A 57671-nucleotide genomic window follows, 5' to 3' on the forward strand; every position below is an offset into this window, starting at 1 on the left:
GGCGGGGCGGGCGGGGCGAAGTCTGACCGGTTCAGGCCGCCGATTTGCGTACGGCCAGCTCCTCCTCCGCGAGCGCGACCCCGAAGGCCGGCGGGACGGGTTCGCTCTTGAGGTAGAGCCGGTCGGCGATCCGGCGCGGCAGCGGGTAGTACTCGAACTTCCCGTGCACCCGCCCGTCCGGGGACATGGGCTGGGCGATATAGCGGCAGACGGAGACGATCCGGTACTCCTCGCGGCCGTGCGAGTCCACGATGGCGATCTCGGTGACCCGGCGGGAGCCGTCGGCATGCCGGGTGAGCTGCACGATGACATCGACGGCGCTGTTGATCTGGTCCTTGATCGCCACGAACGGGATCTCGACCTCCGACATGGAGGCCAGGGTCTGGAGTCGCATCAGCGCGTCCTCGGCGCTGTTGGCGTGGACGGTGGCGAGCGAGCCGTCGTGACCGGTGGACATCGCCTGGAGCATGTCGAGCGTCTCGCCGCCGCGGACCTCACCGACGATGATGCGGTCGGGGCGCATGCGCAGGGAGTTGCGTACGAGGTCGCGGATGGTGACCTGGCCCTTGCCCTCCACGTTCGAGGGGCGGCTCTCCAGCGTGATCACATGGGACTGCTGGAGCTGGAGCTCGGCGGAGTCCTCGATGGTGACGATGCGCTCGCCGTCGGGGATGAGTCCGGAGAGGGCGTTGAGCAGCGTCGTCTTCCCCGTACCGGTGGCCCCGGAGACGATCACATTGAACTTCGCGCGCACCAGCCCGGCCAGCAGGACCATCATCTGCTCGTCCAGCGAGCCGAGGCTGATCATCTCCTGGAGGGTGAAGGCCCTCGGGAAGCGCCGGATGGTGAGGATCGGTCCGGTCAGCGAGAGCGGCGGAATGATCACGTTCACACGCTCGCCGGACGGCAGTCGGGCGTCGACCATCGGATTCGCCTCGTCCACACGGCGGTTGACCGTGGAGACGATGCGCTCGATGGTCTGCATCAGCTGCTCGTTGGAGGTGAACCGCATCGGCAGCTGCTCCAGCCGGCCGCCGCGCTCGACGAAGACCTGGTCCGCGCCGTTCACCATGATCTCGCTGATGGAGGCGTCTTCGAGCAGGGGCTCCAGGATGCCGAGGCCGAGGGCCTCGTCGACGACCCGGCGGATGAGCTGGGACCGCTCGATGGTGGAGAGGACCGGGCCCTCCCTGCTGATGATGTGGCTCAGGACCCGCTCCAGGCGGGCCCGGCGCTCGGCCGCGGCGAGCGCGGACATCTCGGCGAGGTCGATCTCCTCCAGGAGCTTGGCGCGGTAGACCCCGACGAGGAGACTCTCCTCGCTCTGCCCGTTCGTCGGCTCGGGGCTGTTGATGCGCGCCCGCAGGCTCATGTCCTCAACTCCCAGGTTCTGCTGGTGTGCTCGGGTGGTGCGATGGTGCGGTGGTACGTCCTCGACCAGGGTGCGGCCGGACGGCCGGGTCAGTCGAGGGGCATGGTGGCGCTCCTCCGGGCCTCGCCCAGATTGTCGAAGATGGGCAGGATCGGCGGGATCTTGACCCTCGCGGTCGTCGTCACCTCGTCGCCACTCACGAACGGTCCGTCGATCTTGACCGTCAGCCAGTCGCTCGTCGCGGCCTCACCGGCTGCTTGAGGTGACAGGCTGACATCGTTGTACGTGGCGGCCCGCGCCGCCGCCCGTGCCGCCGTGCTCGCCTGCTGTACGGCGTACGCGGCCAGCCCGAGCTGGATCGCGGCGAGGGCGAGGAAGAGCAGGATGGTGACGACGCCGACGTATTCGAGGGCGATCTGTCCCCGTTCGCGCGCGTCGCGCGCTGTGCGCTTCGCCATGGGTCAGCTCTCCCTTATGGCCGAGGCCCGGCCCGGGACCGTGACCGGGATGTTGAAGCCGGGGAAGAGCACCGGCACTTCGAGCTTGACCTCGGCCTTGACCAGGTCTCCGCCGTCGCCCGTACAGCTGATCTTGGCGCTCCAGGCCGCGGGAAGGTCCTCGGCCCCGGCCCGCTCGCAGGCCGCGTTGCGCGTCTCCGTCTCGGCGACCGTGCCGGCCCGTACCGCCTCGTCCGCCGCGTTGCCCGCGAGCGAGAAGGTGTAGCCGACCAGGGCGGCCTGCCAGAGCAGGATCACCGTGGCCAGGATGACCGGGGCCATCCCGACGAACTCGACGGCGAGCTGGCCCCGGTCGTCACGAAGCCACCCGCCACGCCGGCGGTCACCACGCAGCCGCTCAGCGCGCAAGCGGCTGCCGCCGCCCGGCCGCGTGGCCGGGCCCTCTCCGTATCGTCGTGCGTCTGTTCCTGGGACAGTCATGCTTCAACGCTCCCCCTCCGGCTGGTGGGCTGGCCTCATCAGTCGTGCGGCCTCGATCGTCCGCGCAGGACCCCGACCGATCCGCGGTCCCCCTTGAACTTGCTGTTCTTTTCCCCGCCTTCGGGCGTTTTCACCAGCCCCAGTTCCCCGGCCAGCCCCCACATCGCCTGCTTCACCGTGGACTTGGACTCCAGGTCCTGCATCCGGCCCGCGTCGACCGCGGGCTGCAGCTCCTTGAAGTTGGCCGGGATCGTCACGCGCGCGACGCGGGTGCTGGTGATCCGTTCGATCAGCGGCGGCTGGATCTCGGTGTTGCGCGTATGGCGGTTGACGACGATCACGGTCTCCTCCGCCTTGCGGATCTGGAGCCGGTCCCACAGCCGCACCATGCGCTTGGCCGCCCGGACCGACACCACATCGGGGGTCGTCAGCAGCAGGGTGGTGTCGGCCATCTCGATCGCGGCGGCGTTGGCGCTGTTCATCTGGGTGCCGCAGTCGATGACGACGACCTCGTAGCGGTTGCGCAGCGCGCTGACGATCTGCCGTACGGACCGTTCGTTGACCTCCTCGCCGCGTTCCCCCTCCCCCGGCGCCAGCAGCATCCCTATGCCGCTCGGGTGGATGTAGACCGCGTCCTGGAGCACCCGGGGAGATATGTCCTGGATGGAGGCGAGGTCCACGATCGACCGCCGGAACTGCACATCGAGGTACGAGGCGATGTCGCCGGCCTGGAGATCGAGGTCCGCGAGCGCGGTGTTCATGCCGGACGCCCGGGCCGCCAGCGCCAGTTGGACGGCGACCGTGGTCGTACCGACGCCGCCCTTCGCGCCGCTGACCGTGATGACCGTACCGCCGGGGCCGGTGAACACATCGGCGCCCTGCCCGAGATGGCGCCGTACCCCCACCGACCAGGCCGCCGCCGCCTGTACGCGCTGGGCGAGCTCCTCGTACGAGAGCGGCAGCCCGACCAGGCCGCGGGCGCCGGAGTCCATCGCGGCCGCGAAGAGGCCGGGGCCCGCGTCCGTGGAGACGAGGATGACCCCGACGGCCGGGAAGCGCAGGGCCACTTCCCGGATCAGTTCGAGCGCCGGTACCGGACCGATCCGTTCGTGGACCAGGACCACTTCCGGCAGCTCGTCGATCGACTCGGCGGCCAGCCTGGCCAGGGTGTCGATCAGCGAGGTCGAGTCACCGACGGGTCCGGCCGGCTCGGCGTCAGGGAGCTGACTGAGCAGGGTCGTGATGGACCGGGCGGCGTCGGCGTCTCCGACGACCGGCAGGATTCTGGTGCTCATGCGTCCCTCACTTGTCCCCTTCGAGGGTGTAGGTGTTCTCCCCCGGGCGCAGCGTGGTGGGGCTGCCGTCGGCGAGGAGCGCGAGGCGTACGTGCTTCGCGAAGGACTCGGCGTATGCGACGCGCTGGGCGTCCTTGGTCTTCAGCGCGAAGGTGATCGGCACCGCTTTGGTGGCCGCGCTGCGGTTGTTGTTGCTCTCGTCGGGCTGCAGCGCGGTGAGCTTGCCGACGTCGAGGACCTTGGCGTTGGGGACGATGATCCGGGACTGGGCGTTGGTCCCCTGGTTCTCGGCGGCGAAGGTCGCGAAGATATTGACCAGGTCGCCGGGGAGGATCTTCCCGGCGACACCGGTCGACGCGTCGATCATGATGGCGATTTCCTGCTCGTCATTGGCGAGCGCGGGCCGTTTGACGATCATGTCGTCCTGGAGCAGCGAGCCCTGCTTGAGCTGGGTGACGGCGATCTTTCCGTTGACGACGGCCAGATCGGTCACCGCGTTCTCGGAGAGCCAGCGCTTGGGCATGCTGATCTTCTCGAACTGGCCCTCGGTGAGCGGGGTGTACGGCGCGACATCCGCCTTCAGCCGGTACGCGGCCACCTCGGGTCCGACCTTCGAATTCACGTCGCTGATCACGGAGAGGACACCGGCGAACGCGGCGAAGGCGCAGAGGACCGAGAGGAGAAGGAGTATGACGCCGCGGCGTTGCCGTGAATTCATGAGCGGGACAACCTCGTTCGGTGACGTGAGTGTGAGGGCGGAGTGTGAAGTCGGTGCGTGAAGCCGGAGCAAGGAGTCTGACGAACGGACCGGGGTATTGGGAGAGTCGGGGGAGGAGACGGAACCGAGAGGCCGGAGGTTCCGATGAGAGAGCGCTCCCGGCCGCGCGCGGCGTTGCGCTCGGCGCTTCCGTCCGGATATGCCTAAGTGGCGGTTCCGTGGTTCAGGACACCCGGGGCGCCCATGTGGTTCTCGGGCGCGGTGAGCGGCGCCGAGCAGAATCCGCAGCGGTCACCTATGAGTTCGATGCCGCACCAGGAACACACCTCTCTTCGTACGGACGAGACCAGCTGATAGAGAACGGAGATATCAGGCAGAAAAGCGGCGAACTCGACCATCTTGGAAGTACCCCACCAGCGCGGTGAATCCGCCGGGAGAGCACTTTCCTGGATTCCCTGGACGCGCCAGGCGGGGGCGAGGGTCTTGGTCACCCAGTCGGATTGCGACTGCCCCTTCCCGACGATCAGTTGGGTCCCGAACTCGGGTCCCGCGAGCTCACCGGACCCGCCGATCTTGATCAGTTGGGGCGTGGGGTTGGCGAGCACCCCGAACTGGGAGCCGGGCACCCAGGACTTCGCGTGCGTCTTGAGGCTCACGGGCACCCGGTCCAGTCTGGTCACGGTGTTGAGCAGCGCTCCGGCGTAGATGTAGTGCGAGAGCAGCCGGGCCGCGGAGGCGACGATTCCGGCACTGAAATCACAGATGGACAACTGTCTTAGCTGGCGTACGAGTACGGCCACGCCGAGCGGCGGCAGATCGAGCTTGAGAAGCGCGATCCGGTCGGTCTCCAGGACCGACCGGACGGTGTGCAGGCGTCGTTCATGAGCGGCGCTGATCGACGCCGGGTAGAGCGCCACGACATAGCCGTGCTGCTCCACGAGGACCTGCATGTCGGCGAGCGCGGCGTCCAGTGGCTGGGCGTCGGGTGACTGGAGCAGCGCCGCGGTCGGCGTCTGCTGGTCCGTCGGTGGTAGCACCAGATCAGGGCTGGTGACAGCAATCGCGGTCGGCACGCTGGTTCCCCGTTCGGCTCCAGCCGCCGGAGTCCCGACGGCCGCAGTTCTCTCTCCTGCTCCGTGCTTCTGCTTCAGCACTTTATCCACCTCGTACTGCGCAGAGAACACCTATCAGATGACGATGCCAGGCGTACGGGCGCCAACCTCCGGCAAAGCGGACGAAGCAGTCAGCTGTTCACTGCCGTTTCAATTAATATTTCATTTGGTCGAATTCCGCATCCAATCGCTCCAGTTTGGGCCCTAGTTGGGCCCAGGGGCCCACGAACGGGCGTGGACCGCGCCCGTACGCTCCCATTCCGATTCCGTGTGCGAAAGGCACTCGGTCACGGAGGGGGACGGGCCGGATGAGACGCCGGATACGACGACAGACACCGCCGGGCCACGGGCCCGACCGAGGGGCCACGGCCACCGAGTACGCCGGGGTGATCGTGGTCGTGGCGGCGGTCGTCGGGGCGCTGGTCGGTACGGGAGTCGACCAGACCCTCGCCACGAGTCTGCGCTGTCTGGTCACCTTCAGCGGCCCCTGCGACGCGGGCGGCGGCGGAGGCAAGGACCAGTCCGCGCCGAGGACCGACGCCGACTACGAGCCCCCGCTCTGTCAGATCTCCTCGGTCACCGACAAGGCCGGCGCCAAGGCCAAGGTCCTCTTCATCGAGTGGGGCGAGGAGTACGGCTTCCAGCAGACGACGTTCCAGTCCAACAAGGACCTCAACAAGGACGGCAAGGTCGACGCCAACGACCAGCAGGTCATGATGACGTTCACCGACGCCGCCTCCATCGCCGCCAAGAAGGACTGGAAACCGGGCGCGAAGATAGGCAAGTTCGGCGCGGACAAGGTCGAACTCGGCGCCGGCATCAAGGTCACCAACGGCGACACCTGGGTCTTCGACAGCGAGGAGCAGGCCAAGTCGTTCCGTGACGACATCGAGGAACTCAAGACGTACGAGCTGGCCAACCGCAACACCAACGCGCGCGGCGGCGGCCTCGGCAACAGCATCCTCTACCTCTTCGGCAAGGGCCCGATGGCCAAGGAGGAGGAGCTGCGCGACCGGATCGAGGAGAAGCTCGGCAACCGCCACATCAGCTACGGCAAGGTCGGCCTGGAGGCCAGCGCGGCGGGCGGGCTCAAGCTGTCGGCGGGCGACGAGAAGAAGCTGAGCGCCACCCTCGGCGGCAACTTCAAGTTCTCGCCCGAGGTGACCTGGACCGACAACAACTTCAAGGGCACGAAGGCGTACACGTACAGCGCGGCCATCGAGTACGGCGGCAAGGTCGGGTACGAGGCCGGGCCCATCAGCGGGGACGCCTCCGCGTCCACCACGCAGACCGGCACGATCACCGTCACGCACGACAAGAAGACCGGCGAGCTGCTGCGCATCGACATGACCCGCACGGTCGAGAAGGGCGCCACGAAGGACGGCGCCAAGGCCGGCGGCGACAACGGCAAGGGCGGCGACGACAAGCGCGGCGGCAGCGGCGGGGCGAAGGGCACCGACGGGTCCACCGGTATCGAGGTCGTCACCAACTCGGTGGTCATCCCGCCGGGCTCCGACGGCGACGAGCAGCGCCGGATCGCCCAGGAATGGCTGGACGGCCACGGCGACAACGCCGCTCCCTTCACGTACATGTTCGACGACCACGCGCCGACGAAGCGCCCCGGCGCGGACGATCCGTTCGGGCGGCTGCTCTTCGACGAGGGGCTCTCCAGCCGGACGAACTACACCGGAAAGACGGAGGCCGCGGAGTACGGCTTCGAACTCAACCTGGGGCTGAGCCTCGGCTTCTCGGTCTCCACCGAGAAGAAGGAGGAGACGCTCGACAAGGCGCAGTTCCTGGGGGCACCCCATGGGGACAGCCGCACCTATCTCCCGTACAGCTACTGTGCGAACTGACCCGGCCGGCGACAGGAGCACACCAGCCATGAGGACACCCGCGATAACCACCTCGACCAGCCCGAACAGCCTGACCAATCCGAGCAGCCCGACCAGCGGAAAGGCACTCCGGTGGCCGGCCGCGGCCGCCGCCTGCGCCGCCGCCGTCGCGCTGGTGGCCGGGTGCGGTACGGACGCGACGGCCGGCGTGGTGCCCGAGGGCTGGGGCACGCTCAAGACCTCCGCGGTCACGGTCGCCCACCCGCCCGCCTTCACACCGCAGAGCGCCGGCGAGCGCAGCACGTACAACGCGGCGGCGGCGACCCTCGCCGAGGGCGGCAAGGACGTCGGAATGATCACCGTCCAGCTGGACTTCACCAACGCCGACTCGGTGGAGGAGGCGGCGATCGGCGCCGAGGCGGGCATCGCCCTCGGCTCGACGCTGGGCAAGCAGCGGAAGATCGAGGTCGCGGGCCCCAAGGGCAGGACGGAGGCCCGGCGCATCGACTTCGAGTTCACCGAGAAGGGCTCCCGGATCAAGGGCGTGATCGTCGCGGGTCTGGACTCCGCGCGGAAGTCGTACGCGGTACGGGTCGACGCGGCCAAAGGGAGACTCGGCGACGGCGATCTGACGAAGATCATCGACTCGATCACGCTCAAGTAGGCGGCGGCCATGGACATCCCGGGCGGTGACTACGTCTTCTTCGGGGGCATGACCCTGCTGTTCGGCTGGCTGGCGGCCCACTACGCCCGGCGGCTGGCGGCGGGTGCGCGCGCGCTCCGGGCGGGCGGCCGGGCGCCCGGTGTGTGCGTACGGATCGAGAGCGAGCCGTACAACCGCTCGGACGCGCGCCGGTACGTCTTCTCCTTCCGCACCCCGGACGGGCGGAGCGTCGAGTTCGAGGATCTGGCGACGGGCGCCGTGCGGGTGGGCTCGCAGGTCACGGTGGCGTACGACCCGGTGGCCCCCGAGCGCACCGCGACGGTCGCGGGGCGCGGCAACTGGTCACCGGTGGCGCAGTACGTACTGCTGGTGACGGGGTGCGGGCTGGCGGCCTGCTGCTTCGCGGCGGTGCTGGTGTTCACGGCGGTCTGAGCCGGTCCGCGGCACTGCCCGGCTCCCGCCGGGCCCAGGAATTAGACAGCGAAACGATCTGAAGCACGAGGATTTGATGCACGGCGATCTGTTCAGCCATCCGTTCGGAGGCGAGAGGCGATGACACGGTACGACTACCCGAGAGCGCCCGCGCGCCGGGACGACGGAGGCGGAGCGCCGGTCTTCGCGCTCATGCGCGCCTGGGCGGCCGGCATCGTCATGCTGCTCATCACGGAGTATCTCCAGGCCACGCTGGTCTACGACCACCTGGCCTCGGAAGAGAAGCTGGAGACATTCGCCGGCCGCCTGCTGCTGATCCATCTGCCGAACGCCACCTGCATCGCCGTCGCCGCGTGGGCGGCGGGACGTGTCCACCGGGAGCCGTACCGCGACGCCACGGCGCAGCATCTGACGGCGGTCCTCGCCGTGCCGGTGGCCGCGCAGGCCTTGAACATGTCGCTCCAGTGGCAGGATCTGGCGGCGGAGGGGCTGCTGATGTCGAACGCGGTGCTGGTGGTCGGGTGCGTGACGGGTTACGCGGCGGAGCGGCTCCAGGAGGACTGAACGTTTCGACCGCGGCTGCCGAAATACGCTCTGCGCATGACTCCCCAGCAACCCCACCGGCTCCGGCAACTCCTTGAGCGCGCGCGGCGCCTGGCCGTGGCAGGCGCGGGCAGGGCGGACGGCCCCGGCCGCCGCCGCATCCTCGGAATCGCCGGGCCGCCCGGCGCCGGCAAGACCACGCTCGCCGCGCACGTGGCCGGTGAACTCGGCGCGGACCGCGCGGTCCTGGTCCCGATGGACGGCTTCCACCTGGCCGACACCGAGCTGCGCCGGCTGGGGCTCCTGGGCCGCAAGGGCGCTCCGGAGACCTTCGACCCGTACGGCTACACCGCCCTGCTGCGCCGGCTGCGGACCGCGCGGGCGGGCGAGACGGTGTACGCGCCCGGCTTCGACCGGGAGCTGGAGCAGCCGGTCGCGGGGACCATCCCGGTCCCGCCCGAAGTGCCGCTCGTGATCACGGAGGGGAACTATCTCCTGCTGGACGACGGGCCGGACGGCCCCTGGAGCGAGGTGCGCGGGCTGCTCGACGAGACCTGGTGGGTCGATCTGGCGGACGAGGAGCGGGTACGGAGGCTGATCGCCCGCCATGAGCGCTTCGGCAAGGAGCCCGCAGAGGCCGAGCGCTTCGTCCTGGAGTCCGACGAGGCCAACGCCCGCCTGGTCGCCCCCGGCCGGTCCGCCGCCGATCTCGTGGTCACCTTCGCGGCCGGCGAAGCGCCGGAGGACGCCACATAGCGCGCGACCGACCACCACGTACCCACCACCCTCCACCACCTCCGCCACCACCCCTTCGTATACGACCTCCTGCCACAGGTCTTGACAACTTGATTGGTCTGGACCAGTTTTACGCCCGACGGTGGCCACCGTTCCCCCTCTCAGGTACCTCCATCCCCCAACCCCAGCCGGAGGCAGCAAGTGGAACGTGCACCAGGCGGCAGAGGACGTATCAGAACGTGGATCGGCGGGACGGTGGCCGTACTGGCCGCCGGCGCGCTGAGCCTCACCGGGCTCACCGGCACCGCGCAGGCCGCCGACGTCAACGTGGCCAAGAACGCGGGCTTCGAGTCCGGGCTCACCAACTGGACCTGCTCCGCGGGCAGCGGTGCCACCGTCGGATCCCCCGTGCACGGAGGCGCCGCCGCGCTCCGGGCCACCCCCGCCGGCCAGGACAACGCCAAGTGCGTCCAGGCGGTCGCCGTACAGCCCAACTCGACGTACACCCTGAGCGCCTGGGTCCAGGGCGGGTACACGTACCTCGGGGCCGAGGGGACCGGCACCACCGATGTGTCGACCTGGACACCGGACAGCTCCGGCTGGAAGCAGCTCACCACCACCTTCAGGACCGGCGCCTCGACCAGGTCCGTAACCGTCTACACCCACGGGTGGTACGGCCAGAGCGCCTACTACGCCGACGACGTGTCCGTCTTCGGCCCCGACGGCGGCGGGGGCGGCGACCCGGAGCCCCAGGTGCCCGGCGCGCCCTCCGGGCTGGCGGTCGGGTCGGTGACCTCCTCGTCCGTGACCCTCAACTGGAGCGCGGTGTCCGGCGCGACCGGCTACAACGTCTACCGGTCCGGCACGAAGGTCCAGTCGGCGAGCGGCACGTCCTCGACCGTGACGGGGCTGGCGGCGGACACCTCGTACGACTTCCAGGTGACCGCGACCAACGCGGCCGGTGAGTCCGCGAAGTCCGCGACCGTCACCGGCAGGACCGCCCAGAGCGGCGGCGGCAACCCTGGCCCCGGCGTACCGAAGCACGCGGTGACCGGCTATTGGCAGAACTTCAACAACGGCGCGGCCGTCCAGAAGCTCCGTGACGTGCAGTCGCAGTACGACATCATCGCTGTCTCGTTCGCCGACGCGACGGCCACGCCCGGCCAGATCACCTTCAACCTCGACCCGGCCGTCGGCTACGCCTCGGTCGCCGACTTCAAGGCGGACATCGCCGCGAAGAAGGCCGCGGGCAAGTCGGTGATCATCTCGGTCGGCGGCGAGAAGGGCAGCATCTCCGTCAACAGCGACGCCTCCGCGACCGCCTTCGCCAACAGCGCCTACGCGCTGATGCAGGAGTACGGCTTCAACGGGGTCGACATCGACCTGGAGAACGGGCTCAACTCCACCTATATGACAAAGGCTCTGCGCCAGCTGTCCGCGAAGGCGGGCGCGGGCATGGTGCTGACGATGGCGCCGCAGACGATCGACATGCAGTCGACGTCGGGTGAGTACTTCAAGACGGCCCTGAACGTGAAGGACATCCTCACGGTCGTCAACATGCAGTACTACAACAGCGGTTCCATGCTCGGCTGCGACGGCAAGGTCTACTCCCAAGGCTCCGTCGACTTCCTCACCGCCCTCGCCTGCATCCAGCTCGAAGGCGGCCTCGACCCGTCCCAGGTCGGCCTCGGCGTCCCCGCCTCCACGCGCGGCGCGGGCAGTGGCTACGTGGATCCGTCCATCGTGAAGAACGCGCTGGACTGCCTGGCCAGGGGCACGAACTGCGGTTCGTTCAAGCCGTCCAAGACCTACCCCGGCCTGCGCGGCGCCATGACCTGGTCCACCAACTGGGACGCGACGGCGGGCAACGCCTGGTCCAACGCCGTCGGCCCGCACGTCCACGGCCTCCCGTAGTCCGCAACACCACCCCGAGCCCCCCACAGGGCCGGCAGCGCCGTCGAACCCCACCCGACGGCGCTGCCGTGTGTCCGGGCCCGGAGGAATTGCGATAAGGCCCTCACCTCCCTACACAACCTGGCAGGCGTCCTCGACATCGAACGCAACACCCTCGGCGAAAACCACCCCTCCACCCTCACTACCTGCCGGACGTGGCTCGACGTCATCAACGCCGCCCGAGGCGAGCCCTAAGCCCTACCAGGGAATGTCCCGCACCTGCTGCACACACAGCACCACGAACAACAACCCCGCCGCCGACAGCATCACATTGCTCAGAATGCCGTTCCGCCATTCCTTCGGCGTACGCGACGAGTTGAGCAGCCACACCAGCGTCAGCGCCAGGAACGGCATGAAGAACGCGCCCAGCACCCCGTACACGACCACCAGGCCGAACGGCTCGTCCAGGAAGAGGAGCGAGATCGGCGGGAAGGTCAGCCAGAGCAGATACGCGCGGAACGGCACCGAGCGTTCGCGCTCGCCGGAGGCGACCTCCTCCGTCGTCCTCTTCGTCTCGTCCGCCGCCACCCCCACGCGGTCCTTGCGGATCCGCTCCACGAAGTCCGCGAACATCAGGCTCACCCCGTGCCACACTCCGATCAGCGACGAGAACGACGTCGCGAAGAAGCCGACCAGGAACAGCTTCGCCGTGGTCGCGCCGAAACGGTCCTCCAGGATCGTGCCGAGGTCGATCAGGCCGCGGTCGCCCTTCGTCAGGGCGATCTGGGAGGAGTGCAGCAGCTCGGCGCCGATGATGAGCATGGCGACGACGAAGAGGCCGGTGGTGATGTACGCGACCCGGTTGTCGAGGCGCATCACCTTCATCCAGCCGGTGTTGGTCCAGCCCTTGGCGTTGACCCAGTAGCCGTACGCGGCCATGGTGATCGTGCCGCCCACCCCGCCGATCAGGCCGAGTGTGTAGAGCAGTGAGCCGTCCGGGAGGACCGGCGCCAGGCCCGCGAAGCTCGCGCCGAGGTCGGGGGCGACGCGGATCGCGACGTACATGACGACCACGAACATCACACCGATCAGGACCGTCATGACCCGCTCGAAGACGGCGTACTGGTTGAACCAGACGAAGACGAGCCCGATCAGCCCCGTGATGACCGCCCAGGTCTTGAGCCCCGGCCCGTCCGGGAAGAGCGCGACGATCGGGAGCGCGCTGGAGGACATCGCCGTGGCGCCATACACAAAGCCCCAGACGAGCACATATACCGCGAAATACACCGTGGTCCAGCGGCCCAGACTGCGCCAGCCCTCGAAGAGGGTGCGGCCGGTGGCGAGATGCCAGCGGCCGGTGGCCTCGGCGAGGGAGATCTTGACGACGCAGCCGATGACCGCCGCCCACATCAGGGTGTAACCGAACTTGCTGCCCGCGATGAGCGTGGCGACCAGATCGCCCGCGCCCACACCGGTCGCCGCGACGACGATCCCGGGGCCTATATACGTCCAACTCGACTTGCGCGGACGGGAGACGGCCTCATCCGTGCCGGTGTCCGTGATGTCTGCCATACGTGTCGTCGCCTCCCGCTTGTCTCCGTACGTGACCCGAGTCACCAAAGCGGGGTGACGATGATCGCGCAAGAGGGCCTGCGGTGAGGGTTCCGTGGCGGGGCGCGGCCGCGCCCCAGGGCTACGGGGCTCCGCCCCCTGTGTACGCGCCCAGGACCGGGGCCAGCAGCCCGAACCACTCCTGGAGCTTCGCGCTCTTACGGGCGTTCACCGCGCACTCGAAGAACCTGCCGTCGGGCAGCACCACGGCCACCATCAGCACATGGCCATGGCTGCCCGCCTTGTAGTGGACGGTGTGGATGTCGTGCCAGGCGAAGTCCGCCGTCAGGCCGTTGGCCTCGAAGGACACACCGGCGGCGTCGACGACGACGGCGTTCCGGCGGTCGGCCGCGAGGAACTCGGGCCCGGCGGGCGGCTGTTGGGCGCCGTACTGCGGGTAGGGCGAGGGCTGCGGGTACGCCGGGGGCTGGGGCCACGGGGCGGGCGGCGGCGGGCCGTACGCCGGGTGCGGCTGCTGCGGCACGGGCGCGTACGCCGTCGGCGGCGGGCCGAAGCCCTGCGGCTGCTGTGGCTGCCGCGGCTGATCGGGCTGCTGTCGCTGCCCGTCGTGCCGGTCCATCCGTGCTCTCCTCGGTCCTCGCGTGTCTGTCCGCCTGCCGCCTGAGTGGACGATAGTGAACAGTATCGATGCCTCGTGCATCGCTGACACTCAACGGGAACGGGGCGGCGCCGCATAGCGTGTTATCCATCGCGCGGGAACGCGGCGGGACCACCGGTCCCTTCGCGACGGGGGATGAGCGTGGGGGGAGCTGGCATGTCCGGCATGAAGATCGGGCGGCTGAGCGGGGACGACCCGATGTCGCTGGGACCGTACCGGATCATTGGCAGGCTCGGTTCGGGCGGAATGGGGCGGATCTATCTGGCGCGCGCCGCGGCCCCGCGGCTGGCGGCGGTCAAGACGCTGCTCGCCGAGGGACCCGTCAGCGACATCGACCGACGGCGGTTCGCCCGGGAGGTGGCGCTGGCGCAGCGGGTCGACAGCGCCTTCACGGCGCGGGTCCTGGACGCCGACGCCGGGGCGGGCCGCCCGTGGATGGCGATCGAGTACATCCCCGCGCCCTCGCTCGCCGAGCTGGTACGGACCGCCGGTCAGCCACCGGCCTCCGCGGTGCGGTGGATCGGGGCTGGGGTGGCGGCCGCGCTGGTCACCCTGCACGGCGAGGGCATCGTCCACCGTGACATCAAGCCGGCGAACGTGCTGCTCCCGCTGGACGGCCCGCGCGTCATCGACTTCGGGATCTCGCACGCCGGCGACATCACCCGCACCGGTCTGACGCTGGGCACGATCGCGTTCACCTCCCCCGAGCAGGCCAGGGGCGGACTGTCCACGGCCGCGTCCGACATCTACTCGCTGGGCTCGACGCTCTTCCATCTGGCGGTCGGCCGGCCACCGTACGCCGACGACGGTGACGCCCTGCGGCTGCTGGCGCGGGTGTCCCGGGGCGAGCTGGAACTCAGCGGGCTGCCGCGCGAGCTGGACGGGCTCATCCGCTCCTGCCTGGCGCCGGCCCCGGGCGACCGGCCCCAACCCGCCGATGTGCTGGCGCAGTTCAAGTCGGGCCTCGTCGGGCTGCCGGTGTCGGACAGCGGGAGCCGGTGGCTGCCGCCGCGCTGGACGGCACTGATCGAGGAGTACGAGCGGCAGGGGCTGGCGTTACGGGCGGGCTCCGGTCCGGGGCCCCATGCCCACGCCGACGCGGACGCGGACGCTCCGACCGCCGATCAGCGTACGCGCCCGGTGGCCGGCCCCGGACCGACCCGCCAGTACACCCGCGCCCACGCCGGGGAGTCCGCGGCGGACCGGGCCGCGCGAGAAGCCCGCCAGGCAGAGGAGCAGGCACAGGAGCGGGAGAGGGAACGGGCCGCCCAGGAACGGGCCGCCCGCGAACGGGAGCGTGCCGCCCGGGAACACGACCGGGCTGAACGGGAACGGGCCGAGCGCCTGGCCCAGCGGGATCGGCTCGCCCGCGACATGGCCGAGATGCGGGCCGAGCAGGAACTCGCCGCGCGCGAGCGGGCCGAGCGGGAACGGGACGAGGCCCGGAGCAGGGCGCGGGCGACATCGGCCGGCAACGCAACCGGACCAACCGGGGCAGGGGGTACGGGAGGAGCCGCCACCGGAGCGACACGGGCAGCCACCCCGGCAGCCACCCCCACCCCCGCCAAGAATCCTTCCTCCGGCGGCGGCGGATGGATCCTCGCCTTCCTGGCCGTCGTCGTCCTCCTCATCTGGCAGCCCTGGGCCTCCGACGACAGCAACAGCGTGTCGAGCACCGGGGGTTACTCCAACACCGGAATTTCCACGCCCAGTTACTCGTACACCCCGTCGTCCGAGCCCACCCCGAGCGATACGGACCTCGCCTTCCGGGCCGTGAAGACCGGCGACTGTGTCAGCTCGCACGACGACGGACACGGCGGCTGGACCGATCCGGCGCCGCGGCGCGTCGACTGCGACGCCGCCGACGCCTACAACCGCGTCGCGTCCGCCGTCTCGTACACCGACGGGGAGTGCGACGCGGACGCCGACGAGGAGACCTGGACCAACGTCGGCGAGGACGACGTGGTCACCACACTCTGTCTCACCCGTAAGTACGCACCCGGCCAGTGCTTCATCGCCGAGGCCGACGGCGACGGCATCGGCGCCGCCAGCCTCCAGACCGTATGGGGCTGTGGCGCCGACACCGTACCCGAGGGCTACCGGTATGTCATGCAGATCACCCGCTACGAGGGGAAGCGCCCGGACGGCCGCGCGCCCGACTGCCGCCAGTACGCGGGCGACCTCACCCGTTACACCTGGTGGGAGGTGGACGGCGGGACGAACGTCATCTGCGCGAATGCCGTCTGACGCCGTCCCCGGCCCGGAGCTGCCCGGACAGGACCTAGATGATCAGGCTCAGCAGCGCCGCCACCACGAAGCCCGCCACCGACAGCACGGTCTCCAGGACCGTCCAGGACTTCAGGGTGTCGCGCTCCGATATGCCGAAGTACTTCGCGACCATCCAGAACCCGCCGTCGTTGACGTGCGAGGCGAAGATCGAGCCCGCCGAGATCGCCATGATGATCAGGGCGAGATGCGCCTGCGAGAGCCCCTGGCCCTCGACCAGCGGGACGACGATTCCGGCCGTGGTGACGATCGCGACCGTCGCCGAGCCCTGGGCGACGCGCAGGACGACCGAGATCAGCCAGGCCAGCAGGATGACCGGCAGGCCGACGTCGTTGAAGGTGTCGGCCAGGGCGTCCGCGATCCCGCTGCCCTTGAGGACGGCGCCGAAGACACCGCCGGCGCCGACCACGAGCAGGATGTTGCCGACCGGCTTGAGCGAGGCGGTGGAGACCGTCTCCAGGGACTTGCGGGACCAGCCGCGCCTGATGCCCAGCAGGTAGTACGCGAGCAGCAGCGCGATCGTCAGCGCCACGAACGGGTGGCCGAAGAACTCGATGACCGAGCGGCCCGTCGACGGGTCGAGGGCGATCGACGAGAAGGTCGCGAGGAGGATCAGGACCAGCGGGGTGCCGATGATCGCGAGGACCGTGCCGAGCGCGACCGGTGTCTCCCGCGGCGTGATACCCGAGGCGCGCTGCTCGGCGGCGACCGCGGCCTTGGCCTCCTCCGCCGCCTCGACCATGTCCTGCGGGACCTCGACGAAGATGCGCTTCCCGATCCAGGCGGCGTAGGCCCACGCGGCGAGGACGGCCGGGACACCGACGACGACACCCATCAGGATGACCCAGCCGAGGTCCACCTTGAAGAGTCCGGCCGCGGCGACCGGGCCCGGGTGCGGGGGCAGGAAGGCATGGGTCATCGAGAGACCGGCGAGCAGCGGCATCGCGTACAGCAGGATCGATTTGCCGGACCGCTTGGCGGCTGCGTAGACGATCGGCGCGAGCACGAAGATGCCGACGTCGAAGAAGACCGGGATACCGAAGACGACACCGGTGACGCCCATGGCGAGCGGGGCGCGCTTCTCGCCGAAGAGGTTCAGTAGCCGGGCGCTCAACACCTCGGCACCGCCGGACACTTCGAGGATCGCGCCGAGCATGGTGCCGAGTCCGATGATGATCGCGACATGGCCGAGGATGCCGCCCATCCCGGTCTCGATCATCGAGACGGCGGCGGACTTCTGGACCGTACCGAAGAGTTCGGTGACGGACAGGCCCGCCGCGAGGCCGACGGCTATGGAGACACCGAGGAGCGCCACGAAGGGCTGGAGCCTGACCTTGATGATCAGGAAGAGGAGCAGGACGATGCCGAGGGCGGCGACGGTCAGCAGACCGGCGGTGCCGTCGATCAGGAGCAGCAGACCCCCCGTGTGGGGCGGGGTCTCCGGTGGTGCGTCAGCGGCGAGCAGCATGGGGAGCCTCTGGTTCGTGGGCAGGGGGGATCACGGCACGACGCCCGGTCGGCGGGCGCCGTACCGTACGGCGGTGTGGATACGCGGCTCAGCCGAGGACGGCCAGCGCGTCGATCTCGATCAACAGCCCCTTGGGCAGGCCCACATACACCGTCGTGCGCGCGGCGGGGGCTTCCTTCAGACCCTGCTCACCGAAGTAGGTGTTGTAGATCTCGTTCATCTCGGCGAAGTGGTCGACGTCGGTGAGGTAGACGCGCATCATCATCACGTCGTCCCAGCTCGCGCCGCCCTCCTCCAGGATCGCCTTGACGTTGGCGAAGGTCTGGAGGGTCTGCTCGCGCAGGGTCGGGCCCGCGACGGTGGGCGGCCGGCCCTCGACGGCCGGGAGGAAGCCGACCTGGCCCGCGACCTGGAGGATGTTGCCCTTGCGGACGCCGTGCGAGAACTTCGCGGGCGGGGTGGTGTGGGTCGCCGGGGTGAGCGCGGTCTTGGCGGCTTTGTCGGTCATGAAGCGTCCTTGCTGGGAGGGGTGTTGCCGGAGTACTCCCCGCTGATCGCGTCGGCGGTACGACGCACCAGCGGGAGCAGGGTGAGGAGTTCCTCCGCGGTGACGACGACGTTCGGCGCGGAGACCGACATGGCGGCGACGACCCGGCCGTCCGCACCGCGGATGGGTGCGCCGACGCAGTTGATGGACTCCTCGTGGCCGCCGAGATCGGTGGCCCAGCCCTGTTCGCGTACGGTCGCCAGCTCCTTGAGGAAGGCGGCCGCGTTGGGGCTCGAACGGGGCGTGTACATGGGGTAGTCGAGGCGTTCGGCGAGCGCGCGGCGCTCGGCCTCGGGAAGGTCGGCGAGCAGCAGCTTGGCGACGGCGGCCACGGTGATCGCGACCGGCTTGCCGATCCGCGAGTACATCCGGACCGGGTAGCGGCTCTCGACCTTGTCGATATAGAGGACTTCGCCGTCCTCGTACACCGCGAGATGGACGGTGTGACCGCACTGGCCGTTGAGCGCGACCAGATGGGAGTGGGCGATCTCGCGCATATCGAGATTCTCGACGGCCTCCTGGGCGAGCGCGAAGAGCCGTGCGCCGAGGCGGTAGCGGTTGTCCTGCTGGCGGTAGACGAGCCCGTGCTCGTGGAGCGTACGGAGCAGCCGGAGCGCGGTGGACTTGTGCACGCCGAGCCGGTCGGCGACCCGCCCGAGGTCGGCGGGGCCCTGGGCGAGCAGCGGCAGAATGCTCAGCGCCCGGTCGACGGTCTGGCTCATGGGGTACGTACCTCCTGCTCCGTGGCCGCCGTCCAGCCGGGGCCGAGACGAAGTGTGCCCCAGGCGGCGTCGTCGAGGTCCGCGAGCCGGTCGGCGTCCGCCCGGGAGGGTGGCGTACCGAGGTCTCCGGGGACGGTGAGGGTCGCGGCGGCCATCAGATGGCCGTGCCGGAGCCGGGCGGCGGCGGGCAGACCGCGGAGGGTCGCGGAGAGGAACCCGGCGGCGAAGGCGTCCCCGGCGCCGACGGGCGCGACGACATCGACGCGCAGCGCGGGCACGGAGGTGACGGTGTCGGCGCCCCGGCCCGAACCGCCCGTACCGATATCCACGCCCAGGCCCGTCCCGCGCGTACCGGTGTCAGCTCCCCCGTCCACGCTCAGGCCCGTTCCGCCCGTACCGGTGTCCGCGCCCCGGCCCGTCCCGCCCACCTCGCGTTCATACACCGTCGCCCCCGCGCTGCCCCGCTTCACCACGAGCGTCGCCGGCTCCGGGAGCGCGGCCCGGATCGCGTCCCCGCCGTGCAGGTCCCATGCGTCGGCGGCCTCGTCCTCACCGACGAAGACCAGATCGGCGCCCCGCGCGAGGTCCAGCAGGACGCGGGCGCCCGAGCCGTCGCGCCAGAGTCCCGGCCGGTGGTTGACGTCGAAGGAGACCAGCGGACGTCCTGGCGCGCGGGCGGTCAGCTCGCGCATCAGGGCGAGGCAGTCGTCCGAGAGAGCGGCCGTGATGCCCGACACATGCAGCACGCGCCCGGCCCACAGGTCGTCGTACGACAGGGTCCCCGGCGCCATCGCGGAGGCGGCGGAACCCGCCCGGTAGTAGGCGACCTCGTGCGCGTCGGTGGCGCGGTCCGTCGCCGTACGGAAGTAGATGCCGGTGGGCCGGTCCGGGTCGCGGCGCACGCCCGAGGTGTCGACGCCGTACGCGGCGATCGCGTCGACGAGATGGTCGCCGAAGCCGTCGGCCCCGACCCGGCTGACCCACTTCACGGTGTGCCCGGCGCCGGCCAGCGCGCAGGCGACATTGGATTCGGCGCCGCCGATCGTACGGGCGAAGGAGGGGACGTCGGCGAGGCGGCCCGGGAGCGAGGGCAGGAAGGTGACCATGGATTCACCGAGGCAGACGACCTCCACGCCGGGGTGGAGATCCGTGTCTACGGTTCCGGTCACTCTGGGGCTCCTCGCCGCTCGGCCGACCCTGGGTCGGTCACCGTGACGGGTCACCATTGACCCGCTGTCGGCTCGGATGTTAGACAGCCCTCAGCGATATGCGCAATGGCCATTGCATGTAGTGCAACGAGATCGATAGTGGGGAGGCTCCATGGCCGCCGGCCGACGAACCGACGAGCTGAACGGGCTGAACGACCTGAACGAGCTCAAGGGGCTCGACGCGCTCAGCGACGAACGCGTCGACCACCGCTTCAAGGCCCTCCCGCCGGACGCGGACGGCCTGACCGTCGGCGCGCTCGCCGCCGAGCGCCGCTCCCTGTTCACCGGCGGCTTCACCACCCCGGTCCTCGCCCTCTCCGCCGAGTCGGTCGAGCACAACCTCGCGCTCCTGGAGACCTACTCCGAGCGCCACGGCCTCGCCTTCGCCCCGCACGGCAAGACCTCCATGTCCCCGCGGCTCTTCGCGCGCCAGCTGGAGCACGGCGCCTGGGGCATCACCGCCGCCGTACCCCACCAGGCCCGCGTCTACCGCGCGTTCGGCGTCCAGCGGATCTTCCTCGCCAATGAAGTGGTCGACGCGGCGGCGCTGCGCTGGCTCGCCGCCGAGCTGGACCGCGATCCCGGCTTCCGCCTCGTCTGTTACGTCGACTCCGTGCGCGGCGTCGAGCTGATGGACGAGGCGCTACGGGCCGCCGGCGCGGGCCGCCCGGTGGAGGTCGTGGTCGAGCTGGGCGCGGGTGAGGGGGCGCGTACCGGCGCGCGTACGGAGGCGGAGTGCGCGGCGGTCGCGGACGCGGTGGCGGCCGTACCGACCCTGCGGCTGACCGGGGTCGCCGGTTACGAGGGCGAGGTGCCGGAAGCGGACGGCGAGAAGGTCCGCGCCTGGCTGCGCCGACTGGTCGCGCTGGCGGCGGAGTTCGACGCGGCGGGGCGGTTCGACGGCACGGACGAGATCGTGGTCAGCGCGGGCGGCAGCGCCTGGTTCGACGCGGTCGCCGACGTCTTCGCGGACGTCCCCGCACTCTCCCGGCCCGTACTGAAGCTGCTGCGCTCCGGCGCGTACGTCTCGCACGACGACGTCCATTACCGCCATATCACCCCCTTCAACCGCGTCCCCGAAGAGGGCTCCCTCCAGCCCGCCTTCCGGCTCTGGGCGCAGGTCGTCTCCCGCCCCTCACCCGAGCAGGCGTTCGTCAACGCCGGCAAGCGGGACGCGGCGTACGACCTCGATCTGCCGGTGGCCCAGGTGGTACGGGACGGCCGCACCGGCGAGATCCGCCCGGCGACGGGGATCACCGTGACGCGCCTGTCCGACCAGCACGGCTGGCTGACCACGACGCCCGAAGCCGCTCTGGAGGTCGGCGACTGGGTCGGGATGGGGCTGTCCCACCCCTGTACGTCGTTCGACAAGTGGCAGCTGATCCCGCTGGTGGAGGCGGACGGCACGGTCACCGACCTCATCCGTACGTTCTTCTGACCTCTGGGGGGCCTTCGCTCATGGATCTCGTCATTCGCGACGCACGGGTCATCGACGGCACGGGCGGCCCGTCGTACCGCGCCGATGTCGGCATCGAGGACGGCCGTATCGCGGCGATACGGCGCGAGGGCGAGCCGCGCCCGTCCGGCGCCCGCGTCCTCGACGCGGCGGGGCTCGCCCTCTCCCCCGGCTTCATCGACATGCACGCGCACAGCGATCTCGCCCTGCTGCGCGACCCCGAGCACACCGCGAAGGCCGCGCAGGGCGTCACCCTCGAAGTGATCGGCCAGGACGGGCTGTCGTACGCGCCCGTGGACGACGCGACCCTCGCGCAGGTCCGGCAGGCGATCACCGGCTGGAACGGCGACGGTTCGGACATCGACTTCGACTGGCGCACGGTCGGCGAATATCTCGACCGGCTGGATCGCGGCATCGCGGTCAACGCCGCGTATCTGATCCCACAGGGGACCGTCCGTATGTACGCGGCCGGCTGGGACGACCGGCCCGCGACGGACGCCGAACTCGCCCGGATGAAGCGGCTGGTGGCCGAGTCGATGGAGCAGGGCGCGGTCGGGATGTCCTCGGGGCTGACCTATACACCCGGGATGTATGCGGCCGATTCCGAACTCACCGAGCTGTGCCGGGTGGTGGCGGGCTACGACGGCTACTACTGCCCGCATCACCGCTCGTACGGCGCCGGGGCGCTCCAGGCGTACGAGGAGATGGTGACGCTGACCCGGGACGCGGGCTGCGCCCTCCATCTCGCCCACGCCACCATGAACTTCGGCGTGAACAAGGGCAGGGCGCCGGAGCTGCTCACGCTGCTCGACGAGGCCCTGGACGCGGGCGCGGACATCTCGCTCGACACCTATCCGTACACCCCGGGGTGCACGACGCTCGTCGCGATGCTGCCCAGCTGGGCGAGCGAGGGCGGTCCTGACGCGATCCTGGAGCGGCTGCGCGACGAGGCGACCGCCGAGCGGATCCGCCACCACATGGAGGTCATCGGCGCGGACGGCTGTCATGGCGTGCCCATCGAATGGGACACCATCGAGATCTCCGGGGTCGCGGCCCCCGGTCTCGCGGACCATGTCGGCAGGACGGTCGCGGACTCGGCGGCGCGGGCGGGCGAGGCGCCGTGGACGACGGCGCGCCGGCTGCTGATCGAGGACCGGCTCGGCTCGACGATCCTCCAGCATGTGGGCCACGAGGAGAACGTCCGGCAGATCATGCGCCACCGTGTCCACACGGGCGGCAGCGACGGCATCCTCCAGGGCGCGAAGCCGCATCCGCGCGCCTATGGCACGTTCCCGCAGTATCTGGGCCGGTACGCGCGGGAGCTGGGCGTCCTGACCCTGGAGGAGTGCGTGGCCCACCTCACCGCCCGCCCGGCCGCCCGCCTCCGCCTCCCCGACCGGGGCCTGATCCGCGAGGGCTACCGCGCGGACCTGGTCCTCTTCGACCCGGACACGGTCGCGGCGGGCTCCACCTTCGAGGCACCGCGCACGCTGCCGGTGGGCATCCCGCATGTGCTGATCGACGGCCGCTTCGTGATCGAGGACGGCCGCCGCACGAACGTCCTGGCGGGGAGATCGGTCCGCCGGACGGGGCGATGATCGTCCACTCGATGCGCTGATCGCCCTGACCTCGCCGCGACTCAGACGGCCACGAGCGCCACCCGCGCCCCACAGAGCTTGGCCATGTCATCCACATCCGAGGTGAGCATCACCACCGGACCGGGCTGATACATAGCGGTGACGGCGACAATCGCGTCAATGGCGTACTTGTGCCCATGCAGCCCGGTCTCCTGGAGCAACTGAGCCGCTTCCTTGGACCACCCCACGCTCAGCGGCTCCAGACGCACTTGAGAGAGGACGTAGTTCCAGCGAGCGGGCTTGATACGCCCATGCTGAGCCTCGATGAGAGTCGCACCGCTGACCACACGCTCCGCGCCGCGATCAACCGCCGACCGCACCAGATTCATCACAGCCCGGTCCTGCTCCAGATAAAGCGAGAGCCCTTGGCTGTCGAGCACCAGACTCCCCCCACCGGTCAGACGGCCTCGCGCCACTGCCCCTCCCGCTCCTCGGCCCGCGCCCAGACGTCTGCGGCTTCCTGCTTCTCCGCGGGGGTAAAGGCGCCGTGCTCCCGCTCGTACTCCTCCAAGTACGCCAGTGTCGCCTGATTACGCAGATGTTCCTCAACAGCCGCGGCCACTATGGCGGACACACCACGACCACCCGCACTGTCTCGCAGTGCCCGCACAGTGCCCTCAGGGAGCGACACGCTGATGGCCTTCGCCGGCCCTTCACCGATTCCTGGTTCCGTCTGCTCGTCCACCATGAGCACGAGTTTAACAAACGATTTCACAAATGACCCGGCCCTCATGGCCGTACGCTCGACCGTGACCTCCGGCCACCGAAGGACATGGAACCGGGCCCAGCCGACGCGGCGACCTGGGCCGCTTCCTGCCGCGTCGGGCTTGCCGTCAGACCGAGGCCAGGCGCAGTACCAGCGCGGCGACGGCGAGCAGGAGGATGACGACGACCGGCGCGATCGCGTAGTCCTTGGCCCGCAGATGCGTGACGGCGGCGCCGATGAAGTAGAGGATCACGCCGATCGCGGCGGCGACGCCGAGCAGCGGCACCCAGAGCCCGACGATCAGCCCGACGGCGCCCGCCGACTTGAGCGTGGCGAGGCGCGACAGCCAGCTCTCGGGCACGCCGAGCCCGGTCATCGAGCCGACGATCTTCTCCTGACGGGTGAAGGTACCGACGGCGGAGCCGGTCAGGACGGCGGCGAGCAGGATGCCGACGACGGCATAGGCGATGAACACGATGACCTCTCGGAAGACGTAGACGGGACCGTCTGGGCAGGTCCGCCATCGGCCGGGACTCGGCCGATTTCCTTCAGTACCTTACTTTAAGTAAGCTACGAAGGCCAGACCTGCGCGCACACCCACCCGCGTTCCGCTATCCCTCCAGTTCCACCTCGACCAGCCGGTAGAGATGCCGACGCGCGTCCGTCGTCGTCAGGGGTGGGGACTGGCGGAGGCGTTGGAGGGCCAGGCCGTCGGCCAGCGCGGCGAAGCGTACGGCGAAGTCGGCCGGGTCGTCGCAGTGGAAGTCGCCCTCGGCACGGCCGCGTTCGACCAGGACGCGGATCTCTCCGTGCCAGCTCTCGTAGCGGGCGGCCTGGCCGCGGGCGAACGCCTGGTCGCGGTCGCCCGCGTTCCAGTAGTCGAACCACATCCGCCAGTGCCGGTCGGTGTCGTCCGTGAAGAGCGCGTCGATGAGCAGCCGCAGCCCCTCCGCCGCGCGGGTCGCCCGGTCGGCGGCCTCGCTGAGCGCGCCGTAGTAGCGCTCGATGTGCAGCACCATCGCCTCGGAGAGGACTTCCTGCACGCTCTCGAAGTGGTACGTGACCGTGCCGACCGACACCCCCGCCGCCGCCGCGACATCGCGTACCCCGACCGCCGCCGAGCCGCGCTCCGCGATCAGCGGCACCGCGGCCTCCGCGATGAGCCGGCGGCGGACCTCGGTGGGCTGGCGGGTGCGCCGGGAGGCGTCGACCGCGCGCCGCGGTGTCCGCGCCGTCATCCGGATGTCCTGGGGGTGGTCCTGTGCCAGCCGCGCTTGGCCACTGTCTCTCCGTTCGCCCGTGCTTCGAGGCCGCTCTCCATGACGAACTCCGTTGCCGTGGCGCGCAGTTCCGTACGGGTGGTGATCTCGGCGTCCCAGCCGTCCGGGCGCCGCAGCCGGATCGTCCACCGGGACTCCGCCACGGCCGACAGGGGATCGTCCCCACGGATACGGTACGTCTCGCGCGCGCTCTCCTCGTACCGCAGGCCGTCCGGATAGGTGCGCGAGCCGCCGTAGTTCGGGTCCACCTCCAGGGTCCATTCCCCGGTCGCGACATCGTGCCGTACGACCCGCTCGGCGGCGCGCGGCCCGGCGGGCGGGTCGACCGTCACCGGCAGGGGCGGGGCCTGTTCCGGCTCCTCGAAGCGGATGGGGTCGCGGCCCGTGTCGTACGCCGGGTCCCGTACGGGCAGCAGCACCGCGCTCTCACCGGGGAGCACCGTCAGCCGCCCGCGCTCGCCGTGCGGCCAGACCCAGGGCCAGTACGCGTCGGAGACGGCGACACGGACGCGGTGTCCCGGCGGGAAGGCGTAGCCGGTGGCGGTCAGTTCGAGCTCGACGTCCTCGTACGTCCCCGGCACCCACGCGTCCGCCCGCTCCCGGCCGTGCCGCGCCATGAGGTTGAGCACGCCCCGGGTGACGAGCGTGGACGAGCCGTCGGGCGCGACATCGCAGACGCGGGCGATGACATGCGCGCGCGGGGTGGCACTGTCGAGCCGCAGCCGTACGCGCGGGCGGCCCAGGATCTCCACCCGCCCGGTCAGCGGCGCGGAGTCGAAGCAGACGGAACGGCCGTCCTCCTCGCGCTGGTCGGGCGGCAGATCGGCGGGGTTGCCGAAGGGGAAGAAACGGCCCGCGTCGAGCCCGGTGTGCTGCGGCGACCGTACGACCACGGGGGCCGCGCCACCGTCGCCCAGCGGACGCGCGTCCCAGGTCACGGACGGCGACGGCCAGTTGTCGTCGCCGACCCAGCGGCCCGGCATCGTCTCGTACGAAGTGGCGGGCGGGACGGGGTCGTTGAGCCAGGAGCGCAGCAGCGGCTCGGCCATCACCCCGGTCTCCTCGTCCTTCAGCCAGTGGTCCCACCAGCGCAGGGTCTCCTGAAGGAAGCCGATCGCCGGACCCGGCGGCAGCCCCCGGTCCGGGTACTGATGCGACCACGGCCCGATCAGTCCCCGTACCTTCCCCGGGTCCAGATGCTCGGCCAGCCGCAGCACGGTGTCCCGGTACGGATCGGCCCAGCCGCCCACCGCGAGGACGGCCGCGTCGAGGGCCGAGTAGTCCTCGCAGACGCTGCCGTGCCGCCAGTAGTCGTCGCGCTCCTGATGGGCGAGCCAGGTGTGCAGATACGGTTCGATCGCGTCGAGCCGCTCCCGCCACATGGGCAGCCACCGGTCCGCGCCGACGTGCGCCGGGTCCGGCGGCCGGGCCGTGAAGGCGAGCATCGTGCCGGCCCAGGCGAGCATGTCGATCCCGAGGACGGCGCCGCCGGTGTAGTGGACGTCGTTGTCGTAACGGTCGTCCGTGGAGCAGACCGTGACGATCGCCTTGAGCGGTTCGGGGCGCAGGGCCGCGATCTGGAGGGCGTTGAAGCCTCCCCAGGAGATCCCGAACATGCCGACCCTGCCCGAGCACCAGGGCTGGGCGGCGAGCCAGTTGACGACATCGACGCCGTCGGCGAGCTCGGTCTCGGTGTACTCGTCGAGCATCACGCCCTCGGAGTCCCCGCTGCCGCGCAGATCGACCCGCACGGAGGCGTAGCCGTGCCCGGCGTACCAGGGATGGCGCTGGGCGTCGCGGGGCGCGGTCCAGTCGCTCTTGCGGTACGGGAGGTACTCCAGCAGGGCGGGTACGGGGGCCGTGGCGGCGTCGGCGGGGCGCCAGACGCGGGCGTGGAGGCGGGTGCCGTCGCGGGTGGGGATGTAGAGGTCCTCTACGTGGACCTGGCGGTCGAAGTGGTCGCGGTACTTCACATGTCTCCTTCGGTGTGCGGGGGTGCGGGTGCGCCTGCGGCGGGCTGTTCCCCTACCCGCCCCTTCCCGTGACCGAGGCTCCGCCCCGGACCCCGGTCCTCAAGCGCCGGACGGGCTGAAATTCAGCCCGTCCGGCGATTGAGGACACGCCCGAAGGGCGTCCGGGGTCCGGGGGCCTGCCCCCGGTTACGGGAAGGCGGGGGTCCCCCCACGCCCTTCAGGGCGTAGGGGGAGGGTCGGGGAAAGCTCCCCCGGCTCCGGGGCCAGCGCCGCCGCCATCAAGCCCCGCGTATACGCGTGCGACGGCGCCGCGAACACCTCCTCCGTGGGGCCCTCCTCCACCACCACCCCGTCCCGCAGCACGATCACCCGGTCCGCTATCCCGCGTACCACCGCGAGGTCATGGCTGATGAAGAGGCAGGCCAACCGCCGCTCCCTGCGCAGATCGTCGAGCAGTCGCAGCACCTCCGCCTGGACGGAGACATCGAGGGCGGTGGTGATCTCGTCGGCGATCAGTACGTCCGGTTCGCCGGCCAGCGCACGCGCGATGCCGATGCGCTGGCGCTGGCCGCCGGAGAGCTGCGCGGGCAGCCGGTCGGCGAGGTCCGGGTCGAGGCGTACGTCGGCGATGAGTTGACGGGCGCGGGCGGCGGCCTCGGGGCGGGTGGCCGCCGTGCCGAAGAAGCGCAGCGGGCGCCGTACCGCGTCGCCCACCGAGCGCCGGGGGTTCAGCGAGGTGTCGGCGTTCTGGAAGACGAGCTGGATCTTCCGCCGCAGCGACGGCGCACGCCGCCGCGAGGGGCGGGTGAGATCGCCCGCCTCATGGGTCATCGTGCCGCCGGACGGCGCCCGCAGCCCCGCCAGCGACCAGGCGAGCGTGGACTTCCCGCTGCCCGACTCCCCCACCAGCGCCAGGATCTCGCCGCGCCGTACCTGGAAGGAGACGCCGTGGACGGCGCGGGTGGAGCCGTAGTCGATGGTCACGTCCCGTACGGCCACGGCCTCCGGCGCGTCGGCGGGCAGGACGGCCCTCGGCCGGATCTCCCGGCTGCCGTCCTCCCCGACCAGCGCGAGCCCCTCGTCCGTCAGACGCGGGACGCTGGCGAGCAGGCGCCGGGTGTACGGCTCGGCGGGGGCGGCGAAGAGCCGGCGCGTGGGCGCGGACTCCACGACGCGGCCCGCGCGCAGCACGGTCACCTGGTCCGCCATGTGCGCGACCACACCGAGGTCATGGCTGACCAGGACGGCGGCGAGGCCGAGTTCGGCGCGCAGCGCGCCGATGAGGTCCAGGACGCCGCGCTGGGTGACGACATCGAGGCCGGTGGTGGGTTCGTCGAGGACGAGGACGCGGGGGCGGGCCGCGATGGCCATGGCGATGGCGACGCGCTGCTGCTGGCCGCCGGACAGTTCGTGCGGGTAGCGGCGGGCGAGTTCGTCGGGGCGCGGCAGACGGACCTGTTCGAGGAGTTCCAGCACGGCGGCGGACGAGGAGGCCCGTCCTGCGGCCTTGTCCCGCAGCGCTTCCGCGATCTGCTTGCCGATCCGCATGGACGGGGTGAGCGCGTGTCCGGCGTTCTGCGCGACCATCGCGACCGTACCGCCGCGCAGCCGTCTCAACTCCCGTGCGGACAGGGCGAATACGTCCTTGCCGTCGACCCGCACCGTACCCGCCGTGATCCGCGAGCCGTGCCGCAGATGGCCCAGCAGCGTGGCGGCGACGGTCGACTTGCCGCTGCCCGACTCGCCCACCAGCGCCAGGGTCTGCCCCGGGTGGACCTCGGCGGAGACATCGGCGACGACGGGGATGTCGGCGCCGCCCGAGCGGTAGGCGACGCCCAGTCCGGCCACGGAAACGATGGGTTCCATCAGGATCCCTCCCTTATCCGGTCGACGCCCCACGCCTTGGAGAGGCCGTCGGCGGCGAGGTTGAGCCCGACCACGAGCGTGGCCAGGGCGATGATCGGCGCGAGGCCGGCCATCGGTACGACGGTGATGGCGGTGCGGTTCTCGGCGACCATCAGCCCCCAGTCGGGGGTGGGCGGGTTCGCGCCGAAGCCGAGGAACGACAGGGAGCTGATCAGCAGCACCACCCAGGAGGCGCGCATCGCGAACTCGACGCACACCACATCGGTGATGTTGGGCAGCACCTCGCGGCGCAGGATCGGCCAGATGCCCTCGCCCCGGGCGCGGGCGGCGGTGACGTAGTCGGCGGGGACGACGGCGAGCGCCGCGCCGCGTACGACCCGTGTCACCTGGGGTACGTAGACGACGGCGATGGCCAGCACGATCACCCACGGCCCCGAGCCGAGCGCCGTGACGATGACCAGCAGGGCGAGGATCGAGGGCACGGACAGCACCGCGTCGAGCACCCGCATCAGCGCGTCGTCCAGCCGGCCCCCGCGCAGGGCGGCGGCGCAGCCGAGCACGGTACCGAGCGCGACGGTCAGGAGGGTCGCGGCGGCCGAGACGCCGAGCGCGTACCGCCCGCCGTACAGCACGCGGGTCAGTACGTCGCGCCCGTACTGGTCCGTGCCCGCCCAGTGGTCCGCGCCCGGTCCGAGCAGCGCCAGGGAGGAGTCGCCCACGGTCGGCGCGTAGGACGTCAGCAGCGGTGCGAGCAGCGCGACGACCACATGGACGGCGACGATCGCGAGTCCGATGGTGGCGGCGCGGGAGGAGCGTACGGTCCGCCAGGTTCTGATGACTGCGGTACTCATCGGGCCCTGCCTCCTCGGGTACGGAGCTTGGGGTTCAGGGCCATCGCGCCGAGGTCGGCCGCGAGGTTGCACAGGACGTACACGACCGCGCTGATCAGGGCGATGGCCTGGATGACGGGCAGATCGCGGTTCTGTACGGAGGAGAGCATCAGCTTGCCGATGCCCGGGTAGTTGAAGACGTTCTCGACGACGGCGACACCGCCGATCAGCCAGGCCACGTTCAGGGCGATCACATGCAGGGTGGGCAGCAGGGCACTGGGCAGCGCGTGACGGGTGACCACGCGCCAGGAGGACAGGCCCTTGAGCCGGGCGGTGGTGACGTACTCGCTCGCCATCACGTCGATGACCGAGGTACGGGCCATGCGCACGATGTACGCGGCCATCACGATCGCGAGCGAGGCGGCGGGCAGCCAGACCGCCGGGAGCAGTTGTCCGGTGGTGGCGCCGGGGCCGTAGAGCACCACGGCGGGGAACAGCGGCAGGGCGACGGAGAAGGCGAGCACCAGCACGGTCGCCACGACGAACTCCGGGACGCTCATCCCGACCAGGCTGGCCGTGGAGATGAGGTGGTCGGGCCAGCGGTCCCGGTACAGCCCCGCGACGATGCCGAGCACGAGCGAGCCGGTGACCGCGAAGAGGACGGTCACGAGGGCGATCAGCAGCGAGTTGCCGAGATACTGGCCGACCTCGCCGCCCACCGCCTTGCCCGAGACGAGCGAGGCGCCGAAGTCGCCGTGGACCGCGCCCTTCACCCACTCGGTGTAACGCTCCCAGGCGGGCTGGTCGAGGCTGAGTTTCTCGCGGAGCGCGGCGACGGCGGAGGGGGTGGCGTCCTTGCCGAGCACCTGCGTGGCGACATCGCCGGGCAGCGCCTGGACGGCGAGGAAGACCAGGACGGACGAGAGCAGCAGCGTGCCGAGCGCGGAGACGACACGGCGGGCGATGAAGGTGAACACGCTCCTCACGCCCCCTTCAGGCCGATGCCGAGATAGTCGAACTCGAAGCCGTGCTCCGCGTAGCCGCGCACCTGCCGGGAGATCCCGACGAGGCGGTCGGCGAACATCGGGGTCATCGCCCCGCCCTTCTCGATGACGAAGGTCTGCGCCTCGCCGTACAGCTCGCGTCTGCGGGCGTCGTCGGTCTCGGCCCGCGCCCGGTCGAGCAGCGCGTCGAACGCCGGGTCGGACCAGGCGGTCTCGTTGTAGCCGGAGCCGCCGCGGAAGACCTGGTTGAGGAGCTGGTCGATGGGCCTGCCGGTGAACCAGTACGTGGCCATCAGCGGCTTCTTCATCCAGATCTGGGTGTAGTACGAGTCCGCGGCGGCCGTCTTGACCCGGATCCGGATCCCGGCGCGCGCGGCGGACTCCTGATAGGCGAGGGCCATGGGCGTGAAGATCGGGTCGTAGGAGGAGGTGTAGAGGTCGACCGCGAGCCACTCGTGACCGGCCCGCTTCAGCAGATGGCGGGCCTGCTCGGGGTCGTGGACCGGGTGCGCGGCGATGTGGTTGGGGTCGATGGGCGGTACGGGGTTGTCCCAGCCGGCGGTGCCCGCGCCCTGGAGAGCGACCTTGAGGACATGCTCGGGGTCGTACGCGAGCTTCATGGCCTGCCGTACCCGTACGTCCGTGAACGGCTTCTCGGTGGTGAGCATCGGCAGGACGTACCACTGGGCGTCCTTGGCGCGGGCGATGGTGGCGCGGTCGGAGGCGGCGACGACCCGGGCCGTGGCGAAGTCCAGATTGGTCTGGGAGAGCAGATCGACCTGTCCGGCGAGCAGGGCGTTGGAGCGGGCCTGCATATCGGCGACGGAGTAGAAGTCGATGGCGTCCAGGACCGGGCGGCCGGCCCAGTGGTCCTCGTACGCGGTGACGCGGCCGGGGCCGGCCGAGGTGAAGGAGGACAGCTTGAAGGGGCCGGTGCCGATGCCGGTGCGGCCGATGGAGCGAGCGCTGCCGTCGGGGACGACATAGCAGTTGTAGTGCGTGAGCAGGCTGGGGAACTCGGCGTTGGCGGTCTTCAGCGGGACGACGAGGGTGTGCGGGTCGGGCGTGCGCAGCGTCTTCGGGTCGACGAGCGGGGCGAGAACGGCGGCCTGCGGGGAGGCGGTCGCGGCGTCGAGGATATGGCGCAGGGTGTAGGCGGCGTCGGCGGCGGTGAAGGGGCGGCCGTCGTGGAAGGCGACGCCCCGGCGGAGCCGGAAGGTCCAGGTCCTGGCCCGGTCGTCGGGCTCCCAGGACTCGGCGAGGTCGGGCGCGAGATTGCCGTCGGGGCCGATGCGGACGAGCCGGTTGTAGAGGGCGCCCAGGTATTCGTACGCGGACAGCGCGCTCGCCGGGTCCAGGGTCTCGGCCTCGGAGGCGGGCGGCCGGGCGATACGGAGGGTGCCGCCCGGGGCGGGCCGGCCGGACGGGGCGGCGGCGGGCACGGCGTCGGCGGCGGGGCCCGCGCCCGGCCCGGAGCCGGCGCCGGAGCAGCCGGTGAGCAGCCAGGAGGCGCCGAGCGCACCGCCGCCCGCCGCCGCGGCGGCGAGGAGGGACCGCCGGGGTATCGACCGCCGGGGTGCCCCTGGCGGTGTTCGCTGGGAGGTGTCGGACATGTACCGGGCACCCTTCGCGTTATTCGTTCAGCGGAACGATTGGGTGAAGTGCGTGAACGATAGCCAGCCGCCACGACCACGCCAACCCCCCGACCGCGGAAATTAACCGGGGAAATCCACTCGTTACCCGGCGCGGCCCGGCCCGCGCGACGGCGCGCCGGGGGGCGAACCGGTTCGGACGTGGCCAAAACCACCGAGCACCCCCGCCCAGGGCGCCGTAAGGTGGCCGCCATGCAGGTCATCCAGTCGACGAAGCTCGCCAACGTCTGTTACGAGATCCGGGGCCCGGTCCTCGATGAGGCGATGGCGCTGGAAGCAGCGGGCCACCGCATCCTCAAGCTCAACACCGGCAACCCCGCGGCCTTCGGCTTCGAGTGCCCGCCGGAGATCCTTGAGGACATGCTCCGCAATCTGTCCGGGGCACACGGCTACGGCGACGCGAAGGGGCTGCTGTCCGCGCGGCGTGCGGTGATGCAGCACTACCAGACCAAGGGCATCGAGCTGGGCGTCGAGGACATCTACCTCGGCAACGGCGTCTCCGAGCTGATCCAGATGTCGATGCAGGCGCTGCTGGACGACGGCGACGAGGTGCTCGTACCCGCCCCGGACTATCCGCTGTGGACCGCGTCGGTCTCGCTCGCGGGCGGTACGGCCGTGCACTACCGCTGCGACGAGCAGGCGGAGTGGATGCCGGACCTCGCCGACATCGAGCGGAAGATCACCGATCGGACCAAAGCGATCGTGATCATCAATCCGAACAATCCGACCGGTGCCGTATACGGCACGGAGATGCTCGGCGCGCTCACCGAGATCGCCCGCCGCCACAATCTGATCGTCTGCTCCGACGAGATCTACGACCGGATCCTCTACGACGGGGCCACGCACACCCCGACCGCCGCCGTCGCGCCCGATCTGCTCACCCTCACCTTCAACGGGCTCTCCAAGAACTACCGGGTGGCCGGGTTCCGCTCCGGCTGGCTGGCGGTCTGCGGCCCCAAGGACCACGCCGGCTCGTATATCGAGGGGCTGACGATCCTGGCCAATATGCGGCTGTGCGCCAATATGCCGTCGCAGCACGCGGTGGCCACGGCGCTGAACGGCCGGCAGTCGATCCAGGATCTGGTGCTGCCGGGCGGCCGGATACTGGAGCAGCGGAACACCGCGTACGAACTGCTCACCTCGATCCCCGGCGTGACCTGCGTGAAGCCCAAGGGCGCGCTCTATCTCTTCCCGCGGCTGGACCCCAAGGTCTACAAGATCAAGGACGACCGGCAGATGGTGCTCGATCTGCTGCGGGCCGAGAAGATCATGGTCGTGCACGGTACGGGGTTCAACTGGCCGGAGCCGGACCACTTCCGGATCGTGACGCTGCCGGCGGCGCAGGATCTGGCCGACGCGGTGACCAGGATCGGGACGTTCCTGGACGGATACTCCCAGCCGTAGGACCTGCCCCCGAAGCCCGGCCGCGATCACCCCTTCGGTGACTACCACCAGTAGTTATCGGACTGCACTCAACTTTAGACTGAATCCAAGGTAGGATGGTCTCCTGACCATGCCAGGAGGCCCTCCTATGTACGAGCCGATCCGTACCAAGTCGGTCCACGCGCTGGCCGACACCGCCGACTTTCCCCACCGCAGCCGCGAGGAAGAGCTGAACATCCAGCTCGCCGGGCATCTCTCCGCGCTGCTCGCCGTCACGGACGAGCTCGGTCTCGACGAGGCCGCCGAGTCCATCGCCGGACAGATCGCCAGGCTGCGCGGGGCCCCACCGGCCCGGCACGCGGGGCTCACCGGCGCCGATCCGGCCGCGCTGCACCGCCGCGCCCTCGCCCTCGCGGGCCGCGCCCTGGTCGTCGCCGCCTCGCGCGCCGACACGGCGGCGGCGATCCTCTCCGCCGAGCGGATGGACGCGCACACCGCCGCGCTGCACGAACCGCATCTCGTCAGCGCCCACTGACGGCCCCGGTCCACGGGCCGCGGAGGCGCGCGGACCGGGTGCCACACCTGACGCGGCGCGGTTTCGGTCCGCCCGGATGAACGGACCCCTCCGGTTCCGCACCGGGATCGCCCCTTCACCTTCCGTACACCCAACTCCCCCCAGAACATAGGCTTCTGGGAGCACGCTTCCCCCGTGAAACGCATCGTAGGAATCGTTCTGGCGGTGCTGCTGATCGGCGGCGTGGCAGCGGCCGTCGTGGCAGGACGGGAAGACCAGGGCTCGGGCACGGCAACGAAGACCGTGCGGGGTGTGATCGGTTCGGAGAAGAGCGAGTTCTTCGCCGACCCCGATGTGGTGAAGGCCCTGGCGGACAAGGGTTTCGCCGTCAAGACGGAGACCTCCGGCTCCTGGGCCATGGAGGAAATGCCCCTCACCGGCTATGACTTCGCCTTTCCCGCGTCCGAGGCGCCGGGCAAGGAACTGGCCACGAAGCACGGGGTGCAGGGCGGCGTGCTGCGGCCCTTCTACTCTCCGCTGGTCGTCGTCGCGCACCGCCCTGTCGCCGAGGTCCTGGCGCGCAACGGGCTGGCCGCCCTCGACGGGAAGCCGGGCGCGGAAGCGCGCGGCACGTTCCGGATGGGCCCGTTCCTGGACGCGGTCCGCGCGGACCGTACCTGGCAGCAGCTCAAGGGCGCCTCGGCGCACGCCGAGCTGAACGGGACGGTCTTCATCAGCAGCACCGACCCCGAGACCTCCAACTCCGGCGCGCTCTATCTCGCCGCCGCGTCCTTCGTAGCCAACGGCGGACTCGTCAGCGACGCCGGCGGCGTCGACCGCACCGCACCGCTGCTCAGGAAGCTGATCGCGCCGCAGGGCGCCCAGAAGACCAGCTCCGACGCGCCGTTCCGTGACTTCATCAGCGGCGCCGGCAATCCGCTGGTGCTGGTGTACGAGTCGCAGGTGGCCTCGATGCTGCTCCAGAAGCAGGACGTCGGCGATCTAGTGGTGCTCTATCCGGACACCACCGTCACCAGCGACCACACCCTCGTCCCGCTCACCGACGACGGCCGCGCGCTCGGCGGGCTGCTCACCACCGACAAACGGCTGCGCGAGCTGGCGGTACGCCATGGCTTCCGCCCGCAGGGAGTCCCGGCCGAGTTCACCGCCGCGACCGCCGGCTACACGGCCTATCTCGATCAGACGCTGACCAGCGTCCACCAGGCGCCCGTGCCGACCACCAAGTGGCTCCAGGCGATGGCGCGGCGGAGCCGGTCCTGATGCCTTCCCGGCATTCGCACACACCCAGGGGGACCAGATGACCACAGAGAACACGGCGGGCGCGCCGAACGAGCTGATCCTCACGCCGCCCGAGCCCGTCGCCCCGGTCCGTACCGAACAGGCGGCGGGGCTGGTACCGCTCGACGCCTCCGTACGCGAGGAGATGACCCGGCGCGCCACGGACTATGTCGGCTCGCTCGCCGGCCTCGACGCGCGCTCGCCCGAATTCACCACGCGCATCGGGGAGATCGCGGCTCTCGGCTCCGGTGAGATCCGCGGCGCCGCCCAGCAGTCCAACCGGATGCTGGACCGTACGGTCCGCTCGCTCGCGTCCGGCGGCGAGGACGCCCAGGCCCGCGTGTCGTCCTCGCTCGTCGAACTGCGCCGTACGGTCGAGGACCTGGACCCGCGCGACACCCCGGGCAAGGGCGCCCGCCGGCTCCTCTCCAGGCTGCCCGGCGGCAACAGACTGCGCGACCACGCCGCCAAGTACGCCTCCTCGCAGGCCACTTTGAACCGGATCGTCAGCTCGCTCAGAGGCGGCCAGGACGAACTGCGGCGCGACAACGCCGCGCTGCACACCGAGCGCACCCGCCTGTGGGAGACCATGGGCAAGCTCCAGGAGTACGCGGTCCTCACCGACGCGCTCGACACCGCGATCGGCGAGCGCATCGCGGCGGTCGACGCGACGGACCCCGCGCAGGCCGACGCGCTGCGCGCCGATGTCCTCTTTCCCGTCCGGCAGAAGCACCAGGACCTGCTGACCCAGCTCGCGGTGTGCGCGCAGGGCTATCTGGCGATGGATGTCGTACGGCGCAACAACGAGGAGCTGATCAAGGGCGTCGACCGGGCCGCGACCACCACGGTCTCGGCGCTGCGGATCGCCGTGATGCTGGCCTCGGCCCTGGACAACCAGCGCAAGGTGACCGAGCAGGTGAACGTGTTGCGCTCGACCACCGAGGACCTGATCCGGGGCAACGCCGAGATGCTCGCCACCCAGAGCGGTGAGATCCAGCGCATCGCGGCGGACCCGGCGGTCGGGGCGGAGACGCTGCGGTCGGCGTTCCAGCAGATCTACCGGACGCTGGACGCGATCGACACGTACAAGATCCAGGCGACGGAGTCGATGGCGTCGACCGTGGAGTCGCTGACGGCGGAGCTCCGGATCGCGAGCACGCATCTGGAGCGGACCCGGTCCGCGGGCGCGCTGGAAGGCGGCCTTCAGTGAGACGACGGCTGAGGCTGACGGCCGCGCTGATCGCGGCCCTGCTCACCGCCACCGCCTGCTCGTCGGGCGGCGGTTCGAAGGACCCTGAGAACGGCGCCGACACCGCGTACCACCCGGGCACCCTGCGGGTGCTCGCCTCCAGCGAACTCGCCGATATGCGGGGCGTGCTGGACGAGGCGGAGCGGAAGACCGGGGTGAAGGTACGCCCCACCTGGACCGGCACGCTGGACGCCGCCGAGCTGATCGCGTCCGGCAAGGCCGACGGAAAGTACGACGCGGTGTGGCTGTCGTCCAACGACTATCTGCGGCTGCACCCGGGCGCGGCCGAGCGCCTCACCAACGAGACACCCGTCATGTCCTCCCCCGTCGCCCTCGGCGTCAAGGCGGCCACCGTCGCCCGGCTCGGCTGGCGGCCGGACGAGGTCACCTGGTCCCAGGTGCATCAGGCGGTGCTGGCCGGGAAGCTGACGTACGGGATGACCGACCCCGTACGCTCCAACTCCGGTTTCTCCGCGCTGATCTCGGTCGCCTCCGGGCTGTCGGGCGCGCAGTCCGCGCTGACGGACGCGGATGTGCGCCGGGCGGCACCGAAGCTGAAGGAGTTCTTCACCGGGCAGAAGCTCACCTCCGGTTCCTCCGGCTGGCTGGCGACCGCGTACACCCGGCGCGGCAGCGTGGACGCGCTGGTCAACTACGAGTCGGTGCTGCTCTCCATGAACCGCGACAGCCACACCGGACTCACCGTGATCCGCCCGAAAGACGGGGTGGTGACCGCCGACTACCCGCTGACGCTGCTGACTTCGGCGCCTCAGGAGGCGCGGGAGTCCGGCCAGGCGCTCACCTCGTATCTGCGCGGCCCGCAGGCGCAGCGGGCGCTGACCGAGCAGACCTTCCGCCGCCCGGTCGTCCCGTCGGTGAAGCCCGCGACGGGGCTGGACACCGAGAAGCGGCGCGAACTGCCCTTCCCCGGCTCGCGTTCGGTCGCGGACGGGCTGCTCGACTCGTACGAGAACCAGCTGCGCAGGCCCTCGCGCACCGTGTACGTACTGGACACCTCGGGCTCGATGGAGGGCGAGCGGCTGTCCCGGCTCAAGGCGGCGCTGGCCGGGCTCACCGGCACGGACGACTCCGCGACCGGGGAGCGTTTCCGGGACCGCGAGGAGGTGACGCTGATGCCGTTCGGCTCGTCGGTGAAGCGGGTCCGTACGCATACGGTGGACCCGCGCGATCCGGCCGCCGCGCTGGACGGGATCCGTACGGACGCCGGGGCGCTGACCGCGTCCGGCGACACGGCCATCTACAGCAGCCTGCGCGAGGCGTACGAGCGGCTGGGCACGGGCGGGGCCGACGCCTTCACCTCGATCGTGCTGATGACGGACGGCGAGAACACGGCGGGGAGCGGTCCCGGCGACTTCGACGCCTTCTACGCGAAGCTGCCGGCCGCCCAGCGGGCCACGCCCGTCTTCCCGATCCTCTTCGGCGACTCAGACCGCGCGGAGCTGACGCGGATCGCCGAACTGACGGGCGGGCGGCTGTTCGACGCGACGCGCGGCTCGCTCGACGGGGCCTTCGAGGAGATCCGTGGCTACCAGTAGATTTCTCGGATACCTGGAGTCCCGCAAGAACCTCACCGGCAGCGCGGCGGGGCTGGCGGGACTGGCCCTCACCTTCACCGGACTCGCGGGCGCGTACTGGCCGGTGGTCGTCGCGGGGCTGTACGGCGCGGGCGCGCTGCTCGCCCCGCCGGAGCGTCCGGACGCCCCGGACTTCACCGATCCGGCCGAGCAACTGGACAAACTGCGCGCCGACTTCGGGAAACTCAGCACCTACCTGGACGAGGTCGACCTGCCTCCGGCGGCCTCGGGCAGGCTGACCGAACTGAACGAGGTGCTGACCGCCCTCCTGGAACCGGGCTGGGTCGCGGACGCCCTGACCACCGATCCGGAAGCGGTCCACACCCTGTCCCGCGCGATCCGCCAGGACATCCCGGAGTCGGTGGACACCTTCGTACGCACCCGCTGGTGGACCCGTATCCAGCCGGGCACCGAGCCGCCGGAACGCCACCTGGAACGCCAGTTGACGCTGCTGTACGACGAGGCGAGCGCGCTGGCGACGGCGCTGCGGGAGGCGGAGGCGCGCAGACAGGAGACCCACACGCGCTACCTGGAGGACCGCGAGGGCCGCTGACACCGGCGGGGTGCGGCTCATCGCCCACTACGGCTAGGTGTATTGACCCGTGAGGTTGGGGCCGCGGCAGTCCGGTGCAGGGGGTACCCCCGTGCCGTTCAGGCCACGGGGGAGCATCGCAAGGCGGAGGATCGGCGTTGTGGATGGCCCGGCCGTACTCGGACGACTCCGACAACGCCGGACTCCTCGAACTCACTCAGAACGCGTTCCATGACCCGCCTCGCCACCGCCGCTTGTACCGGGTCCGTGTCGATGTGCTGGGCGAGTGTGATCAGGGCTTTCCACAGCGCCCAGCCGCGCCCCCTCGCCCAGGTCGCGGAGTCGACGCCGAGTCCGTCCCGGAACGCCTGCCGGCTCTCTCCCGACAGCAGCGTCCACGCGATCACCGTGTCGCAGGCCGGATCACCGACGCCCGAGCACCCGAAGTCGATGACCGCGGCCAACCGGCCGTCCCTGACCAGCAAGTTCCCCACGGCGACATCGCCATGGAACCAGACAGGACCGCCGTACCAGGTGGCTCGGAGTGCCGCTTCCCAGACCGTCGTCGCCGCGTCGCCCGGGATGCGGTCGCCCAGTGCCTCGATCGTCCGCCGGGTCTCGGCGTCGTACGTCTTCAGCGGCCCGCCACGGAAGCCGGCATGGCGCGCGGGTGGCGGTCCGTCGGTCGCGTCGATCCGCTGGAGGGCGGCGAGGAAGTCGGCGAGGTCCGTGGCGAACTCGGTGAGATCGCCGATGCGCTCGACGCTCGCGACCTCACCCTGGATCCATCGGTACACGGACCACGGGAAGGGATAGCCGCTGCCGGGCGCGCCCTTCGCCAGCGGGGCGGGGACGGGGAGCGGCAGGTGCGACGCGAGCACCGGGAGCCACTGGTGTTCCTTGTCGATCTGTCCGACGTACCCCTCCGCGCTGGGCAATCGCACTGTCATGGCGTCACCGAGGTGGAAGGTCCGGTTGTCCCATCCGTCGGAGTCCACGGGCCGTACGGGCAGATCGGCCCACTGGGGAAACTGCGCGGCGACCAGCCGCCGTACCAGCGCCGCGTCGATCGAGGGGGTATCGCTCATCCGGCACACGCTCGCCGCACGCCTCGCGAATGACAACTGATTTTCGCGTCCGTCGGCGCACGGGCACACGGGCCGCACCCCCGGAGCCGTGCGGGGGCTCCGGGGGTGCGGGGCGGCGGGTGCCGTTACGGGCGGGGCCGTCGGGGGCGGCGGCGGGTCAGCCCAGGCGCTGGACGAGGGCGTGGTACTCGTCCCACAGCTCCTTGGGAGCGTGGTCGCCGAAGGTGTTGAGGTGGTCGGGGACGAGCGCCGCCTCCTCGCGCCAGACCTCCTTGTCGACCGAGAGCAGGAAGTCCAGCTCGGAGTCCGACAGCGCCAGTCCCGCGGTGTCCAGGGCCTCCTTGGTCGGCAGGATGCCGATCGGGGTCTCGACGCCCTCGGCCTTGCCCTCCAGCCGCTCCACGATCCACTTCAGGACGCGGCTGTTCTCACCGAAGCCGGGCCAGACGAACTTGCCCGCGTCGTTCTTGCGGAACCAGTTCACGTAGTAGATCTTCGGCAGCTTCGACTGGCGTCCTTCCCGCGCGGCGTCTGTGCCCACCTTGACCCAATGACCCATGTAATCCCCCATGTTGTAGCCGCAGAACGGCAGCATGGCGAACGGGTCGCGGCGCAGCTCGCCGACCTTGCCCTCGGCGGCCGCCGTCTTCTCGGAGGCGACATTGGCTCCGAGGAAGACGCCGTGCTGCCAGTCGAAGGACTCGGTGACCAGCGGTACGGCGGAGGCGCGGCGGCCGCCGAAGAGGATGGCCGATATCGGGACCCCCTTGGGGTCCTCCCACTCGGGCGCGATGATCGGGCACTGCCCGGCCGGGACGGTGAACCGGGCGTTGGGGTGGGCGGCGGGCGTGCTGGACTCCGGCGTCCAGTCGTTGCCCTTCCAGTCCGTGAGATGGGCGGGCGGTTCCTCCGTCATGCCCTCCCACCAGACGTCGCCGTCGTCGGTGAGCGCCACGTTGGTGAAGACCGAGTTGCCCCACATCGTCTTCATCGCGTTGGCGTTGGTGTGCTCGCCGGTGCCGGGCGCGACACCGAAGAAGCCCGCCTCGGGGTTGATCGCGTAGAGCCGGCCGTCCTCACCGAACCGCATCCAGGCGATGTCGTCCCCGATGGTCTCCACGGTCCAGCCGGAGATGGTGGGCTCCAGCATGGCGAGGTTGGTCTTGCCGCACGCGGAGGGGAAGGCCGCGGCGACGTACTTCGACTCACCCTGCGGGGGCGTGAGCTTGAGGATCAGCATGTGCTCGGCGAGCCAGCCCTCGTCACGCGCCATGACGGACGCGATACGCAGCGCGTAGCACTTCTTGCCCAGCAGGGCGTTGCCGCCGTAACCGGAGCCGTACGACCAGATCTCGCGGGACTCGGGGAAGTGCGAGATGTACTTGGTCGAGTTGCACGGCCACGGCACATCGGCCTCGCCCTCGGCGAGCGGCGCGCCCAGCGTGTGGACCGCCTTCACGAAGAAGCCGTCGGAGCCCAGTTCGTCGAGGACCGGCTGTCCCATGCGGGTCATGGTGCGCATGGAGGCCGCGACATACGCGGAGTCGGTGATCTCGACGCCGATCGCGGAGAGCGATGAGCCCAGCGGGCCCATGCAGAACGGCACGACGTACATGGTCCGGCCACGCATCGAACCGCGGAAGACACCCTCGTCCCCCGTGAAGATCTTCCGCATCTCCGCCGGCGCCTTCCAGTGGTTGGTCGGGCCCGCGTCCTCCTCCTTCTCGGAGCAGATGAAGGTGCGGTCCTCGACGCGTGCCACGTCGGAGGGGTCGGAAGCGGCGTAGTAGGAGTTCGGCCGCTTTACCGGGTCAAGTTTCGTGAAGGTGCCCTTGGCGACGAGCTCCTCGCACAGGCGCTCGTACTCGCTCTCGGACCCGTCGCACCAGACCACCCTGTCCGGCTGCGTGAGTGCTGCGATCTCGTCGACCCAGGAGATCAGCTCCTGGTGGTTGGTGGGGACGGTAGCGGGAGCCGCGATGTCGCGCGCCACGATTGCTCCTTGATGAGGGTGTTTGAGGTTGTGCCCCTTGGGGGCTGCGACCCGGATGCTTCGTAGCCGCTCATCCGGTGCCGACCGCACTCATTTGATCATCCGACTGATCCGCCCATCTGTCCAGAGGGCCTCACACGTGAGCATCACCACTCGCGCGGCACGCTCACGTCATCTCGACGGCACATACACGGCACCTCGGATCTTCCGTACCGAGGCGTAACCTACGGCCCCGTAGGTAGCATGACGCCATGACTAACGCCGCTCCCGATCCACTCGACAACCCCTCGCGGACCGTCCCCCCGCGCTCGGAGGAGGGGCCCGTCGAGATCCAGCCGCCGAGCCCGGTCAAACCGAAACTGCGCGGCTGGCTGCACGCCGGGATGTTCCCCGCCGTGCTGATCGCGGGACCGGCCCTGATCGTCCTGACCGACTCGACCCGCGCGCGTATCGCGTGCGGGATCTACGTACTCACAGCGTGCCTGCTCTTCGGCGTCAGCGCGATATATCACCGCGGCACCTGGGGCCCGCGCGGCGAGGCCGTCCTGCGCCGGCTCGATCACGCCAATATCTTCCTGATCATCGCGGGCACCTACACCCCGCTGACCATGCTGCTGCTGCCCGACTCGACCGGCCGGACCCTGCTCTGGGCCGTGTGGGCCGCCGCCGCGGCGGGCATCGCCTTCCGGGTCTTCTGGGTCGGCGCGCCGCGCTGGCTCTACACCCCGTGCTATATCGCGATGGGCTGGGCCGCCGTCTTCTTCCTGCCCGACTTCATGCGCGCCGGCGGGATCGCCGTACTCGTGCTCGTGGTCGTCGGCGGGCTGCTCTACAGCGTGGGCGGCGTGATCTACGGACTCAAGCGCCCCAACCCGTCACCGCGCTGGTTCGGCTTCCACGAGGTGTTCCACTCCTTCACCCTCGCCGCGTTCGTCACGCACTTCGTCGGCATCTCGCTCGTGGCGTACCAGCACTCCTGACGCATACGGATCCCGGTCCGCACATGGCCCCGGCGCCCGGGGATGACCGACAATGAGAAGCATGGCCGCCATCTCACACACCCCCCTCACGGCGCAGCAGCCCCAGCCCGGCCTGCGTGAACGCAAGAAGCTCAAGACCAGGACCGCGATCCGCGGAGCCGCCTTCCGGCTGATCGCGAAGCAGGGGTACGAGGCGACGACCGTCGAGCAGATCGCGGAGGCGTCGGAGGTCTCCCCGTCCACCGTCTTCCGCTACTTCCCGACCAAGGAGGACATCGTCCTCACCGACGAGTACGACCCGGTCATGGCGTCCGTACTGCGCTCCCGGCCGGCCGGTGAATCCCCCCTCGAATCCATTCGCTTCCTCTTCGACCAGACTCTCCAGTCCATGCTGACCAGCGAGTACGACGAGGCGATACAGCGCACGAAGCTGATGGTCGAAGTCCCGGCCGTGCGTGCCCGGATGACCGAGACCATGTCGGTGTCGGCGAAGCTGCTCGGCGATGTGCTCGCGGAGCGCACGGGCCGCGCGCCCGACGATCTGGAACTGCGGATCTTCATCGCGGCCATGCTGAGCGTGGTGCGCGAGGTCACTCTCTACTGGGGCGAGCGCGGTAACCAGGACGATCTGCGCGTCCTGGTCCACGACGCTCTGGACAGCGTCGCCGACGGTCTGCGCCTCTGAACCCTGGGGACGGCAGGAGCCCGTACGGGACCTACCGATCCCAGGTTTGGCCACCGCTCTGACCGGAGGGACGGGTACGGAGGCGGGGGCGGAGGCCGGCGCGAAGGAGCCCCAGGCGCGCACCGCTCCGCGCGGCGCCCGCCCCCGGGCGATGGTCCTGGACGCGGTCTGCGCGATCGACGCCGCGCACGAGCGGGACGACGCGGTCCTCGCCCGTGGCGACTGGCAGCGGGAGCGGCCGGCCGCGTGGCGGGAGCTGCGTACGGTCGAGCACTCCCCCGTCCTGTGGGGCGCGTTCGCCACGATCAGCACGGTCTGACGGCCGACTGGCCACGTCCCCCTCAGCGGAAGCGAGGCGTCAGCGTCAGGCGCGCCGTGATCGTCTTCGGGCGCTGGTACTCGTGCAGGGCCAGCGTGCTCAGGTCCGTACCGTGCCCCGACGAACCCCGGCCGCCGTGCGGCAGCTCCGCCGTCTGGACGAGATGGCAGTTGAGCCACGCCTCGCCCGCGTTCAGCCGGCCGGCGAGATCGAGCCCCGCCGCCACGTCCCGGGTCCATACGCTGGCGGCCAGCGCCTGCGGCACCCCGTTGGCCAGCGCCACGGCTTCCTCCACGCTGTCCGCCGCCTGCACCGTCAGCAGCGGGCCGAACACCTCGTCCACCACCGCAGGATCGTCGTCCGGCAGCTCCGCGAGCACGCACGCGGGCCGCCAGAAGCCGCCCTCCTCGCCGGTGCCGAGCGCGCTCCCGGCCGTGGCCGTCACCTTCGCCGCCGAGGCGGCGACGATCCGGTCGTAACGCGCCGCCTGGTCCGCGTTGTTGAGCGGCCCGAAGTCCCGGCCCGCCCGGCGCTCCCGCATGGCGTCGCCGAGCAGGGACACGGCCGACTCGTAGTTCTCGCGGAGGGTGATCACCCGCGCCGGGACGGCGCAGCTCTGGCCCGCGTTGTACGTGGTCGCGAGCGCCAGTTCCGCCCAGGTGTCCTCCGGGGCGTCCGGCAGGACGACGACCGGGCTGTTGCCGCCCAGCTCCAGGCTGACGCGCCGGGTGCCCGCGCGCGCCGCCACATCCGCCCCTGCCGCCGCGCTCCCGGTGAAGGCCACCATGTCGATCGCGCTCGCCACGAGCAGGCGTCCGGTCTCCCGGTCGCCGGGCAGGGTCCCTACGACCGCCTCGCCCAGCGCCTCCGCCGCGTGCTCGGCGAGCAGCAGCAGCGAGTCGGGGGTGGTCTCCGCGGGCTTGACGACGACGGTGTTCCCGGCGGCGAGCGCGGGCGCACAACGCCAAGTAGCCATCATCAGCGGGTAGTTCCAGGGGACGACGACCCCGGCCACACCGAGCGGCTCCCAGCGGACCCAGCTCTCGTGCCCGGCGACAAAGCTCCCGGCGGCGGGCGCGGGCTGGGTGCGGGCCGCCCATGCGTAGAAGCGGAAGAGGTCCGCCGCGTTCGCCACCTCGCCGGCCGCCTCGTGCGCCGGCTTGCCGGTGCCCGCCCGCTCCAGCGCGGCGTACTGGTCGGCGTGCTCCTCGATCAGCCCGGCGAGCCGGTCGAGCGCCCGGGACCGCTCCCTCGGGGTGCGCGCCCGCCAGCCGTCGAAGGCCCGGCGGGCCGCGCCGACCGCGGCGGTGACCTGCGGGCCGCGGGCGACGGGCGAGCTGCCGCGTATCCGGCCGGTACGGGGGTCGATGAGCGGCACGGTGACGTCCGACGCCTCCGGCGCGGTGTACAGATCCGCGTACGGACCGGTGTCCGGCTCGGTGTTCAAGGGGGCCTCCATCAGCTGATGTCGTAGGCGCGCAGCCACAGTTCGAGGGTGAGCACGAGCCACAGTTTGCCGCCCTGCCTGGGCAGCAGCGTGCCCTCCCCCCGCATCCACGAGCGCACCGTGTCCGGCCGGAACAGCCCGCGGGCGCGCGCCTCGCGGCCCAGCAGCAGATCGCCCGCCAGCTCCCGCAGCGGCCCGCCGAGCCACTGCTGGACCGGCACCCGCATACCGCTCTTCGGCCGGTCCACGACCGTGTCGGGCAGCAGGTCCCGCACGGCCTCCTTCAGCACCCATTTCTCGACCGCGCCGTTCAGCTTCCACCGGGGCGGCGTGGCGAAGGCGTGGTCCACCACCCGGCGGTCGAAGAGCGGGGCGCGGCCCTGGATCCCCTGGGAGGCGGTGAGCCGTTCGACCTTGGTGAGGATGTGATGGGCGCCCTTGGTGCGCAGATTGCAGTGCAGCAGCTGGTTGAGCAGATGGTCCATCCTGCCGTCCCGGGCCGCGGGCCGCAGATACGGGGCGACGAACCGCTCGGGCCCCGGCGCGGTGGCGAGGGCGTCCAGCGCCTCGGCGGTGAGCAGCTCGGGCAGATCGGTGAAGCATTTGCGGTACGAGCGCAGATACGCCATCTCGCGCGCGTCCTCGGCGCCGCCGCCCGCCACCTCACCGCGGTGCATCTCGTACACCAGCATGGGCAGGTTCTTCGGCCCGCCGAACACCGGGTCGCCACCCTCCCCGTTGAGCACGACCCGCAGTCCGTCGCCCGCCACGGCCTCGGCGAGCATCAGATTCGGCACGGTCAGCGGATCGCCGACGGGGCTGTCGAGCAGGGCCGCGGCCTCCGCGAGCCGCGCGGCCACGGCGTCGCCGGACACGGTGAGCACCCGGTGGCGCGTGTGGCAGTGCTGGGCGACCAGGCCCGAGTAGCCCAGCTCGTTGGGGAGTTCGTCGCCGAAGCTGATGGAGTACGTGTGCACAGGATGGGCGTGCAGCTTGGCGGCGAGCGCGGTCACCAGCGAGCTGTCGACCCCGCCGGAGAGCAGCACCCCCACGGCCTCGGCCTCCGGCAGCCGGCACGCCGTGGCCTCCTCCAGCAGCTCGCGCAGGCGCAGGGCGTAGCTCTCGGGCGGCGCGCCGTCGTCCTCGATCAGCTCCTGGGGCTCCCAGTAGGGCTCCTCCGTGACGGCCCCGTCCGCCGCGAGCCGCAGACAGCGCCCGGGGAGCACTTCGCGTACGCCGCGCAGCAGCGTCTCCTCGCCGGGGAGGTAGGCGAAGGTCAGGAAGGAGCGTACGGCGGCCAGTTCGAGGCCGGTGCCGAGCGCGGGCCAGCGGCGCAGGGCGCGCAGCGAGGTGGACGCGGCCCAGCAGTCGTCGGCGCGGGCGTAGAACAGCGTGCGGGCGCCCATGTGGTCGCGGATCAGGACCAGTTCACCGGCGTCGTGGACGGCGAGCGCGAACATGCCTTCCGCCGCCCGGATCCCGGCCGCGCCGAGCCGTACCCAGCAGCGCAGCAGCAGCTCGCCGTCCGGGCAGCCGGGCGGGGCGGGGGCGTCGGCGCGTTCGAGCGCGGCGAAGAGTGCGGACCGGTTGTGGAGGGTGACCTCGCCGACGGCGGTACGGCCGTACGCGGTGAACGGGCCGGTGGCATGGCCCGGTTCGTCCTGGATCAACGCCGCGCCCGGCGCACCGGCGCCCACGGCGGCGCCCATCGCCGCGAGATGTCCCGCCGCCCGTTCGGGTGTCGCCGCCAGGCAGGCACAGAAGCGCGCCACGGTCGCCCCTCCTCTCGATTCCCCTCGATGCACGAATTCCTACGGCCTGTCCGGCCGGCAGACACGGCCGGCCGGCCGGCGGGCCGGACTACCCGAAGTCGTCGTCGCTCCAGCCGCCGCCGTCGTCGGAGTTCCAGCCGTCACTGGAATCCCAGTCGCCGCCGTCGCCGCCCGCGTCGCCGTCGCTCGAACCGCCGCCGCCCGCGTCGCCGCCGCCGGAGGAGTTCTGGGGCGCCGCCTGCTGTTGCTGGCGCAGCTCCTCCTCCTCTTCGGGCGTGAGCTCCTCCGGCGGGAGCTGGGCGGCCGTGAGGGCGAGGGTGACCAACCCGAGCCCGCCCAGCAGCACGCCCATGCGCCCGCCGAACGAGGTCCTGTTGACCAGCACCGTCCCGCCCCGGTCCCAGACCGTACGGCCGTAGCCGATGTCCCGGCCGTAGGTCACCCTGCCGTCGGAGTAACTGCGCTTGATGATGCGCCCGCCGAGCTGTTCGTCGGTGCCGGAAGCGCCCTGGTTGTCGTGCCAGCGCACGCGCGTGCCGCCGTCGCGCCGCCGCCATTCCTCACGTCCGTCCTCGTAGCGGCGGTGGACGCTGCTGTCGGCGAGCAGCTCATCCCTGTACGGGGTCTCGCGGGGCCGGTTCATCGCCTCTAGGGCCTTTCGTTTGGATCAGGCCGGATCAGGGAGCGGGGTCTGGTGCCGTGGATCGCAAGGCGGAGGAAGGAGCCCACGCGGAGCGTAGGCGACTGACGACAATGTCATGAATCCCGCCGTACGCAGCTCACGCAGCCCGGTCCACACCGAGTGGCTCGGCGTCCTCGGTCCGCGGACGAGCCGCAGTACGGTGCGCAGCAGCCGGGCCGGCGGGACGGACTCCACCTCGGCGAAGCGCCCTTCGGCGAGCCAGTCCCGCTCGCGGGGTTCGAGCGCGGCGGGCAGCGTCAGCGGGCCGGGTCCCGGCGCCGGGCCGCGCGGCGAGATCAGATGCAGCGCGGTGGCGTGCCGGGGTACGAGACCCATCGAGGCGACCCGTACGCCGGGGACCGCGTCGCGCACCCGCGCGGTGAGCGCGATGCCTTCCACGCTCGCGTCGTGCAGTACGTGCACGGTGGCGCCGTCCACCCTGCCAAGACCGGTCACCAGCCGGGGGTCGAGCGGCAGATCGTCGGCGGCGAACACCGGGCAGGCGGCCTCCAGATGCACATCGTTGGCGAGGAGCATCCGGGCCACACGGCGGCTCTGGCAGACGAGCAGCCGGGGCAGTCCGTAGTCGTAGAGATCGGGCTCGGAGGGCTCCGAGGGCTCGCGGACCTGGGCAGGGTCCGGCTCAGGCCCGGACGCCAGCAGTCCGGGCACCGCGCCGTACCGCCGCAGGGCCTCCTCGAACCGCTCGTACCGTACGGGCGGCGCGGGCGTCAGCGGGAGCCTGCGCGGGACCGCGTGCAGCGGGCGCACAACGCGGCACATCTCGTAGTACAACTGGAGCTCGGTGAACCGGATCCGGCCGGGCGCGCCCGCGCGTTCGACAGCGGTGGCGAGCGCGCGGTCGAGCAGCCGGTCGCCGATGCCCCCGGCGACGCGTGGGGTCATCGGCCGGCCTCGCCGGGCCAGGTGAGGAATCCGATGGCCTCCGCCTCGCGCCGCTCGGGGTCCGTACGGGTCGTGGCGGCCACACGTTCGACGGTCTTGGTGACGGCCGCGAGAAGCCTGGCGGGCCGGACGGCGACGAGCGAGACCGTCCAGCCCCTGGCCAGCCAGTCCAGCTCGGCCTTGGTGAGCGTGCCGCTCTCGCCCAGCCACTGGATGAGGTCCCGGGCCGGCTTGTCACCGCGCCTCGCCGGCGCGCCCGGCGTACCCATGACGGCGCGCGGCGGCAGCCCCGCGTCGATCACCGTACGGCCGGGCAGCTCCGCACGCGTCCGTATGACCTGCCGGCAGCCGGGCGCGCTCGCGTCGTGCAGGACGACGACGGGCATGCCCTCCGGCAGCCGCTCGATCTCGGTGGTGACCACGACTCCGTACCGCTCCGGTATCCCATTGGCGACCAGGAAGGCGGCGATGGCCCGGTCGGGGCAGAGCAGCGCGATCCGCGCGCCCTCCGGCACATGGACGGCGCGGTACGGGAAGTCCTCCACGACCCCGGGCGGCAGCGAACCGTACACATCCGTCCAGTCGTGCCGCATGAGCGAGCGGAACCCGCTGAGCGGATCCGTCGTCCGTTCCTTCCTGCCGCCTATCAGGGCGGCGGACACACCGAGGATGAAGATCAGGACGAGGATCCCGCCGAAGATGGCGAACGCGCCCATCTCCGCGGCGCTCAGTCCGACGATGATCATGACAATGCCGACCAGCAGCGGGACCCACAGACATCCCAGGGCCTCCGCGACCGGGCTCTGGCTCTTGCCCGGCGCCGTCCTGGGCAGCGCCGCGGCCCCGAGCTGGTTGACGGAGATCTTCAGCCGGCCGCCGTCGGTGCGCTTCTCCAGCAGGCGGCGGACCCGTACATCACTCATCCGCAGCGAGTTGGTCTTGGGTTCCAGGGCGAACCGCCGCTTGCACCGGGAGCAGTTGCGGTTGGGCCGCTCCTTGTAGAGCAGGCTCGTCTCGCAGAACGGGCAGATCATCGTGGGCCCTCCAGTGCGGACGCGGCGCGCCGGAGCCCGGCGGCGAGACGCTCCCGCACGGTGGTGGCGCCGATGCCCCTGACGCGCTGGATACGTTCGATGTCGCGCAGCGCGGCGGCCAGCAGCCCGTAGTCGGTGCCCACGCGCGTGACGGTGCCGAGCGTGCCGTGGCCGTGCCGTATGCCGTCGTCACCGGCCTCGTCCACGGCGCGGCGCTCGGCCTCGTCGGCGGTGATCGCGTAATCCTCGTGGTCGATACCGAAACCGGTGTTGGCGGCGAGGATGTTCAGCGGTTTCGAGCCGCGGTTGGCGAAGGAGTGGGGCATCATCTCCGGGATCCGGATCATGGCCCCGGGGAACAGCCGGATCTCGGTGACCCGGCCGCGCGGCGCGTCGTAGAGACCGCAGGCGGCGTGGCCGAGGCTGAGCACGATGTGCTCGCCGCCGTGCGCGTGCGGGGTGAACGCGCTGCGCGGGCCGACGACCCCGAGCTTGAACGTGGCGTTGGACGGGCGCTCGGGCGAGGTCCGCGCGTCACCGACGAGATAGTGGGCGAACTGCCCGTCGTCGATGAAGCGCAGGAACTCCTCGCTCGGGCCCAGCTCGCGCGCCCCGTCCCGGTCGGCGAACAGCACACTGCCCTCGGGCTTGAGATGGAACAGCTCCACCCCGTGGGGCAGGTCTCGCGACAGCCGTTCCATACCCCGCAGCCCGGGTGTGCCGGAACCGGATTCCACGTCGGACATCAACGCCCCCCTCGCGTTGTCGACCACGATCGCATCGTAGGACCGCGACCGGGAACATCTGGAACAGATGATATGGCGGAGCACTGACATCGCAATGAAGTACGAGGGGGGCGCGTACGCGGTGCCTCAGCTCCGCCGCCTCAAGTCCCCCTTCCCGCACGCCACCCCGTCCCCGTCCGGGTCCAGCCGGAGCGGATCGTCCCCGCCGTTGACCTTCAGCCGCCCGTAGTCGTTCGCCGCGAGCCAGTCGCAGCGCGCCTTCGTCGTCGCCGCCTTGGTGCCGCCCCGCACCGTCTCGGGAAAGACCGTCGGTACGCAGACGTTCGCCGAGCCGTAGTGCCGGTCGCACCCCGCGACCCGCGGGCTCACCGGCGCCGAGGTCCGCTTCTTCCGCGGCTTCTCTGGGCTCTTCGCGAGCTCCCCCGCGAAGTCGTGGACGTGCGCCGACTCCGCCGCCTGGCCGGCGAGCGCCGGCGGCCCGCCCAGATGTACCCACTCGGCCACCGAGGGAACGCCGTTGGCGTCGACCGCGAAGAGCATGTACCAGCCGGGAGGCGCCAGATTCGGGTTGCTCGTGACATTGAGGTCGACGTTGTTCCCGTCCACCGAGAGCGGAAGGTCCACGAACCGCTGGTTGGGGTCGGAGGAGTGGGTGACCGCCGCCGGCCGGATCAGTTCGGCCTTGGCGATCGGCCGGTCGACCGTGATCCGCTGCGTGTCGCCGTAGAGCCACTGATTGTCGATCAGTGAAGTGATCCGCGGGCGTGGCCCCTTGAGGAGATACGGCGGGGTGTAGAGCGACACCTGATGGTTCCAGGAGCCGTTGCCCGGGTTGTCGCCGGTCGTCATCACCCGGCCGTCCGGGAGCAGGAACGCCGACGAGTGGTAGCCGCGCGCCTCCGGGTCGACCGCCACCGGATCGAAGGTGTCCGTCACCGGGTCGAACAGCGAGGACTCGTACACGGGGTTGGCGCGGTTGTGCAGCGCGCCGCCCGTCTCCAGGACCTTGCCGTCGGGCAGCAGCACGGCGGAGCCGTACATCTTGCCCTGCGCCCCCGTCTGCGGCTGCGGTCCGTTGCCGAGGTCGACCGTGCCCTGCGGCAGCAACGGGCCGGGGGTGTAACGGGGGTTGGGCTGCTTGAGGTCGATCAGATCCGTCAGGCGGTTCGCCTCCGGGTTGGAGTCGATATTGCCGCCGCCGATCGTCAGCACCCGCTGGTCCTGCGCGGGCGGCAGCAGCACGCTCGCCGACTGGTCGCGCTCGTCCTTGTTCTGGAGACCCGGGATCTCGGTCACCGTGTTGGCGTCGTAGTCGTAGACCGACGAGCCGGTGCCCGGCGTGCCGTTGCCGAAGACATGGCTGCCGGAGTAGAAGAGCCGACCGTCCTGCATCAGGATCATCGACGGGTACAGCCCCCAGTACGACCAGGTCTGGTTGACCTGCCCCATCGGCAGCCACTTGTCCTGCGCCGCCGACCAGCGCTCGGCGGTCACCGAACCGCTGGAGTCCTCGCGCAGCCCGCCGAAGGACATCACATCGCCGTTGCCCATGATCGTGGCGGACGGATACCAGTGCCCGTCGTTCATGTCATTGGTCCTGGTGTACGTCTCGGTGGCGGGGTCGAAGACGTACGAGTCCTTGAAGCCCTGGTAGCCGACCGTGCCGTCCGCCGACGGATAGCCCTTGTTGCCGCTCATCACGAGCACCCGGCCGTCGGAGAGCTGGACATGGCCGGAGCAGAACATGTCGTCGGGGGTGGGGACCGTACGGTACGAGCCGTCCGCCGGGTCGTAGACCGCCGAGGTGAACGTACCGGCCGCGAACATCTCCGGGTCGTTGCCGGAGCCCGCGATCAGCAGCACCTTGCCGTTGTGCAGCACGACCGAGTGCATCGAACGCACCGGGTTCTCCGTCGGCAGCACCTGCCAGCGGCCGTTGGCGCACTCCTCGGCGGTGCCGGTGCACTCCGGTTCGACGGGCGGCGGGGCGACCTCCTCCATCACATAGTCATCGGTGGTCACACTGCCCGTGCCGTACACCGACACGCCCCAGGTGATCCGGTCGGTGCCGGGCGGAATGACGGGTGTACGGACCTCGGCCCGCTGGTAACCGGCGCTCAGGTCAAGGGTTTTGAGGTCGGTCCAGTACTGCCAGCCCGCCGTGGTGTCATGGCGGAAGAGCGTGATCGCGGCGTCGGGGGTCGTCGACCTGTACCAGAGGGAGAGGTCGTACTGCCGCTCCGGCACCACCGCGGGCGCGCACTCCGCGGACTCCGTGATCAGCGCCTTGCGGTCGCCCTCGGTCCGGCGGGTCAGCGCGACCCTCAGCGCGGCGGTGCCGGAGTGGGCGTCGGCGACGGTGTCGAAGGAGAAGTCGTTGTCGCCCCAGCCGGACCGCTCCCAGCAGTACGGCATGGCGTCCGCGCCCGGCGTCTCGAACCCGGGGTTCTTGACGAGGTTCGCCCCGGCCGCCGCGGGCTGCTGGGTGGCGAACAGCAGGCCGCCGGTCATGGCGAGGAGGGCGAGGAACGCGGTACGGCGCGACGTACGGAACCGGCGCGGCGAGACCCGCGGAAGGACCGCACTCATCGGCGCACGCTCCCCTCAGTACGGCCGGCCGCCGCGCCACTCGTCACACGGGCCTGAGCGCGCCGGCCCGGCCGCTCCCGCTTCGGCAGATAGACCAGCGCCTCCGTCCCCACGAACCGGAGCACGAATGTCGCCAGCAGCGCGCACGCGGTCGCCGTCAGCACCCCCATCCCGAGCTGCGCGACGAACAGCGCGATCAGCGGGATACGGAGCAGCAGATCGGCGTTGGCGAGCAGCGCGAACCGGCCCACCCGGTCCGCCCAGTGCCGGTGCGCCCGCCGGTCACGGAAGAGCAGCACCTCGATCAGCAGGAAGTTCCACAGGACACCGAACTGGTTGGCCATCACCTCGGCCGGCAGATAGTGCACCCCGGCCGCCGTCAGCCCGTGCAGCGCGAGCAGGTTCGGTACGAAGCCGGTGAGCCCGATCAGCCCGAAGGCGATCATCCGAGCGAGCGTGGCGGCCGTACGCAGCTCCACGAGATGGCGCAGAAAGCGCAGCCCCTCCTTCGCCGTGGACTTCGACTCGCCCGCGAAGCGGTCGCGGAAGACGAACGGCACCTCGGCCGGCTGCTCGGGCCGGCAGCGTACGGCCAGCTCCAGCAGGATCTTGTAGCCGAGCGGACGCAGCGCCTCCGAGGTGACGGCGGAGCGCCGGATCGCGAAGAACCCGCTCATCGGGTCGCTGATCCCGCGCAGCGCGGCCGGGAACATCCCCTTGGTCAGCCAGGTCGCCGCGCGGGAGACGGCGACGCGGTAGCCACCGGCCAGTCCGGCCCGGCTGCCGCCGTCGATATAGCGGCTGGCGATGACGAGATCGGCGGAGGTCCGCTCGCCGGCCGCGACCAGATCGGGCACGAGCGCGGGCGGATGCTGGAGATCGGCGTCCATGACGACGATCCAGTCGGACCCGGCGGCCTTGAGCCCTTCGACGACCGCGCCGCCGAGACCGCCCTCGGGCTTCTCGCGGTGGATGACATTGACCGGGAACGGGCAGTCCTGTGCGGCGGATTCGATGACCTCGGGGGTGTCGTCGGTCGAGTCGTCGACGAAGAGCACCTCGCAGGGCAGCCTGGCCGGTACGGCCTCGGTGAGCTGCCGCAGCAACTCCCGTACGTTCCCGGACTCGTTGAAGGTCGGGATGATGACGGTGACGGCGCCCGGCTCGGCGACGACGGTCGCTTCCAGCTCCGGTTCACCGCGCTCCCCGGCACCGATGGGGGGAAGAATGCTCATCGCCCGTCGCCTCCCGCGATCCTGTTGCCATCCGCGATTCCGTCGCCTTGCGCGATCCGCCGGATCTCGATCCGGTCCTCGCCGTCCCCGAAGACGGCGACGGCGGTCGAGTGCTCCAGCGCGTCCCGCACCTTGGGCAGATCGCGCGCGTCGCGCCGTACGGTCGGGGACGCGACGACATAGTCCAGATCGCGCCAGCCGTTCGGCATGGTCTTGGTGACGGCCGGGTCGAGGTCGGCCTTGTAGAACCAGATCGCGCCGAGCCCCGGTTCGTATCCGGCGTGCACCAGATCCAGCCAGAGCGCGTCATCGACCAGCACCCGGGCCCGGGACGGGTCGGGCACCTCCGTCGCCATCCAGGAAGCCGCCTGGCGGTAGGGGGCGTTGGCGTCGGCCGTCAGGGCGGTGTGGTTGCCGTCGTACCACCGGGGTACGACGACGGCCAGCGCGGTCGCGGCGAGCGCCGCCAGCACCGTCCAGCGGACGGTGGTGAGGGTACGGCCCTCGCGCGGGCCGCGCCGTCTGCGCAGGATCGCGTGGGTGACGGACGCGGCGCCGCCCGCCAGCACCAGCGCCAGGAACGGCAGCCCCTGGATGACATACATCGCGGGCAGATAGCCGGACGGGCGCAGGGCGACGGCGGTCAGGATCACCACGGCCAGCGCGGGCCCCGCCAGCGCCCGCGCGGTGACCGACCAGCGCAGGGTGACCATCAGCAGGACGGCGCCCGCGATCCCGCCGAGCGGCAGGACCCGGTCGTAGTAGAGCCAGGACTGGAGCACCCCGTACGAACCGCTGCCCGGGTCGAGGACGAAGCCGGATCCGGGCCTGCTCATCTGGTACGTGATGCCGTCCCAGAGCGAGACATGCCCGCCCCCGGGCAGCAACTCCCCCTTGAGCAGGGCCATCAGCGGATAGCAGAGCCCGACCAGCACGCACGCGGTGATCGCGCCGGTCACCGCGAACTTGCGGGTGTCACGATGGCTGTGCCGCCATAACGTCACCAGCAGCGCGGGCAGGACGACCAGCATGGTCTCCTTCGTGAGCACCCCGACGGCGGCGGCGAGTCCGGCCGCGAAGTGGTGCCACAGATGCCGGCTGGGCGAGGCCGCGAGGCAGAACGCGAGCAGCATCCACATCACGGCGATGTTGTCGAGGAAGATCTCCCGCTGGAGCACCACGGAGAGCGGAGAGAGCCCGAACAGGACCATCGCCAGCCCGGCCGCCCAGCGCGGCAGCCAGAGCCGCCGGGCCAGTACGTAGAGGAAGACCGCGCTCGCCGCGCTGACCAGCAGCATGGCGAAGCGCATCGGGGCGACCGTCATCGCCTCGGGCGAGAAGAGCGAGGGCAGCCAGGTCAGAAAGGCGATCTGCATCCAGCCGAGCGGCGGATGGTCGTACCAGTAGGTGTAGTGGGCGAGGCCCTTGCCCTCCTGGACGGCCCAGGCCTGGGCGAGATAGGTGCCCTCGTCGTCGCTGAGCGTCGGATAGTGCTGGATGTTCCAGCCCTGGACCAGCAGGATCGCGACGAGGAGCGCCCCGCACAGGAGCAGATCGGCGCGGGAGCGGCGGAAGCGTATGACCGGGCGGACGGTGAGCCGCCGCTTGTCGGTGCGCTCCGGCCGGTGCCCGCGGGCATGACTCGGCTGCGCGGGGACGGCGGTCGGCTGCTCCGTCGTCACCCCGGGGAGGGTGGAGGTCACGCGTGGACGTCCTCTCGGATGAGATGCGCGCCGACATGACTGGTCAGCTCCCAGTCACCGCGCCCCCGCTGCTCTCGCCAGACGGCGCGGATCGCCGCACCCGCCAGGAGCACCTGGTAGAAGGGGCCGCCGATGATGAGCTTCAGATAGTGCGTGAGCCGGACGCGCAGTCCGTACTGCCTGCCGAAGTCATGGAGCCCGACGATCTCGAAGACGAAGGTCACCATGGCGGTGACGAGCGGCAGGAACGTCACGAACGCGATCGTCACCGGTACGTCGAGCAGGAGCGCGACCCCCACGTTGAGCGGGATGATCAGGCCGGTGAACGCCTGGAGGAACGGTGTCATCAGCGTGTAGCGGGCGAGCATCCGCTGTCCGCGCGTGGGCAGTTGGCGCCAGTCCTTCTTGCGGTACACCTGAAGGAAGCCCTGGTTCCAGCGGGTGCGCTGTTTGAGCAGGGACATGAGCGAGCCCGGGGTCTCCTCGCGGGTCACCATGTCGGAGTCGTACGCGACGACGACCTTCTTGCCGACGCTGGAGAGCCGTACGCCCAGATCGCAGTCCTCGGCCAGACAGTTCTGGTCCCAGCCGCCCGCCTCGCGCAGCACGTCGGTGCGTACGAAGACGGTGTTGCCGCCGAGCGGGATGAAGCCCTTCTGGGCGTGCAGATGGAGCCGGCTGCGGAACCAGAAGAAGTACTCCAGGCAGTTGCGCAGGCTGTACCAGCTGGAGTGGAAGTTGATCAGCTGGACGCCGCCCTGGACGACATCGGCGCCGGTGGTGCGGAAGGCGTGGTCGACATGGGTCAGCAGCTCCGGATGGACCTGGTCCTCGGCGTCGAAGACCCCGACGACCTCGCCGGTGCAGTGCGGCAGCGCGGTGTTGAGCGCCTTGGGTTTGTTCTTCGCCTCATGAGTGTCGACGACGACCCTGACCCGGTGCGGGTCGCGGGCGGCGGCCCGTTCGGCGACCGCCGCGGTCTCGGGGTCGTCGTGCCCGACGATGACGATGATCTCGAATCCGCTGTGGCTGGACTCCAGCAGCCGCTCGATGGTGTGCTCCAGCACGGCCTGTTCATGACGGGCCGGCAGGAGCAGCGAGAACGAGCTCTCCCGGCCGCCGTCGGGCCGGTCGAATCTGGTCGCGGCCAGCGTCTCCGGCGTACGCCAGGCGTGCATCTGCCACCAGAGCGTGAACGCGGCCATCCAGAACAGCGCCAGTGAAATGGCAGCGATGAATACGGACGTGAACACATGGCCCCCCTCGGCCAGGGCCGGCCGCGGCAGGCCCCCCTGGCCGTCGGCTGACCCCTGCATCCCCCTCGTGCGCACAGTCCCCCCATGCGCACCTGTTGTGACTCTTGTGGAGACAATAAGGGGGACCTGTGACAGCCGGAGGGCCGATTGGGTGAATTCTGCGTTTCAGGCCGATTCACCACCCATCGGAATTCGGCCATACGTTACTCGAAAACGCCCAACTCTCCCTTTAGTGCGCTTACTTCCGTCATCGGCGCGGCAC

Annotated in this window: 52 protein-coding genes (1 of these 52 running past the window's edge); 18 read left to right on the forward strand and 34 right to left on the reverse strand. The window is 70.7% G+C overall.

The genetic code is table 11. From position 1 onward, the window contains the following. Positions 1 to 31: 31 nt before the first annotated feature. From IF11_RS0134215 to IF11_RS0134240, 6 genes are all read right to left on the reverse strand, one after another. Positions 32 to 1372, reverse strand: a complete 1341-nt coding sequence (locus tag IF11_RS0134215) for a TadA family conjugal transfer-associated ATPase (protein WP_030355696.1) — start codon at positions 1370 to 1372, stop codon at positions 32 to 34. Positions 1373 to 1461: 89 nt separating this feature from the next. After that, positions 1462 to 1830, reverse strand: coding sequence for a TadE/TadG family type IV pilus assembly protein (locus tag IF11_RS0134220; RefSeq protein ID WP_030355697.1), 369 nt, complete (start codon positions 1828 to 1830; stop codon positions 1462 to 1464). A 3-nt stretch (positions 1831 to 1833) separates the two neighbouring features. Then, complete coding sequence (locus IF11_RS0134225) at positions 1834 to 2238, reverse strand: TadE/TadG family type IV pilus assembly protein (protein WP_420894578.1); 405 nt, start codon at positions 2236 to 2238, stop codon at positions 1834 to 1836. A gap of 110 nt (positions 2239 to 2348) precedes the next feature. Then, positions 2349 to 3605 carry a CpaE/TadZ family protein gene (locus IF11_RS0134230; protein ID WP_030355699.1) on the reverse strand — a complete coding sequence of 419 codons (1257 nt, stop codon included), beginning with the start codon at positions 3603 to 3605 and terminating at the stop codon, positions 2349 to 2351. 7 nt (positions 3606 to 3612) lie between these two features. After that, positions 3613 to 4323, reverse strand: a complete 711-nt coding sequence (cpaB, locus tag IF11_RS0134235) for a Flp pilus assembly protein CpaB (RefSeq protein ID WP_030355700.1) — start codon at positions 4321 to 4323, stop codon at positions 3613 to 3615. A 203-nt stretch (positions 4324 to 4526) separates the two neighbouring features. Next, entirely contained in the window at positions 4527 to 5396 is an 870-nt protein-coding gene (locus IF11_RS0134240) for a hypothetical protein (RefSeq protein ID WP_030355701.1), read from the reverse strand. Between the two features lie 347 nt (positions 5397 to 5743). Here IF11_RS0134240 and IF11_RS0134245 point away from each other — a divergent pair, with 347 nt between their 5' ends. The 6 genes from IF11_RS0134245 to IF11_RS0134270 all read left to right on the forward strand — a co-directional run bounded on the left by IF11_RS0134245 (position 5744) and on the right by IF11_RS0134270 (position 11558). Further along, positions 5744 to 7291, forward strand: coding sequence for a hypothetical protein (locus IF11_RS0134245; RefSeq protein ID WP_030355702.1), 1548 nt, complete (start codon positions 5744 to 5746; stop codon positions 7289 to 7291). Between the two features lie 28 nt (positions 7292 to 7319). Beyond that, positions 7320 to 7934 carry a hypothetical protein gene (locus tag IF11_RS0134250; protein WP_051746450.1) on the forward strand — a complete coding sequence of 205 codons (615 nt, stop codon included), beginning with the start codon at positions 7320 to 7322 and terminating at the stop codon, positions 7932 to 7934. A gap of 9 nt (positions 7935 to 7943) precedes the next feature. Further along, complete coding sequence (locus IF11_RS0134255; RefSeq protein WP_030355704.1) at positions 7944 to 8366, forward strand: DUF3592 domain-containing protein; 423 nt, start codon at positions 7944 to 7946, stop codon at positions 8364 to 8366. A 120-nt stretch (positions 8367 to 8486) separates the two neighbouring features. Then, a complete protein-coding gene (locus IF11_RS0134260) occupies positions 8487 to 8930 on the forward strand; it encodes a hypothetical protein (protein WP_030355705.1) in 444 nt (147 codons plus the stop codon). Between the two features lie 36 nt (positions 8931 to 8966). Next, the gene (locus tag IF11_RS0134265; RefSeq protein WP_030355706.1) at positions 8967 to 9665 is read left to right on the forward strand and encodes a nucleoside/nucleotide kinase family protein; all 699 of its coding nucleotides are present in this window, start codon (positions 8967 to 8969) and stop codon (positions 9663 to 9665) included. A gap of 180 nt (positions 9666 to 9845) precedes the next feature. After that, positions 9846 to 11558: a glycosyl hydrolase family 18 protein gene (locus IF11_RS0134270; RefSeq protein WP_030355707.1), complete on the forward strand. Its 1713-nt coding sequence runs from the start codon at positions 9846 to 9848 to the stop codon at positions 11556 to 11558. A 237-nt stretch (positions 11559 to 11795) separates the two neighbouring features. Here the strand turns inward: IF11_RS0134270 and IF11_RS0134275 are convergent, their stop codons facing one another. Next, entirely contained in the window at positions 11796 to 13109 is a 1314-nt protein-coding gene (locus tag IF11_RS0134275) for an Nramp family divalent metal transporter (RefSeq protein WP_030355708.1), read from the reverse strand. A 121-nt stretch (positions 13110 to 13230) separates the two neighbouring features. Next, positions 13231 to 13728, reverse strand: coding sequence for a hypothetical protein (locus IF11_RS0134280; RefSeq protein WP_030355709.1), 498 nt, complete (start codon positions 13726 to 13728; stop codon positions 13231 to 13233). 195 nt (positions 13729 to 13923) lie between these two features. On the opposite strand from IF11_RS0134280, the gene IF11_RS38040 reads away from it, so the two are divergent. Then, positions 13924 to 16014 (forward strand): serine/threonine protein kinase, encoded by a 2091-nt coding sequence (locus IF11_RS38040; RefSeq protein WP_051746452.1) that lies wholly within the window; start codon positions 13924 to 13926, stop codon positions 16012 to 16014. A gap of 34 nt (positions 16015 to 16048) precedes the next feature. Here the strand turns inward: IF11_RS38040 and IF11_RS0134290 are convergent, their stop codons facing one another. From IF11_RS0134290 to IF11_RS0134305, 4 genes are all read right to left on the reverse strand, one after another. Beyond that, positions 16049 to 17521, reverse strand: a complete 1473-nt coding sequence (locus IF11_RS0134290) for a GntP family permease (RefSeq protein WP_030355711.1) — start codon at positions 17519 to 17521, stop codon at positions 16049 to 16051. A gap of 88 nt (positions 17522 to 17609) precedes the next feature. Beyond that, a complete protein-coding gene (locus IF11_RS0134295) occupies positions 17610 to 18029 on the reverse strand; it encodes a RidA family protein (protein WP_030355712.1) in 420 nt (139 codons plus the stop codon). Beyond that, complete coding sequence (locus IF11_RS0134300) at positions 18026 to 18790, reverse strand: IclR family transcriptional regulator (protein WP_030355713.1); 765 nt, start codon at positions 18788 to 18790, stop codon at positions 18026 to 18028. Before IF11_RS0134300 ends, IF11_RS0134295 begins: the two co-directional genes overlap by 4 nt. Continuing rightward, positions 18787 to 20016 (reverse strand): sugar kinase, encoded by a 1230-nt coding sequence (locus IF11_RS0134305; RefSeq protein WP_078491063.1) that lies wholly within the window; start codon positions 20014 to 20016, stop codon positions 18787 to 18789. The genes IF11_RS0134300 and IF11_RS0134305 overlap by 4 nt, the downstream gene beginning before the upstream one ends. A gap of 94 nt (positions 20017 to 20110) precedes the next feature. On the opposite strand from IF11_RS0134305, the gene IF11_RS0134310 reads away from it, so the two are divergent. Both IF11_RS0134310 and IF11_RS0134315 read left to right on the forward strand, forming a co-directional pair. Beyond that, entirely contained in the window at positions 20111 to 21436 is a 1326-nt protein-coding gene (locus IF11_RS0134310; protein WP_078491064.1) for an amino acid deaminase, read from the forward strand. A gap of 20 nt (positions 21437 to 21456) precedes the next feature. Further along, complete coding sequence (locus IF11_RS0134315; RefSeq protein WP_030355716.1) at positions 21457 to 23052, forward strand: N-acyl-D-amino-acid deacylase family protein; 1596 nt, start codon at positions 21457 to 21459, stop codon at positions 23050 to 23052. Positions 23053 to 23093: 41 nt separating this feature from the next. Here IF11_RS0134315 and IF11_RS0134320 read toward each other — a convergent pair whose 3' ends face one another. The 9 genes from IF11_RS0134320 to IF11_RS0134360 form a co-directional block, all read right to left on the reverse strand. Then, on the reverse strand, positions 23094 to 23507 hold the full coding sequence (locus tag IF11_RS0134320) for a hypothetical protein (protein WP_030355717.1): 414 nt from the start codon (positions 23505 to 23507) through the stop codon (positions 23094 to 23096). After that, positions 23489 to 23665 carry a hypothetical protein gene (locus IF11_RS42560; protein WP_240627604.1) on the reverse strand — a complete coding sequence of 59 codons (177 nt, stop codon included), beginning with the start codon at positions 23663 to 23665 and terminating at the stop codon, positions 23489 to 23491. The genes IF11_RS0134320 and IF11_RS42560 overlap by 19 nt, the downstream gene beginning before the upstream one ends. Positions 23666 to 23924: 259 nt before the next feature. Continuing rightward, positions 23925 to 24272: a DoxX family protein gene (locus IF11_RS0134330; RefSeq protein ID WP_030355719.1), complete on the reverse strand. Its 348-nt coding sequence runs from the start codon at positions 24270 to 24272 to the stop codon at positions 23925 to 23927. A gap of 136 nt (positions 24273 to 24408) precedes the next feature. Beyond that, positions 24409 to 25035: a TetR/AcrR family transcriptional regulator gene (locus IF11_RS0134335; protein WP_037729294.1), complete on the reverse strand. Its 627-nt coding sequence runs from the start codon at positions 25033 to 25035 to the stop codon at positions 24409 to 24411. Next, complete coding sequence (locus IF11_RS0134340; protein WP_030355721.1) at positions 25032 to 27050, reverse strand: CocE/NonD family hydrolase; 2019 nt, start codon at positions 27048 to 27050, stop codon at positions 25032 to 25034. The genes IF11_RS0134335 and IF11_RS0134340 overlap by 4 nt, the downstream gene beginning before the upstream one ends. A gap of 186 nt (positions 27051 to 27236) precedes the next feature. Continuing rightward, positions 27237 to 28916, reverse strand: a complete 1680-nt coding sequence (locus IF11_RS43335) for a dipeptide ABC transporter ATP-binding protein (protein ID WP_051746454.1) — start codon at positions 28914 to 28916, stop codon at positions 27237 to 27239. Beyond that, complete coding sequence (locus IF11_RS0134350) at positions 28916 to 29767, reverse strand: ABC transporter permease (protein WP_030355723.1); 852 nt, start codon at positions 29765 to 29767, stop codon at positions 28916 to 28918. Before IF11_RS0134350 ends, IF11_RS43335 begins: the two co-directional genes overlap by 1 nt. Next, positions 29764 to 30723 carry an ABC transporter permease gene (locus tag IF11_RS0134355; protein WP_030355724.1) on the reverse strand — a complete coding sequence of 320 codons (960 nt, stop codon included), beginning with the start codon at positions 30721 to 30723 and terminating at the stop codon, positions 29764 to 29766. Before IF11_RS0134355 ends, IF11_RS0134350 begins: the two co-directional genes overlap by 4 nt. 5 nt (positions 30724 to 30728) lie before the next feature. After that, entirely contained in the window at positions 30729 to 32363 is a 1635-nt protein-coding gene (locus IF11_RS0134360; RefSeq protein ID WP_030355725.1) for an ABC transporter substrate-binding protein, read from the reverse strand. Positions 32364 to 32594: 231 nt separating this feature from the next. Here IF11_RS0134360 and IF11_RS0134365 point away from each other — a divergent pair, with 231 nt between their 5' ends. The 6 genes from IF11_RS0134365 (at position 32595) to IF11_RS0134390 (ending at position 38995) form a co-directional block, all read left to right on the forward strand. Continuing rightward, positions 32595 to 33806 carry a pyridoxal phosphate-dependent aminotransferase gene (locus IF11_RS0134365; protein ID WP_030355726.1) on the forward strand — a complete coding sequence of 404 codons (1212 nt, stop codon included), beginning with the start codon at positions 32595 to 32597 and terminating at the stop codon, positions 33804 to 33806. Positions 33807 to 33933: 127 nt separating this feature from the next. Then, positions 33934 to 34320: an SCO4983 family protein gene (locus tag IF11_RS0134370; RefSeq protein ID WP_030355727.1), complete on the forward strand. Its 387-nt coding sequence runs from the start codon at positions 33934 to 33936 to the stop codon at positions 34318 to 34320. Between the two features lie 174 nt (positions 34321 to 34494). Further along, complete coding sequence (locus IF11_RS0134375) at positions 34495 to 35580, forward strand: hypothetical protein (protein WP_030355728.1); 1086 nt, start codon at positions 34495 to 34497, stop codon at positions 35578 to 35580. Positions 35581 to 35617: 37 nt separating this feature from the next. Beyond that, positions 35618 to 36808, forward strand: coding sequence for a toxic anion resistance protein (locus tag IF11_RS0134380; RefSeq protein ID WP_030355729.1), 1191 nt, complete (start codon positions 35618 to 35620; stop codon positions 36806 to 36808). Continuing rightward, positions 36805 to 38403 carry a substrate-binding and vWA domain-containing protein gene (locus tag IF11_RS0134385; protein WP_030355730.1) on the forward strand — a complete coding sequence of 533 codons (1599 nt, stop codon included), beginning with the start codon at positions 36805 to 36807 and terminating at the stop codon, positions 38401 to 38403. Before IF11_RS0134380 ends, IF11_RS0134385 begins: the two co-directional genes overlap by 4 nt. Next, entirely contained in the window at positions 38390 to 38995 is a 606-nt protein-coding gene (locus tag IF11_RS0134390) for a hypothetical protein (protein ID WP_030355731.1), read from the forward strand. The genes IF11_RS0134385 and IF11_RS0134390 overlap by 14 nt, the downstream gene beginning before the upstream one ends. Before the next feature lie 98 nt (positions 38996 to 39093). Here the strand turns inward: IF11_RS0134390 and IF11_RS0134395 are convergent, their stop codons facing one another. Together IF11_RS0134395 and IF11_RS0134400 are read right to left on the reverse strand one after the other, a co-directional pair. After that, complete coding sequence (locus IF11_RS0134395) at positions 39094 to 40062, reverse strand: aminoglycoside phosphotransferase family protein (protein WP_063759283.1); 969 nt, start codon at positions 40060 to 40062, stop codon at positions 39094 to 39096. A 157-nt stretch (positions 40063 to 40219) separates the two neighbouring features. After that, positions 40220 to 42055, reverse strand: a complete 1836-nt coding sequence (locus IF11_RS0134400; protein WP_030355733.1) for a phosphoenolpyruvate carboxykinase (GTP) — start codon at positions 42053 to 42055, stop codon at positions 40220 to 40222. Between the two features lie 251 nt (positions 42056 to 42306). Here IF11_RS0134400 and trhA point away from each other — a divergent pair, with 251 nt between their 5' ends. From trhA to IF11_RS0134415, 3 genes are all read left to right on the forward strand, one after another. After that, entirely contained in the window at positions 42307 to 43035 is a 729-nt protein-coding gene (gene trhA, locus IF11_RS0134405; RefSeq protein ID WP_078491065.1) for a PAQR family membrane homeostasis protein TrhA, read from the forward strand. Positions 43036 to 43096: 61 nt separating this feature from the next. Then, positions 43097 to 43720 carry a TetR/AcrR family transcriptional regulator gene (locus tag IF11_RS0134410; RefSeq protein WP_030355735.1) on the forward strand — a complete coding sequence of 208 codons (624 nt, stop codon included), beginning with the start codon at positions 43097 to 43099 and terminating at the stop codon, positions 43718 to 43720. Between the two features lie 46 nt (positions 43721 to 43766). Beyond that, a complete protein-coding gene (locus IF11_RS0134415) occupies positions 43767 to 44039 on the forward strand; it encodes a hypothetical protein (protein ID WP_030355736.1) in 273 nt (90 codons plus the stop codon). A 22-nt stretch (positions 44040 to 44061) separates the two neighbouring features. Here the strand turns inward: IF11_RS0134415 and IF11_RS0134420 are convergent, their stop codons facing one another. The 11 genes from IF11_RS0134420 to IF11_RS0134470 all read right to left on the reverse strand — a co-directional run. Further along, a complete protein-coding gene (locus IF11_RS0134420; protein WP_244888270.1) occupies positions 44062 to 45486 on the reverse strand; it encodes an aldehyde dehydrogenase family protein in 1425 nt (474 codons plus the stop codon). Between the two features lie 11 nt (positions 45487 to 45497). Beyond that, positions 45498 to 47258 carry an asparagine synthetase B family protein gene (locus IF11_RS0134425; RefSeq protein ID WP_030355738.1) on the reverse strand — a complete coding sequence of 587 codons (1761 nt, stop codon included), beginning with the start codon at positions 47256 to 47258 and terminating at the stop codon, positions 45498 to 45500. 88 nt (positions 47259 to 47346) lie between these two features. Next, entirely contained in the window at positions 47347 to 47901 is a 555-nt protein-coding gene (locus IF11_RS0134430; RefSeq protein WP_030355739.1) for a hypothetical protein, read from the reverse strand. 24 nt (positions 47902 to 47925) lie between these two features. Beyond that, positions 47926 to 48846: a hypothetical protein gene (locus tag IF11_RS0134435; protein ID WP_063759285.1), complete on the reverse strand. Its 921-nt coding sequence runs from the start codon at positions 48844 to 48846 to the stop codon at positions 47926 to 47928. Then, on the reverse strand, positions 48843 to 49880 hold the full coding sequence (locus IF11_RS0134440) for a hypothetical protein (protein ID WP_030355741.1): 1038 nt from the start codon (positions 49878 to 49880) through the stop codon (positions 48843 to 48845). Before IF11_RS0134440 ends, IF11_RS0134435 begins: the two co-directional genes overlap by 4 nt. After that, positions 49877 to 50626, reverse strand: a complete 750-nt coding sequence (locus tag IF11_RS0134445; protein WP_240627738.1) for a cupin domain-containing protein — start codon at positions 50624 to 50626, stop codon at positions 49877 to 49879. Before IF11_RS0134445 ends, IF11_RS0134440 begins: the two co-directional genes overlap by 4 nt. Positions 50627 to 50752: 126 nt before the next feature. Next, complete coding sequence (locus IF11_RS0134450; RefSeq protein WP_030355743.1) at positions 50753 to 53137, reverse strand: galactose oxidase early set domain-containing protein; 2385 nt, start codon at positions 53135 to 53137, stop codon at positions 50753 to 50755. A 74-nt stretch (positions 53138 to 53211) separates the two neighbouring features. Next, entirely contained in the window at positions 53212 to 54450 is a 1239-nt protein-coding gene (locus IF11_RS0134455; RefSeq protein WP_051746455.1) for a glycosyltransferase, read from the reverse strand. Continuing rightward, a complete protein-coding gene (locus IF11_RS0134460) occupies positions 54447 to 56153 on the reverse strand; it encodes an ArnT family glycosyltransferase (protein ID WP_030355745.1) in 1707 nt (568 codons plus the stop codon). The genes IF11_RS0134455 and IF11_RS0134460 overlap by 4 nt, the downstream gene beginning before the upstream one ends. Further along, on the reverse strand, positions 56150 to 57406 hold the full coding sequence (locus IF11_RS0134465) for a glycosyltransferase (protein ID WP_030355746.1): 1257 nt from the start codon (positions 57404 to 57406) through the stop codon (positions 56150 to 56152). Before IF11_RS0134465 ends, IF11_RS0134460 begins: the two co-directional genes overlap by 4 nt. Before the next feature lie 206 nt (positions 57407 to 57612). Then, a protein-coding gene (locus IF11_RS0134470; protein ID WP_030355747.1) for a thioredoxin domain-containing protein crosses the window boundary here: on the reverse strand, positions 57613 to 57671 show its 3' end. 2002 nt of this gene lie beyond the right edge of the window; the window shows 59 of its 2061 coding nt (coding positions 2003-2061); its start codon lies off the right edge, out of view; the stop codon is at positions 57613 to 57615.

This window comes from Streptomyces scopuliridis RB72, from assembly GCF_000718095.1.
GTDB lineage: Bacteria > Actinomycetota > Actinomycetes > Streptomycetales > Streptomycetaceae > Streptomyces > Streptomyces scopuliridis.

Coding starts and splice junctions, on each gene's coding strand:
- IF11_RS38040 (WP_051746452.1), top strand. CDS start 13,924: ATGTCCGGCATGAAGATCGGGCGGCTGAGCGGGGACGACCCGATGTCG.
- IF11_RS0134295 (WP_030355712.1), bottom strand. CDS start 18,029: ATGACCGACAAAGCCGCCAAGACCGCGCTCACCCCGGCGACCCACACC.
- IF11_RS0134440 (WP_030355741.1), bottom strand. CDS start 49,880: ATGATCTGCCCGTTCTGCGAGACGAGCCTGCTCTACAAGGAGCGGCCC.
- IF11_RS0134445 (WP_240627738.1), bottom strand. CDS start 50,626: ATGTCCGACGTGGAATCCGGTTCCGGCACACCCGGGCTGCGGGGTATG.
- IF11_RS0134455 (WP_051746455.1), bottom strand. CDS start 54,450: ATGAGCATTCTTCCCCCCATCGGTGCCGGGGAGCGCGGTGAACCGGAG.
- IF11_RS0134290 (WP_030355711.1), bottom strand. CDS start 17,521: ATGCTGCTCGCCGCTGACGCACCACCGGAGACCCCGCCCCACACGGGG.
- IF11_RS0134300 (WP_030355713.1), bottom strand. CDS start 18,790: ATGAGCCAGACCGTCGACCGGGCGCTGAGCATTCTGCCGCTGCTCGCC.
- IF11_RS0134395 (WP_063759283.1), bottom strand. CDS start 40,062: ATGAGCGATACCCCCTCGATCGACGCGGCGCTGGTACGGCGGCTGGTC.
- IF11_RS0134430 (WP_030355739.1), bottom strand. CDS start 47,901: ATGAACCGGCCCCGCGAGACCCCGTACAGGGATGAGCTGCTCGCCGAC.
- IF11_RS0134435 (WP_063759285.1), bottom strand. CDS start 48,846: ATGACCCCACGCGTCGCCGGGGGCATCGGCGACCGGCTGCTCGACCGC.
- IF11_RS0134250 (WP_051746450.1), top strand. CDS start 7,320: ATGAGGACACCCGCGATAACCACCTCGACCAGCCCGAACAGCCTGACC.
- IF11_RS0134370 (WP_030355727.1), top strand. CDS start 33,934: ATGTACGAGCCGATCCGTACCAAGTCGGTCCACGCGCTGGCCGACACC.
- IF11_RS0134380 (WP_030355729.1), top strand. CDS start 35,618: ATGACCACAGAGAACACGGCGGGCGCGCCGAACGAGCTGATCCTCACG.
- cpaB (WP_030355700.1), bottom strand. CDS start 4,323: ATGAATTCACGGCAACGCCGCGGCGTCATACTCCTTCTCCTCTCGGTC.
- IF11_RS0134310 (WP_078491064.1), top strand. CDS start 20,111: ATGGCCGCCGGCCGACGAACCGACGAGCTGAACGGGCTGAACGACCTG.
- IF11_RS0134275 (WP_030355708.1), bottom strand. CDS start 13,109: ATGGCAGACATCACGGACACCGGCACGGATGAGGCCGTCTCCCGTCCG.
- IF11_RS0134245 (WP_030355702.1), top strand. CDS start 5,744: ATGAGACGCCGGATACGACGACAGACACCGCCGGGCCACGGGCCCGAC.
- IF11_RS0134255 (WP_030355704.1), top strand. CDS start 7,944: ATGGACATCCCGGGCGGTGACTACGTCTTCTTCGGGGGCATGACCCTG.
- IF11_RS0134315 (WP_030355716.1), top strand. CDS start 21,457: ATGGATCTCGTCATTCGCGACGCACGGGTCATCGACGGCACGGGCGGC.
- IF11_RS0134410 (WP_030355735.1), top strand. CDS start 43,097: ATGGCCGCCATCTCACACACCCCCCTCACGGCGCAGCAGCCCCAGCCC.
- IF11_RS0134260 (WP_030355705.1), top strand. CDS start 8,487: ATGACACGGTACGACTACCCGAGAGCGCCCGCGCGCCGGGACGACGGA.
- IF11_RS0134280 (WP_030355709.1), bottom strand. CDS start 13,728: ATGGACCGGCACGACGGGCAGCGACAGCAGCCCGATCAGCCGCGGCAG.
- IF11_RS0134230 (WP_030355699.1), bottom strand. CDS start 3,605: ATGAGCACCAGAATCCTGCCGGTCGTCGGAGACGCCGACGCCGCCCGG.
- IF11_RS0134450 (WP_030355743.1), bottom strand. CDS start 53,137: ATGACCGGCGGCCTGCTGTTCGCCACCCAGCAGCCCGCGGCGGCCGGG.
- trhA (WP_078491065.1), top strand. CDS start 42,307: ATGACTAACGCCGCTCCCGATCCACTCGACAACCCCTCGCGGACCGTC.
- IF11_RS0134215 (WP_030355696.1), bottom strand. CDS start 1,372: ATGAGCCTGCGGGCGCGCATCAACAGCCCCGAGCCGACGAACGGGCAG.
- IF11_RS0134365 (WP_030355726.1), top strand. CDS start 32,595: ATGCAGGTCATCCAGTCGACGAAGCTCGCCAACGTCTGTTACGAGATC.
- IF11_RS0134305 (WP_078491063.1), bottom strand. CDS start 20,016: ATGGTGACCCGTCACGGTGACCGACCCAGGGTCGGCCGAGCGGCGAGG.
- IF11_RS0134265 (WP_030355706.1), top strand. CDS start 8,967: ATGACTCCCCAGCAACCCCACCGGCTCCGGCAACTCCTTGAGCGCGCG.
- IF11_RS0134360 (WP_030355725.1), bottom strand. CDS start 32,363: ATGTCCGACACCTCCCAGCGAACACCGCCAGGGGCACCCCGGCGGTCG.
- IF11_RS0134350 (WP_030355723.1), bottom strand. CDS start 29,767: ATGAGTACCGCAGTCATCAGAACCTGGCGGACCGTACGCTCCTCCCGC.
- IF11_RS0134335 (WP_037729294.1), bottom strand. CDS start 25,035: ATGACGGCGCGGACACCGCGGCGCGCGGTCGACGCCTCCCGGCGCACC.
- IF11_RS43335 (WP_051746454.1), bottom strand. CDS start 28,916: ATGGAACCCATCGTTTCCGTGGCCGGACTGGGCGTCGCCTACCGCTCG.
- IF11_RS0134220 (WP_030355697.1), bottom strand. CDS start 1,830: ATGGCGAAGCGCACAGCGCGCGACGCGCGCGAACGGGGACAGATCGCC.